Annotated in this window: 34 protein-coding genes (1 of these 34 running past the window's edge); 18 read left to right on the top strand and 16 right to left on the bottom strand. The window is 56.6% G+C overall.

Translation table 11 applies throughout. The features are described from left to right. Positions 1–751, top strand: partial view of a hypothetical protein gene (locus HDF15_RS23960; protein ID WP_184260476.1) — the 3' end only. It extends 1,190 nt beyond the left edge of the window; 751 of the gene's 1,941 nt are visible here — the last part of the coding sequence; its start codon lies off the left edge, out of view; the stop codon is at positions 749–751. A 557-nt stretch (positions 752–1,308) separates the two neighbouring features. Further along, positions 1,309–1,437 (top strand): hypothetical protein, encoded by a 129-nt coding sequence (locus HDF15_RS26080; RefSeq protein ID WP_260331315.1) that lies wholly within the window; start codon positions 1,309–1,311, stop codon positions 1,435–1,437. Positions 1,438–1,489: 52 nt separating this feature from the next. Here HDF15_RS26080 and HDF15_RS23955 read toward each other — a convergent pair whose 3' ends face one another. Both HDF15_RS23955 and HDF15_RS23950 read right to left on the bottom strand, forming a co-directional pair. After that, a complete protein-coding gene (locus HDF15_RS23955; RefSeq protein WP_184260474.1) occupies positions 1,490–4,738 on the bottom strand; it encodes a TonB-dependent receptor in 3,249 nt (1,082 codons plus the stop codon). Positions 4,739–4,812: 74 nt separating this feature from the next. Continuing rightward, on the bottom strand, positions 4,813–5,625 hold the full coding sequence (locus HDF15_RS23950) for a metallophosphoesterase (protein ID WP_184260471.1): 813 nt from the start codon (positions 5,623–5,625) through the stop codon (positions 4,813–4,815). 431 nt (positions 5,626–6,056) lie between these two features. Here HDF15_RS23950 and HDF15_RS23945 point away from each other — a divergent pair, with 431 nt between their 5' ends. From HDF15_RS23945 to HDF15_RS23925, 5 genes are all read left to right on the top strand, one after another. Continuing rightward, a complete protein-coding gene (locus HDF15_RS23945) occupies positions 6,057–8,315 on the top strand; it encodes a winged helix-turn-helix domain-containing protein (RefSeq protein ID WP_184260468.1) in 2,259 nt (752 codons plus the stop codon). Positions 8,316–8,479: 164 nt separating this feature from the next. Then, positions 8,480–9,481: a terpene synthase family protein gene (locus HDF15_RS23940; protein ID WP_184260466.1), complete on the top strand. Its 1,002-nt coding sequence runs from the start codon at positions 8,480–8,482 to the stop codon at positions 9,479–9,481. A 600-nt stretch (positions 9,482–10,081) separates the two neighbouring features. Next, a complete protein-coding gene (locus HDF15_RS23935; protein WP_184260463.1) occupies positions 10,082–11,623 on the top strand; it encodes a sulfatase in 1,542 nt (513 codons plus the stop codon). Positions 11,624–11,714: 91 nt separating this feature from the next. Beyond that, positions 11,715–15,632 carry a TonB-dependent receptor gene (locus tag HDF15_RS23930; RefSeq protein WP_184260460.1) on the top strand — a complete coding sequence of 1,306 codons (3,918 nt, stop codon included), beginning with the start codon at positions 11,715–11,717 and terminating at the stop codon, positions 15,630–15,632. Between the two features lie 175 nt (positions 15,633–15,807). Then, on the top strand, positions 15,808–17,130 hold the full coding sequence (locus tag HDF15_RS23925; protein WP_184260457.1) for a family 16 glycosylhydrolase: 1,323 nt from the start codon (positions 15,808–15,810) through the stop codon (positions 17,128–17,130). 342 nt (positions 17,131–17,472) lie between these two features. Here HDF15_RS23925 and HDF15_RS23920 read toward each other — a convergent pair whose 3' ends face one another. After that, positions 17,473–17,928, bottom strand: coding sequence for a hypothetical protein (locus tag HDF15_RS23920; RefSeq protein ID WP_184260454.1), 456 nt, complete (start codon positions 17,926–17,928; stop codon positions 17,473–17,475). 364 nt (positions 17,929–18,292) lie between these two features. On the opposite strand from HDF15_RS23920, the gene HDF15_RS23915 reads away from it, so the two are divergent. Together HDF15_RS23915 and HDF15_RS26325 are read left to right on the top strand one after the other, a co-directional pair. Next, positions 18,293–19,822, top strand: a complete 1,530-nt coding sequence (locus HDF15_RS23915; protein ID WP_184260451.1) for a YdiU family protein — start codon at positions 18,293–18,295, stop codon at positions 19,820–19,822. 96 nt (positions 19,823–19,918) lie between these two features. Next, positions 19,919–21,172: a nucleotide disphospho-sugar-binding domain-containing protein gene (locus tag HDF15_RS26325; RefSeq protein ID WP_184260449.1), complete on the top strand. Its 1,254-nt coding sequence runs from the start codon at positions 19,919–19,921 to the stop codon at positions 21,170–21,172. A gap of 35 nt (positions 21,173–21,207) precedes the next feature. Here HDF15_RS26325 and HDF15_RS23905 read toward each other — a convergent pair whose 3' ends face one another. Continuing rightward, positions 21,208–22,620 carry a hypothetical protein gene (locus HDF15_RS23905; RefSeq protein ID WP_184260446.1) on the bottom strand — a complete coding sequence of 471 codons (1,413 nt, stop codon included), beginning with the start codon at positions 22,618–22,620 and terminating at the stop codon, positions 21,208–21,210. A gap of 292 nt (positions 22,621–22,912) precedes the next feature. Between HDF15_RS23905 and HDF15_RS23900 the strand changes: the two genes are divergently transcribed. The 3 genes from HDF15_RS23900 to HDF15_RS23890 all read left to right on the top strand — a co-directional run bounded on the left by HDF15_RS23900 (position 22,913) and on the right by HDF15_RS23890 (position 32,286). Next, positions 22,913–26,458: a glycosyl hydrolase 2 galactose-binding domain-containing protein gene (locus HDF15_RS23900; RefSeq protein ID WP_260331313.1), complete on the top strand. Its 3,546-nt coding sequence runs from the start codon at positions 22,913–22,915 to the stop codon at positions 26,456–26,458. 182 nt (positions 26,459–26,640) lie between these two features. Next, a complete protein-coding gene (locus tag HDF15_RS23895) occupies positions 26,641–30,102 on the top strand; it encodes a TonB-dependent receptor (RefSeq protein ID WP_184260440.1) in 3,462 nt (1,153 codons plus the stop codon). Between the two features lie 237 nt (positions 30,103–30,339). Further along, positions 30,340–32,286 (top strand): chitobiase/beta-hexosaminidase C-terminal domain-containing protein, encoded by a 1,947-nt coding sequence (locus HDF15_RS23890; protein ID WP_184260437.1) that lies wholly within the window; start codon positions 30,340–30,342, stop codon positions 32,284–32,286. A gap of 102 nt (positions 32,287–32,388) precedes the next feature. On the opposite strand, the gene HDF15_RS23885 is transcribed toward HDF15_RS23890, so the two are convergent. The 6 genes from HDF15_RS23885 to HDF15_RS23860 form a co-directional block, all read right to left on the bottom strand. After that, positions 32,389–33,123, bottom strand: coding sequence for a hypothetical protein (locus tag HDF15_RS23885; protein ID WP_184260434.1), 735 nt, complete (start codon positions 33,121–33,123; stop codon positions 32,389–32,391). Continuing rightward, positions 33,123–33,812, bottom strand: a complete 690-nt coding sequence (locus tag HDF15_RS23880; RefSeq protein WP_184260431.1) for a hypothetical protein — start codon at positions 33,810–33,812, stop codon at positions 33,123–33,125. The genes HDF15_RS23885 and HDF15_RS23880 overlap by 1 nt, the downstream gene beginning before the upstream one ends. Before the next feature lie 275 nt (positions 33,813–34,087). Then, positions 34,088–34,684: a hypothetical protein gene (locus tag HDF15_RS23875; protein WP_184260428.1), complete on the bottom strand. Its 597-nt coding sequence runs from the start codon at positions 34,682–34,684 to the stop codon at positions 34,088–34,090. 9 nt (positions 34,685–34,693) lie between these two features. Further along, complete coding sequence (locus HDF15_RS23870; protein ID WP_184260425.1) at positions 34,694–35,419, bottom strand: hypothetical protein; 726 nt, start codon at positions 35,417–35,419, stop codon at positions 34,694–34,696. Beyond that, positions 35,419–36,978, bottom strand: coding sequence for a type VI secretion system Vgr family protein (locus tag HDF15_RS23865; protein WP_184260422.1), 1,560 nt, complete (start codon positions 36,976–36,978; stop codon positions 35,419–35,421). Before HDF15_RS23865 ends, HDF15_RS23870 begins: the two co-directional genes overlap by 1 nt. Before the next feature lie 218 nt (positions 36,979–37,196). Then, positions 37,197–37,766 (bottom strand): hypothetical protein, encoded by a 570-nt coding sequence (locus tag HDF15_RS23860; RefSeq protein WP_184260419.1) that lies wholly within the window; start codon positions 37,764–37,766, stop codon positions 37,197–37,199. Between the two features lie 227 nt (positions 37,767–37,993). Here HDF15_RS23860 and HDF15_RS23855 point away from each other — a divergent pair, with 227 nt between their 5' ends. Beyond that, entirely contained in the window at positions 37,994–38,434 is a 441-nt protein-coding gene (locus HDF15_RS23855) for an NUDIX domain-containing protein (protein WP_311733196.1), read from the top strand. On the opposite strand, the gene dinB is transcribed toward HDF15_RS23855, so the two are convergent. Beyond that, positions 38,396–39,565, bottom strand: coding sequence for a DNA polymerase IV (gene dinB, locus HDF15_RS23850; protein ID WP_184260413.1), 1,170 nt, complete (start codon positions 39,563–39,565; stop codon positions 38,396–38,398). The two genes, HDF15_RS23855 and dinB, sit on opposite strands and share 39 nt — an antisense overlap. A gap of 57 nt (positions 39,566–39,622) precedes the next feature. Between dinB and HDF15_RS23845 the strand changes: the two genes are divergently transcribed. From HDF15_RS23845 to metH, 3 genes are all read left to right on the top strand, one after another. Further along, positions 39,623–40,837 carry a DUF763 domain-containing protein gene (locus tag HDF15_RS23845; protein ID WP_184260410.1) on the top strand — a complete coding sequence of 405 codons (1,215 nt, stop codon included), beginning with the start codon at positions 39,623–39,625 and terminating at the stop codon, positions 40,835–40,837. A 331-nt stretch (positions 40,838–41,168) separates the two neighbouring features. Then, complete coding sequence (locus HDF15_RS23840; protein ID WP_184260407.1) at positions 41,169–42,269, top strand: homocysteine S-methyltransferase family protein; 1,101 nt, start codon at positions 41,169–41,171, stop codon at positions 42,267–42,269. Next, positions 42,266–44,980 carry a methionine synthase gene (gene metH, locus HDF15_RS23835; protein ID WP_184260404.1) on the top strand — a complete coding sequence of 905 codons (2,715 nt, stop codon included), beginning with the start codon at positions 42,266–42,268 and terminating at the stop codon, positions 44,978–44,980. The genes HDF15_RS23840 and metH overlap by 4 nt, the downstream gene beginning before the upstream one ends. A gap of 108 nt (positions 44,981–45,088) precedes the next feature. Here metH and HDF15_RS23830 read toward each other — a convergent pair whose 3' ends face one another. The 3 genes from HDF15_RS23830 to HDF15_RS23820 form a co-directional block, all read right to left on the bottom strand. Next, a complete protein-coding gene (locus HDF15_RS23830) occupies positions 45,089–45,295 on the bottom strand; it encodes a hypothetical protein (RefSeq protein WP_184260401.1) in 207 nt (68 codons plus the stop codon). A gap of 352 nt (positions 45,296–45,647) precedes the next feature. After that, the gene (locus tag HDF15_RS23825) at positions 45,648–46,901 is read right to left on the bottom strand and encodes an ectonucleotide pyrophosphatase/phosphodiesterase (RefSeq protein ID WP_311733195.1); all 1,254 of its coding nucleotides are present in this window, start codon (positions 46,899–46,901) and stop codon (positions 45,648–45,650) included. A gap of 224 nt (positions 46,902–47,125) precedes the next feature. Then, entirely contained in the window at positions 47,126–50,563 is a 3,438-nt protein-coding gene (locus tag HDF15_RS23820) for a TonB-dependent receptor (protein ID WP_184260395.1), read from the bottom strand. 284 nt (positions 50,564–50,847) lie between these two features. On the opposite strand from HDF15_RS23820, the gene HDF15_RS23815 reads away from it, so the two are divergent. Continuing rightward, positions 50,848–52,311, top strand: coding sequence for a hypothetical protein (locus HDF15_RS23815; RefSeq protein ID WP_184260392.1), 1,464 nt, complete (start codon positions 50,848–50,850; stop codon positions 52,309–52,311). 318 nt (positions 52,312–52,629) lie between these two features. Here HDF15_RS23815 and HDF15_RS23810 read toward each other — a convergent pair whose 3' ends face one another. Further along, the gene (locus HDF15_RS23810; RefSeq protein WP_184260389.1) at positions 52,630–53,925 is read right to left on the bottom strand and encodes a glycosyltransferase; all 1,296 of its coding nucleotides are present in this window, start codon (positions 53,923–53,925) and stop codon (positions 52,630–52,632) included. A gap of 225 nt (positions 53,926–54,150) precedes the next feature. Here HDF15_RS23810 and htpG point away from each other — a divergent pair, with 225 nt between their 5' ends. Then, the gene (gene htpG / locus HDF15_RS23805) at positions 54,151–56,016 is read left to right on the top strand and encodes a molecular chaperone HtpG (protein WP_184260386.1); all 1,866 of its coding nucleotides are present in this window, start codon (positions 54,151–54,153) and stop codon (positions 56,014–56,016) included. 58 nt (positions 56,017–56,074) lie between these two features. On the opposite strand, the gene HDF15_RS23800 is transcribed toward htpG, so the two are convergent. Beyond that, positions 56,075–57,184: a hypothetical protein gene (locus HDF15_RS23800; RefSeq protein WP_184260383.1), complete on the bottom strand. Its 1,110-nt coding sequence runs from the start codon at positions 57,182–57,184 to the stop codon at positions 56,075–56,077. Positions 57,185–57,671 lie beyond the last annotated feature (487 nt).

The raw sequence follows: 57,671 nt of genomic DNA, 5'->3' as shown, positions 1-57,671 counted from the left end.
GAGTTCATCTTGTGAGTATCTGACCGACGGGCTTCCCTCAGTGATCCCACCGGAGAACCAGCGCGAAAAGCGACGTGTGTACCGGAACACCAGTGAGACATTCCTTCTAGCGCAACTGTTTGTCCAGAGTTACCCATCTCTCGAAAGAGCTCAACGCATCTGGACGCAGACTTTACAAAAGCGGTATCGAGCGCATCGTAAGACGGTCGACCAAGATCAGTTCGATTTTGAGCTGATGAGGGAAAATGGCGGAGTGCCCTCCGTGTTGAACATAGATCAACGGACGTCTGGAGATATAGTACAGCAAATCACGGCATCGCTAAAGAAGAAGATCGATCAACTCCGGATGACGAATGACGGTACGCCGTCAGACATTTTGATCCTTCTTCCATATGGCAAGCCGGACTTAACTTGGCGCCCTATGGCAATCAACGCATGTCAGTCCGCCGGTTTCGACTACATCGACTACACCGACGAGGAGAATCGTCGCGCTTCCTATTCGCCTGATGAAATTCGTCTTTGTACCTTTCACAGTTCGAGAGGTATCGAAGGGCTTCACACCATCGTTCTAGGTTTCGATCAACTTCACATAGCCGCGAAGCAGTCAGATACGTCGGCGGCTAATCTTGGATATATCAGCCTGACCCGTTCGGCTTTCGAGACGGAGGTGTATTATTCGGGTCGTAAAGATGTCCTAAGCGGTAGTCCTGCTCAATTCTTGACCGGTGTCGCGGAGATCACCGGGTTTTAGAGGCGATACGATCCATGACAGACCGTCGATGTTCAGGCGACAAATGGCTATAGCGAGCAGGCAGCCGCATCGATATCGCCTTGCTCCAGCATGGTGCCCACATCTCGTATGTTAGTGAGCGGAGTGTTGTCCGTATGGGGTATCCGGCATTCAGCAGCTGCAGAACTCAGTGGGATGTGACATTCGCAGTCAATTTCAGGACAGCTGCAGGAGTAGCGCCGCGCAGCTATCTCACGGCATGGTGGATGTGGCTTGCGGAAAGAGCTAAGTGGAAGATGATGTTACCGTGGCGAAGCTTGCTCGTTCCCTCGGATACGTAGGAGAGTGCATTTAGCAACGCTCTCAAGAGGACGACCGGCTCAGCTCCAAATCGCTACCAGGTGGCAGCTCGCCCTGTATGAGATGCACGAACACTGTGGTCTTTTCCGCTTTCACAGTCTGATGTCAGCTCACTGCTACTGTCGCAGGAACGGAGGTGCATCGCGTGCAGTCGGCGAGGGAAGGGTTCGGACAGCCTCTAGGGGCTTCGCGCAGTCTTACTCACGAGCCAGTTCCCGATGCGTCAAGTTTTCTTGATCTATGCTATTGAGTTCAAAGAAGCAGCATACCCGCAAAATGCCAATGAGGGGACATTAAGCAAGTCCAGCATCCAGATCGCAGCTAGCCGCGATCTGGATGCTGAATAGGTCAAAGACTCACTCTTGCTTTGGTTCTGAAAACTGAGCCATTCGATGGGGATTAGAACTCAATCCGGCCTTTGATCGAGATCATTCTGCGACCGGAGCGGTCTCCCACGTAGTCAGGAGTGATGTCGTAGTATTGTCCCGCGGTCGTATCGTTGATGTTGGTGTCGAGGTCATTGAACCCCGAACGGTTGAATACATCCGATGCGGCTCCCGTTAGCAGGAAGTGCACTCGTTCTGTCAGACGGAACGTCTTGCTTAGACTGATGTTGGAAGACAGCAATCCTTGTCCTTCGATCGAGTCCACCCCGGCATTGCCGAAATGGCCCGGTTGCGGCGCCGTAAAGGCCGCTGGATTGAACCAGAGGGCTGCGCTCTTGTGGGCTGGATACAAGGCAACATTAGGGACGCGATCGGGAATGCCACCGAATGTACCCGTGTTCGATGGATCAGCTCCGCTATACTGCGGCCCCATGTAGAGACCCGATCCGAAGTAGCTGATCGTCTGGATGTTCCACCCTCCGAGGGTTGCTTCCATCCACCGTGGCGCATGGTTCATGTAGCGTTTGCCATGTCCGAACGGCAGATCGATGTAAGTGTTGATCGCTCCGACGTGCCGTCGTGTCGTCGCGTCCTTCGACCAGTGGCTCAGGACGTCGTAGGGATTTTCCGTGTCGGAAAAATTGTTGAGATTGCTTGCCCAGGTGTAGTGGCCATCAAACTGGAACCAGCCGGTACGGCGCTGTACCTCGACCTGCATGGAGTTATATTTCTGCGATCCATTCGAGAAGTAATAGTTGATCTGGTTGTACTGCGGCCAGGGATTGTTGGTCGGAGTATAGGGATTCGTGCTCGGTCTCTGCAGATTGATGTTCGTCTGGTAGCTCAAACCGTTTCCATGCGAGCCGATATACGCGAGGCGAAACCCAAGGTCATGAAACATCTTCTGCTCGACAGTGACGTTGTACTGGCGGATCGTTCCGTTGTCGGTGTCGAGGGGATATCCCGTGACGGACTGGGACGGTGTCTGCGCTGAAGCCAGGTTTGCGGGAAACGGGTTCGGGAACGAGAACAACGCGCCCGTCGGGGTTGCTGCATTCAGGTTTGTATAGTTCTGTGCGACTGCGAACGGCCCACCATTGTTCACTCGATCTGAGATGCCATAACGCTCGGTGAACTCAGCATATCCGCCACGCAGCACCATCTCATCGCGGAGACGATAGGCAGCAGAGAGACGTGGACGCAGATTTGTCAGCTTCGGGTTTGCGGTCACCTGGCCGGCCACGATCTGGATGTTGGACGGATAGAACGGCGGTTGGCTCACCTTTCCAAGCGAAGATTCAGGGACGACGATTGCTCCGGTGTTGATGTCCCAGTTGTAGTCAAGATTGTCCGTGTAATGCGGGAGTCCGTAGTAGTCCCAGCGAAGACCATAGTTCAAGGTTAGCTTGGGCGTCAGCTTGAAGCTATCCTGTGCGAATAGTCCGGCCTCGTGCGATACATAGGCTTCGTTGTAGATCGGATTTGAGCGCTCGCTGGTTCTCGGCAGGCCCAGAAGAAAATCCGCGTATCCATTTCCGGTGAAGGAGCCATCGAAGGAGAACGAGCCGAAGTTAGGCACAACGCCCTGGCCGGTTCTGTAGTTGATGAGGTTCCCACCGAACTTGATGACGTGCCTTCCAAATGTCCAGGTCACTGAATCCTGAATGACCAGATCATGCTCGTCGTCGCCAAGTCCGCCGGACGGCGTCGACAGGTCGGCATACCCCGAGATATTCATCGCAGGCGAGCCTGAAATCCCCTGCGTACCTGTCGTGTCGATCCCTTGAAGGCCGATCTGCGAGATAACGTCTGCTCCGCGAAGAGGTGTCTGGCCTCCTTCCGTCTGGCCATCGAACAGCTTCAGATAATTGCGGGCGATCTGGAATTCGTTGACGAGATTTGACGAGAAGATATGCGTATCGGCCAGGGTGTACTGGTTGTTATAGCGCAGCCGCGTCCGGAAGAAATCGGGAAGGTTATTGGCCAGCACATACGGCGCCGACTTCGAACTGAACCGGAAGCTCAAATTGTTGTGTGACGTGATCTGCTGGTCGACGCGCGCAAACCACCATGTTCCCTCAAAGATGTCCGAAGGAAAGGGGTGGGTCCATCCGTAGTTGTTCAGGCTGGGATCGCTGAAGTTCTGGTTGGGAAGAGGCACGTACGCGTTCTGCAGAGCAAGCGAGACGGGGCTTACTCTTCCTGTTGGAATCATGTTGTTTGGGAATGGCTTGCCGGTGGACGGATCTGTGATGACGGTGTTGCCAAAGTTTCCACCACGCATCTGCTGCGTCGGCACCTCTGTCTGGTTGAAGGTGCCGACGTAGTACAGCTGCTTCATAAAGCCGACGTAGAAGAAGGTCTTATCCCGAATGATGGGGCCTCCCAACTCGCCTATTACTTCGTCCATCAGGGAGTGGTTCTTCGTTGGTGCAAAGTATCCGGACGCATTGAGCGTATTGTTGAACATCCTGTAGGCCGCGCCGCCATGGAACTGATTGCCGCCGCGTTTGGAGGTGGAGTTTTCATTGACCGCACTTGCCCACTCCGCGGATGCGTTGCTGGTGACAGCCGTGAACTCTTGATAGAAGTTGATATTGACGTTTTGGTTTCCTTCGCGGTTCTGGAGGCCGTCGTAGTTGAGCACCAGTTGGTTCGCGCCCTGTCCGGAGATCTGCACTGAATAACCGGTGGCAGTGATGCCGGGCAGCGAACTCAGCAGTGCCTCAGGACCAGGGTTTTGGTCGTTGGTCGGTGTCAGCTTGATGCGGTTGCTGTCGAAGCCGACCTCCATCACTCCTGTGTCGGTTGTGATGACATCGGGCTTGCTTTCTACCGTGATCTCCGAGGTGTCGCCTCCGACAGTGAGCACCACGTCCTTCACGCTCACGCGGCCGTCTTCAAGAAGAAGGCCTTCGAGTGCAACATTTTTAAATCCGGATTTGGTGACGTCGAGCCGGTATCTTCCCGGATTCAACGCGCTGTACTCATATTCGCCGTTGTCTTTTGTGGTCAGTTGCCGTTTTGCCTGGCTGGCAAGATCGGTGAGCGTCAGCGATACGCCTGAGACGGTTCCACCGGACGGATCGGTGATCGTGCCTCGCAGGCTTGTCAGGCCTTTTTGTGCATACCCTGTTTCACTGAGGCCCAGGAGGCCCGTAATCAACAGCACGAATGCGAGGATAAGTTGCTTTCGAAAGCCGCGGTCTTTGCTCAAGTTGGGAGTCAGGCGTGAGATGCAAACGAAGAGATCGCAAGACATAGTCGTAGCTCCATTTCAATCGTGTTGTGTGTCGTGATAGCTGCTCTGCGCGAGGGAATCCTGGTTTCAGTGGCTCAGCTTTTGGCGTGCTGGACACGAGCGACCCACGGGTAGGTCACATAGGAAAGATGAAGTTGGTCTCCGCGGATCTGGCAGAGGGTGTAGCCCTCCGGAGTGCCGTCCATCGACCCTTCCCACCAGGCTCCTGATACGGCACCGCTAATGAGGTACTGGACTCCCTGATATTCCGACTTTTGCCAGACGTGCAGATGTCCCTGGAGGATAGCCTTCAAGTTGTGTCCGGCGAGGAGCTCGTGAACCGCATAGGAGTTTGCAGCGATAGGTCCGGGGCCGTTATGAGAATGCGTACTGAGTGTGCCCAGTACGGTCGCAATCGGGACGTGTGTGACCACGATGATGGGCACTGAGGGGCCGACGGACGACAGGTCGGATTTCAACCAGGCAAGTTGCTCCTCATCGAACTCGGCTTTGAAGATCTTGTAATATTCGATGCCTATCGAATCGAGGACGATGAAGTGCCAACCCTTATGCTCGAAGGAGTAGTACCGCTTTCCGAAGTAGTCTTCATATAACTTCTTCCCATACTCGTGGGCCCCCGGTTCCACAGGACTCTTTTGATTAATGCCGACCACGTCATGGTTGCCGACGGTGTAGTAGACCTTGCCGCTCAGGTGGTCCTTCTCCGTCTGTTGGTAGAGGTTGAAGAGCAGGTGTGCGCGGGTAAGATCCTGCTCGCATACATCGAAGACCTGGTCGCCGCCCGCGATACAGAAGTCCGCTCTTTCTTTATTGATCTGTGTGAAACATTTGACGCATCCCTCGACCCCTGCAAGTTCGGGTTCGAGATGGCAGTCCGTGAAGAACACAAAATCAAAATCGTTAGGGCGCGATTTAGGAGCGACCAGAGGGGAAGGGAGGGCCTGAGAGAGCCCCAACGAAGAGCGACCGAGTAACATTCCTGAAACAGGGAGGGCCAACGACGATTTGAGAAACGATCTCCTTAACATTCCTGCACAGCCTCATGTGAACTGGTGGGCGAAGCTTATATACAGGCAGAGCTGCACGGGCCGTGTCAGGCTTCTGAGGGGATATAGGTTCGCTTTCCGTAGCTCCTACCCTAGGTATTTGGGCGTTTCGAATCCTGTAGGTCTTCTTTAGAAGTTCTTATGAAAGTCTTAAGAGCGGATAACAGGGCGTACAGGCATGCGCGTGGGATGTCTGTAACGGCCCCGTAATAGCCGCCAGTTAAGATTGGTCTCGTGAGTCCTTATTGTTTAGGGGTGAAAGAAATCGCGCCATGCCGGTCTCACAACAAGAGGAGAGCGTAGTTTCGCTAATCCAGGTAGATCGCAGGATATATAGCTTCGGAAACTATCGCCTGGACGTGCAGGACTGTCGCCTTTGGCACGGTGATGCGTCGATACCGCTGCCGCCAAAGACCTTTGACATTCTTCATGTTCTGGTTCGGAACGCGGGCCAACTCATCGATAAGAAGACGTTATTGCAGGCTGTATGGCCGGACACTTTTGTCGAAGAAGGCAATCTAAGCGTTCACATCTCTGCTCTCCGAAAGACTTTCAGCAGAGACTCTCCAGACTCCGAGTTCATTGAGACTGTCCCGCGGCGTGGCTATCGCTTCACGATACCGGTCACGAAGACAGAGCCCTCCAGCGGTCTCCCGCTAGACGTTAAAGCGCTGAAGGAAGTTCCGAGAGAGCCGGACACCCCAGCGACAGAAGCATTCGTTCCGGTGCTATATGAAAAACCTGTTTCACGTCCGACCACGCGGGCGTCGTGGGGTATATTCGCCGCGGTCCTGCCGGCGATCGTCTTCCTCATCGTTGTGATGCGCGTCTCGTATGTCAGGCATCACCAGACAGGGCTGGTCCATGCGGCGTCCGACAGCCGGCCTCTGACAAGTGTGCCTGGGGCATACTCCTGGCCGACGTTCTCTCCCAACGGCAATAGCCTTGCCTATTCGTGGCACTCCGATGCGGGGCAGGATCAGGCCATCTACATCCAGAACGTCGACAGCGACGATCGGGAGAAGCTGAGCGATGGGGGAAAGAGCTTCTCTCCGGCATGGTCCCCAAGAGGAGAGGAGATCGCGTACCTGCGCGCGACCGAAGACCCAAAATGGTTGGAGATCGAGGTTGCCAAGGTGCAGAGGCCTCACACCGCCCGGCATCTCGCATTAATCAATAACCTCAAGTCTGCCTTCCACGACGTGCCTACTCTGAACTGGTCTCCAGATAGTAGTTGGTTAGTGACTACGGAAAAAGAGGATGCAGATGAAAGCTCTCATCTTGAGCTGGTATCTCTCGGGAACGGCGAAAAGCAAGCCCTGACTTATCCTCCGGCGCTGAGCGTCGATGTCAATGCAGTCTTTTCACCGCAGGGTGACTGGATCGCTTTTGTAAGGGCGCGGGGTCCCTCTTCGGCTGAAATACATATCATGCCGGCGCACGGCGGCCCCGATCGAGTCTTGCCCTTCAACATTCACTCGATCAACGGGCTTACGTGGAGCGCTGACGGGCAAAGCCTGCTTGTTGCCTCTTCCCGCGCATTGAGTGTCGGCAATCTTTGGAAGCTCTCTCTCAATGGAGATCCCCCTGTGGCTCTCTCCACACTTCCCGCCCATACAGAAGACCCCGTTGTCTCGCCGAAGGGACATCGACTGGCGTACATCGATCTGCTGCGGAACGGCAGTCTGTGGCGCATGTCCACCGACGGTCAGGGCAAACAGGAGCAGCTTATCGCGTCTCGATTTATTGACTCTGCGCCGGATTATTCCCCTGACGGTTCGGAGATCGCCTTTGAGAGCGACCGCACAGGGGCCTCAGAGATCTGGGTCTGCAAAAACGATGGGACGCAATGCAAGCGCCTCACAAATATCTTCGGCCCAAACACCAGCTCCCCGCGCTGGTCTCCCGACGGGAAGTTATTGGCCTTCAACTCCGGGTTTCATGGACGGTCAGCGATTTTTGTCGTCAACGCTTCAGGCGGGACTCCTGTACGAGTGACAACCGGTGCATTCGAGGCAGCTGACAATCTCATTCCGAACTGGTCCAGGGATGGACAGTCTCTCTATTTCAGCTCTAACAGAACAGGCCGCTTTGAAGTATGGAGGACGAAGGTCAACGGCGATGAAGAGCGACAGATCACGCAGCATGGCGGTTATAACGGTATGGAATCTGCTGATGGGAAGAGCCTCTACTACGTTCAGGACACAGACAAGACGACAATCTGGCGGACCCCTCTGAATGGTGGTGAGGCTCAGCCGGTCGCCGGGCCGTTAGGCTCCGGAATGTGGGGATACTGGATGGTAACTGGAGAAGACCTCTACTATCTTCAGAAGAAGATGGAAGGTACGGCGCTTGCTGATGTCTTCCGCATGGACCTCAAGACAGGCTCCAAAACAAAGCTGGGACAGACCCAGTTTGGAGTCAACGAGTATGACCGAGGGCTCGCGGTATCTTCGGATGAGCGCTGGATTTTGTACGCAGAGCGGGATGTTGATCGGAGTAACATCATGCTCACGGAGAATTGGTACTGACTCGTCGTAATCATCAACCATGCCCCCAGTCTTGGCAATCGGGTGCCTCAACCTATATACAGGTTCCTATAATGAGCGCAGCGAGTTCTCTCGCGGCACCTGCAGGGTCATGGATCGCAGCATCAACCCGGTTTCGTTTTATCTATTGAGGTCACGGAGTAAACATGTCTGCAGAACTGGTCAACGAACTCCAACAGATACGCGTTCCGAACTTTGAGTTTCCCTGGGCTGCCGCGTGCTCGCCCTTTGCTGATCTTGTCGAACAGGAGATGCAGGGGTGGGCTCTCGAGTACGGGCTGCTTCCTAATAAGCAGTATCTGGATCGCGTGAGTAGAACCAAGTATGCGTGGCTTGCCGCTCGCTGCTATCCACGAGCAAACCGTGAGCTGCTCCGGACGATTGCAGATTATTTCATTTGGTTCTTCCTGGCGGATGACCTGTTCGTCGATCGGGTGGAGACGATCGGTCCCTCTACGATTCCCAATCTGACGGCCATGATTGACGTCCTTGATTTCAATCGGCTGAGCGCTTGTCCTGTGTACGGGGAAGAGGCCTGGCTGGATATCTGCATGCGGTTGAGGAAGCAGCTGTCGCATGAGCACTTTCAGCGGTTCGCCAATGGCATGAGGATGTGGGCGAGCACGGCGGGGTTGCAGATCCTGAATCACACCCAGTCCCAATCGGTTCAGGTGGGACACTATGAGACGATCCGGCGGCATACCAGTGGGATGAACCCCTGCCTCGATCTTTCGGACATCGCCAATGACGGCCCGCTTCTGGCGGAGGAATACTATCGTCCCGATGTGCAGCAACTGCGCCGGCATGCCAATCACGTCGTCTGCTGGAGCAATGACATTCAGAGTCTCGCCGTCGAGCTTCGGCAGCCGGGACAGTATTGGAATATGGTGGGGATCTACGCGGGACAGGGGCGTTCGTTGCAGGAGGGGATCGACTACACGGCGAAGAGGGTGTGCTCCGAGATTCAGGAGTTCTCGCGATTGTCCGAAGTGGTGGAGAAGTCCGCAAGCCCGGAGTTGCGGGGGTATATTGCAGGCATGAAGGACTGGATGTCGGGTTATCAGGAGTGGGTCGTATCTGATACGCAGCGATATTCGGAGGCGTTCGCCGAGCAGGATGCGGATGATCGTGGATTGCTGCTGGCGTAGAGGCTCTGAGGCATAGGCTGGAGCAATGCAGGAGCTTCGTGCCGATGGCCACTAAATTGTCTCCACCAAAGAAGGCAATTCAGTCATTGCGCCTTCACTTCGGCCTTCGGCAGAGCGGTACGGGCCTTTGGTCCGGCATTTTGCGGCATGGCTGAAGCCAAGCCCTTCCGGTTCCTGCCGCAGCAGAGTGTTTGCACGCTGCCACTCATGATTCGGCGAGTTCACTTGACGGCGCGATAAGTCATATGAGAACTTGTTTCATATCAATGAAGACGTTTCGCCAGATCGCTCGCAAGCTTTGTTGTTGCTCCTCGCAACAACTCTGTGGTGTGAACGTCTGTGCTCGGCTTGATTGAACCGAATCAATCTTTCCTGAATTGAGCGCTGGACCTCGCCCACACCTGGTGGGCTTTGTTGTCTCTGCGTCCCTTCTGCCTCAAGGCACTCCAAAGCGTTACTGATGCTCCGCACAGCTCCTGCTTTTTGCAAACGCAATCCACTCGAAAACCCTCTTTCCTGCCGATGTTTCCAGTCGCGACTACTGTCGCTGACCAGGCGGAACACCCACAACGCACAGCAAAGACAACGAGCCAGAGGACAATGCCAAATCAATCACAGAAGCGGACGACCAGACGTCAGTTCATTGCGCAAGCTGCGGGCACAGCCATCGCTGGAGTTCTCACAGCCTCAGCCTCTGCGCGCGAAACAAAGAAGCCCAATGTTCTCTTCTTCATGTCGGACGACATGCGAGTAGAACTGGGCTGTTACGGAAGTCACTTCAGAGCGCAGACTCCGAACCTCGATGCTTTGGCCCAGCAGGGTGTGCGGTTCGATCGCAACTTCTGCCAGTTTCCGCTGTGCAACCCCTCGCGCGCTTCGCTGCTCACCGGACAGGTGCCGCTTGATACGAAGGTGTTGGGCAATCGCACGAACTTCCGCGATACTCGCCCGGACCTGACCAGTCTGCCTCAACTCTTTCGCGAGCAGGGCTATGTCACGGCCCGTACGGGAAAGATCTTTCATGGAGGGTATGACGATCCGAAGGCTTGGACCGTTGGGGGCAGCGATGTGTCCATCGCTGCGATTGAGGCTGCGTCCGAGCAGAGTGATGAGGACACGCAAGGAAAGTACCATCAGCATCGAGAGATCATTCCATCGCAGTCTGTTCCGCCGCCTCCTGCTGGAATCCCTGTGTCGAAGACGCAAGATGCCAGAGCCGCTCACTCGGACGAGATTCTGATTCTGGATGGAGATGGCGGAGAGCATCCCGAGAACCGTGTCGCGGAGACCGCGATCGGCTACCTGAGAACGTATCGAGATCAACCCTTTTTCATCGGATGCGGTTTCTCCAAACCACACAGCCCTCCTACCGCGCCGCAGCGGTTCTTCGATCTGTACGACCCTGCGAAGTTGGAGTTGACGCCTGACTTTGCGGCGTGGCCGACGGTGCCGTCAGGTTTTCCCAAGGCAGCGATTCGCCCGCGCAATGCGGACCTCTTCATTGGCCGCGGAGCCAGCACCACAGAGGCGAAAGAGGTGATTCGTGCCTATCTTGCTTCCATCTCCTGGGTGGACTGGAACCTGGGCCGCGTGATTCACGAACTCGATGCGCTTGGGCTTCGTGATAACACCATCATCGTTTTTGTCGCCGATCATGGCTATCAGCTTGGCGAAAAAGGGAAGTGGTCCAAGGCTGGATCTCTATTCGAGATGGGAACACGCGTTCCGCTGATTATTCATGATCCGAGGGCTGCCGGGAATGGGCAGACCTCAACGCGGCTGGTGCAGTCTCTCGATATCTATCCGACGCTTGTGGAACTGTGCGGGCTCTCACGTCCTTCGTCTGGACTGCAAGGTGCCAGCCTCACGCCGCTTCTGCATCGCCCCCAGTCAACATGGAAGCGTCCTGCCTTCAGCCTATGGAGTGAAGACGGGAAGACGATTCACGGCGTGGCTGTGCGGCAGGACCATTGGCGCTACGTGGAGTTCGGCGCAGATGGCAAAAACGGCAGCATGCTCTTCAACGAACAGAGCGACCCACTCGAGATGCATAACCTGGCCGAAGATTCAGGCCATACGGGCATACGTGACGAACTCTCAAAGCTAACCGCTGCCTATAGGGATCGGACCAGGCTGGCATAACGAACAGAGTGAGGCGCCTGCAGTGCCTCAGGGACCAGAGTCGTGCATCCCTCGGCGAACGAAACGCCTTTATAAGTTTTGGAGAACGACAATGAAACTCTCAACACTGCGGCGCGGCCTGCAGCGTTATGCAGCCTACGGTCTTATCGTGCTTCTGGGATCCGTAGGCCTGATGTATTCGGCGAAGGCTCAGACGAGTGGAGATGGGGCAATTACCGGTACCGTTACGGACTCCACCGGCGCCCTGATTCCAAATGCTACGGTGACGGCTACAAACGATGCTACGGGCGTTGTTACTACCCGCCCAACCTCGTCGAGTGGTTTGTACGAACTTAGCCCGCTCATCGTCGGAACTTATACGGTCACAGTGGCAGCGGATGGCTTCGAGAATGTGAAGCAGCAGAATATTGTGATCAACGCGGGGCAGGCCTTCGGGCTCAACGTTACGCTCCATCCTGGAAGCCAGGGTGAAACGTTGACTGTAAGCTCTGCACCGCCGGCGCTGGACACGACCAATGCCGTGCTTGGCGGAACGATCACGAGCAAGGAGTATATGGATCTTCCTTTGCTGGTCGCAGGCAATCAGCAAAGGGATATTACCCAATTTTCGAATCTTCTTCCGGGCGCTCAGCCGGGGGCGCGTTCCTCGCTGTTTTCCGGTACTGCCAGCCGTGTGGAGGAGGTCTATCTCGACGGCATCCCGATCTCAGAGATTAGTCAGATTGGGGACAACCGCCCCGTCTTCAACCTTGTCCCTTCAGAGGCGATCGACCAGATTGGTGCTACCACCAGTGGGCAGTCTGTGGATGCCCAGGGTGCGGGCTCTGTGAACTACACGCTGGCCTCGGGAGGCAATCAATATCACGGTACGATTGCCGACTTTGTTCGCAATACGATCTTCGATACGTGGGGATTTACTGCGCCTGCCGCAACGACTCAGAAGGTAGTCGACGGTGTGATCAAGACGGTTCCTGCCGGAAAGCCTGCCGATCATCAGAACGAGTTTACAGCTGCGGTGAGCGGCCCGATCAGCATTCCCTACTTGTTCAGTGGGAAAAACAAGTTATTCTTTTTCGCGGCCTATGATCTGACGCATGCCAATACCGCGCCGAGCTATTCCACTGGAACCGTGCCTACGACGCTCATGCGCACAGGTGATTTTACCGAGCTGTTGAGCGGCGCCCAGGCTGCGGGTACAGGAGCTGCAGGAGTCAATGGGCCGGGTTACTTGATCTATGATCCGACGACGCAGACGTGCAACGGAAACGTATGCACGCGCAAACCCTTTATGGGGATGAAGAATGGAATACTGACCCCTAACGTTATTCCAGCGAATAAGATCTCTCCCATCGCGCAGACGATGCAATCGTTCCTACCGGCTCCTACGACATCGGGCCTGCAGAATAACTACCTTGGCGGCTACCCGACAGGAAATCGGAACTGGCTTTATTCGGGACGCATCGACTACGATATCTCTCCGAAGAACCGGCTCTCGTTTGTTGTAACGGGAGGTAATACTCATCCCGTTCCTTACACGGGCAATGGAGTGTTGCCGGTACCTTATCTGGCGTCTGTCTATACCCAGACCGGTGGTCACTGGGCCGACATGCAGGACACGTACACAATCAACCCGAACCTTGTAAACCAGTTTAAGTTTGGGTTCAGTAACTTCGGGGGCCCTCCTTCTACGAACCTTACACAGGGAGTTAGTCAGTACGAGGCCCAGAATATGGGTATCAATTTCAGTGGCCTGCCTGCCGATTCTCAGGCAGTTACTGAATTTCCGACTCAGGTCTTTGCAGGCAGCAATGCACAGACCCAATGGGCTGATGGTGTCCAGGGTACAAGCAAGACAACGGTGGATGAGTCTTATACGATTCTGGATAATCTGCTCTGGGTAAAGGGCAGGCATGCCATGACCTTTGGCATTCAGATCCAGCGGCTCGAATTAAACCAGTCGGCGCAGGATGGGCCTACCTCCGGGCTGCAACTGAATTGGAGTACTAACGAAACGGCGCAGGAGACTGGCTCCGCCTATGCAACGAGCACGGGATACTCCTATGCGAGCTACCTGCTTGGGGCTGTCAGTGGCGCGAGCGTTACCGAGTTACCCTTCTCCGTACTGGGAGGCCGCTTCCATCCTGTGGCGCCTTATTTTCAGGACAACTTCAAGGTCACTCCAAAGCTGACACTGAACCTGGGTCTTCGTTGGGATTATCTGCCGACCTACAACGAGGTTCTGAATCGCTTTTCGTTTCTCAATCCGAGCATCACGAACCCGGCTACTGGAAGTCTCGGTGCGCTTCAGTTCGCAGGGAACTATGGCGGAGCAGGTGTTAGTTGTGGCTGCAGCACGCCCGCACATAACTACATGAAGAACTGGGGGCCGCGGCTGGGCTTTGCGTATACCCTCAATGAAAAAACGGTAGTGCGGGGTGCGTTTGCCGTCGTCTACTCTCATGGCGGAGGAACAGGTGGTGCGGGCGGTGCGTACCAGGGGACTGGATCGCTCGGCTTCACGAGCTCACCGGTATTTTCAGATGGTGGGGCCGGTACCGGCGCGGGTCCCGCGTTCTATCTGAACAACAGCTCAGCCTTTCAGGCGCAAGGCCTCGCCAATAATACATTGGGTGGGCCTGGCTATACGTTTCCGGCAATTACTCCTCCTGGGCCGGGCAGCCAGTCGCTCAACACAGGAAACTATTTAAATAACTCCGGGACGTTTGTAACTCCGGGTTCGATCAGCTATCTTGATCCTTATGTTTCAGGACGAGCACCAGAGTTCGATTTCTGGAATTTTGGTATCCAGCGTGAATTGATCCGGGACCTGACGCTCATGGTCAACTATGCGGGCTCCGAGAGTCACTTTCTGGCGGGTGCAAATAATATTCGAGGATTGCAGTCAGGAGAGATCGATCCTAAGTACTATGCACTCGGAGTTGGAGTCTATGGAGCGGGGCTTCTTTCCAAGCCAGCAACAGCCGCGAATATCGCTGCAGCCAATGAGATCATTCCGGGCATTGCTGCTCCTTATCCACGATTCATTGCCGCCGCAAATACGGCCAAGGGCGCGGGTCATGCCACCATCGGACAGATGTTGACGTGGATGCCTCAGTACTCCGGCACAACCGACACGTGGGGAAGTCAAACGGCAAATGCGTCTTACCATTCTCTGCAGATTTCACTTGCCAAGCGGGCGTCGCATGGATTGACGCTGAACCTGAATTACACATACTCCAAACAACTCGATGATGCAGGCACGATCCGCAGCGGATACGCTATTCCAGCAAGCGTCACGCTCAATGGAAAGGCCTGGGCCCAGGACCGGATCGATCGCGGATTGAGTGCTACCAGCGAGCCGCAAAACCTGGCGATCTTCGGCGTCTACAAACTTCCGTTCGGCAAAGGCGAGATCGGTGGAGGCCATTTTCTTACACGCGCGGTTCTTGAGGGATGGAACTTATCCGGAGTCTTCACCTATGCCTCCGGAGCTCCATTGGCACTTACTTCTACGGCGTGCTCGGCTGCCAGTGAGCCCGGCCAGGGTCAATGCATGCCGGATGTAAATCCGAACTTCACTGGGAAGGTCCGTCAGAACGGAAGCTGGGGACATGGAGCTACTGCGGAAAATCTCGGTAAATATTCCTACATCAAGGGAGCTATCACCGGTACGACTCCGGGGGAAGGCATAGGGAATACAACGTGCGCTTCCAGCAGCGGGCCGTTCTGCAACTCAGGCGCTCTGATGATCGGCGATGCCCCTCGTAGTGCGCCCTTTGGGCTAAGAGGGCCAGGTGTATACAACCTGAATATGGGACTTAGGCGATCCTTTCAGATTGCTGATAACTCCAGCTTCATCTTCGGTGTGGATTGCCAGAATGTGACTAACAAGGTGACGTTTAGTGGAATCAATACAGTAGTAAACAGTGCCAGTTTCGGAACGGTAAGTAGCGCAACCAGTAACTCTGGCAGCCGTGACTTTCAGTTCTCCGGGAGGATTCGTTTCTAAGGAGAAAAAAGCCTGTAAGACAGGCTGATCCGGATTGGTTTGTCCGGCATTTACCGGGGTAGGGAGCCCGTAGCACGAGGTGTCGAACGCAGTTGTGGTGTGATAGCATCCTCGCGTTTCACAAACCCAGCTTCAGAGGACATCGATGCGAATCCATTTCTTACCCGCAGAGCACATGGGATTCAAAGCAATCACTAATCCCTCATCTTCTACAAGACGAATCTTCACTGCAGTGAGCGCGGCTGTACTCTTGCTCCTGCTCAACACAGGACTCGCGCAACGAGCCCAGGCGCAGACCTGGACCTTGCAGTGGAGTGATGAGTTCAATGCAGCGGCAGGCACGTCTCCTAACTCCGCCAATTGGACCTACGACCTTGGAAACAGCGGATTCGGCAACCCGGAGATTGAAGACTATTGCGCTCCGGGATCGAATCTAACCCCGTGCGTAGCGAGCCAGCCAAACGCGTTTCAGGATGGCAACGGCAACCTTGTCATTACGGCGATTCGCAACTCGAGTGGACAATGGACCTCGGCGCGGTTGAAGACACAAGGACTCCAGCAGTTCCAATATGGCCGGATTGAGGCGCGTATGAAGCTGCCGGTAGGCGATGGATTCTGGCCGGCGTTCTGGATGCTGGGCTCGGACATCAATTCGGACCCCTGGCCCGGGTGCGGGGAACAAGACATCATGGAGTGGGTGCAGTCGTATACGCCGACGACTACCTCTTCGACGGTGCACGGGCCGGGCTATTCCGGCGCGAACGGGATTGGCGCCCAGGTCACGTTTCCCAATGGCGGCCGGGTGGATGACGCCAACTATCACGTGTACGGGGTGATCTGGAGTCCGAATTCAATGCAGTACTATCGCGACAGCCCGTCGAATGTCTTCAAGACGGTCACCTCGTCAACGATTCCTTCAGGCGATCAGTGGGTGTTCAACAATCCCTTTTTCCTTCTGTTGAATCTTGCGATTGGAGATGGAGGCTTTCCGGGATCGACCGACGGCAGCACGCCCTCGTCGGCAACGATGCTGGTCGACTATGTTCGCGTCTATCAGTCTTCAGCCACGAAGAGCTTGAATGGAACGCACACGCTGACACCTCAGAACTCTACGAGCCTGCGGCTGGATGATCAGGGCGCAAGCACGGTAAGCGGCAATCCGATCGATGTGTTTACGGCGAATGGGACGGGCGCTCAGTCCTGGGCCATCTCCAATGCGAATGTCACTCCATCCGGTTATTACAACCTGGCAACGGAGGGCAGCTTCTGCCTTACTGCGTCCGGTACTGGAAGCGGGTCGGCAGTCGTACTTGATCCCTGTAATGGCTCGTCAGCCCAGGCATGGAATGCTGTTTCGACAGGAAGCACGTACGAGTTCACCCCAGCGAACAATCCGAGCAATTGTCTCGACGTGCGAGGAGATGGAACGGCATCGGGAACGTTGATCCAAACGTTTAGCTGCAACTCCGGGCCGAACGAGCAATGGGCAGTGAACTAGAGCCTGGACGGTGGGCCCGGCGATATTGGCGAGACGACCTGATAGGTAGAGTCACGCTGAATCGCAGGGCCCCGCTCCAACCCGTGCGGCGTTCGATCCAACCCATGTCGATTCCATTCTGCAGATGAACTGTGCGCGTTGCCATGACGGTATGAACCATCGTGGCGGAGATCAACACGCGATGCGGATATCGCCATTCTTGAGCAATGGATACGAGCAGGGGCTATCGTGCCTGCAAAGCCATAGATCCCATTCCAGATGACCTCACTCCACGGGCGCGTGGAGTGAGGTCACACGTTGGTTCGTCAGCTGCAAGATGAAGGTTGCGATGCTGGCTTAACCTCAGTGTTTGAACCAAAGCCATCCATGTTTTTTGTCTGTAGGCGTATCCCGAACGGCGCGAATGCTTTCATGCTGGTCGCGATAGCAAGGTAGAGGGAAATCGCCCTGGGTACCGGTCGGAAGAAGCTGAGAACGTTCCTCGGCGGAGACGGGCAAAAAGAAGTTACGCGAATTGCTGTCACACCAGGGTGTCCGGGTCGCTAAAAGATGGAAGCTCTGGCCGATAGCCATCACTGGCACACCTGAACTGCCAGATGACGTCCAATCGGCGAGTCTGATCAATTGAGACGCGCCCTGTTGGCCGGTGAAAGAGGCAAGATAGATGTCTTCGTTGCCCGCAAAGCCCTGCCTGGTTGATGTGCTGATAGCCAGAATGGTCACCGTGATCTTTTCGGGCTTTGCAACAGGATTCTCTTTCGGATGCGAATGCGCCCATGCCAGGAGGGTGGGGGCCAAGAGCGGGAGAACCCATTTGAGACGGCGTGTGATTCCAGAGACGGCCATAGGACCTCTGCGAGCTGTCGTATTGAGCGGAGGTCTCTCTGGATTTGAGAGGCATCCGCGGAATTTGTTTAGGTCCGATGCGTGTTTTGCCATCGAACAAGAATGGCTTAAATTCTTTCTACTGTTGTAGTAGAACATGTCGACGAGTGCCCCGATTTGCGTTGGACAACTGTCTCCCGGCTCACGGCACAGGTCCCGCCGAGAGAGGTGATGCCGTTGTCCCTGGTTGCGGCATTGTCTGAGAGCCGATCTGCACTGAAATAGGAGAGAAGCGCAGGCGATTGGTGCCTGGGAATTTGCCCACGTAGAATGGATCATGAGTTCAGCAGAGGCTCCTACGATTACGTCGCCCGTCCCCCAGCACATCCGTTTCAACTTCGACAATACTTATGCGCGATTGCCGGAAGGCTTCTACGCCCGGCTGAATCCTACACCGGTAGCGGCCCCGAGTCTTGTAAAGATTAATGCAGAATTAGCACAGAGCCTCGGCCTGGATCCGGACGCGCTGGCTAGTCCGGAGGGCGTCGAGATCCTGGCAGGGAATCGCGTGGCTGAGGGCTCCGAGCCGCTGGCGATGGCCTACGCCGGGCACCAGTTCGGACACTTCGTGCCTCAACTGGGCGATGGCCGCGCCAACCTGCTGGGCGAAGTAGTTGGACGGGACGGTGTACGTTACGACATCCAACTCAAGGGCTCCGGCCCAACACCCTTCTCCCGTCGCGGCGATGGCAGAGCCGTCCTCGGTCCTGTCCTGCGTGAGTACATTGTGAGCGAGGCCATGGCGGCGCTGGGTGTGCCGACCACGCGAGCCCTGGCTGCGGTGACTACAGGCGAACAAGTGTTTCGCGAAACAGTTTTGCCGGGAGCTGTGCTGACCCGGGTAGCTGCCAGCCATCTTCGCGTGGGTACCTTTCAGTACTTTGCTGCACGAGGCGATGTGGACGGGACGCGCACGCTGGCGGATTACGCGATCGCCCGGCATTACCCCGAAGCTGGACAGTCGAGCCATCCGTACCGTGCCTTGCTGGATGGTGTGATCGCCCGGCAGGCGCGGCTGGTCGCACAATGGCTGCTCCTCGGTTTTGTCCACGGCGTGATGAATACCGACAACACTTCCATCTCCGGCGAGACCATCGACTACGGTCCCTGCGCTTTTATGGAAGCCTACGATCCGGATCAGGTATTCAGCTCCATCGACCAGCAGGGGCGTTATTCCTATAGCAATCAGCCGCACGCCATGCATTGGAATCTGGTGCGTCTCGCAGAGGCCTTGCTGCCGCTCTTGAATCAGGAGTCGGGAAGTGAAGAGGCTGGGCTGGCCTCAGCTCAAGAGTCGCTTGCCGCGTTTGCTTTGCATTTCGACACGGCTCGCGAAGCTGGCCTGCGACGTAAGCTGGGCCTCTTTACGGAGCGCGAAGGCGATGCGGCTCTGATTCAGGATCTGCTGGACCGCATGACTGCTAATCGCGCCGACTTCACCCTGACCTTCCGGTTGCTGTGCGATGCCGTCGCTGGGACGGAAGGCGATGCGTCGGTTCGCGTCTTGTTTGCTGATCCTGTAGCTTATGATTCCTGGGCTGTTGGATGGCGTCGACGCCTTGAAGCAGAACGCGTATCGAAAGAGGAGCGCGTCGCTTCCATGCGAGGGGCGAATCCAGTGTTCATCCCGCGCAATCACCTGGTACAGGCTGTGATTGATGCTGCCGTTATGCGGCAGGACTTTCAACCGTTTGAGGAATTGCTGGACGTGGTATCGCGGCCTTATGAGGATCGTGTTGATCTGGAGCGGTATGCCATACCGGCTCGTCCCGAGGAATGCGTCACCCAAACTTTTTGTGGAACGTAAATCGCCGGAGCGCGATGGGCGGAAATATCTGAAAGTTGAATCTTTAGTAGACGCTGTCTCGACATAGGGTATGAAGGCTCGAAAGATGGAGTGTTTGTGAAGGTAGTTGTAACGACGATTGGTTCTCTGGGTGACGTACATCCTTGCATTGCCCTTGGTTTGGAGTTGAAGAGACGCGGACATGAGGTGGTCATCGCCACATCAGAGTTCTACCGCCCAAAGATCGTCTCGACAGGGTTAGGGTTTCACTCCATTGGGCCCAAGCATCTTTCTCCAGAAGACCCCGAATTGCTCAGCAGCATCATGGATCCAAAGCAGGGGCCTGAGAATTTCATCCGAAAGCTTCTCATGCCGCATATGCGAGGCGTGTATGACGATCTCCTGGCGGCGTGCAATGGAGCGAAGTTTCTGATTACGGGAGAGCTCGTGTTTGCCGCGCCGCTCGTCGCCGAACGGTTGGGTATAGGCTGGGCGTCCTTGGTTCTTGCTCCGTGGCAATTTCTATCAGCGCACGATCCATCCATCATCGGACCTCTGCCGTTGTTCGCTTTCATTCGGGGAGCTGGTGTCACGGTGAACCGGGCGATGAAAGGGCTCGCACGCAAACAGACAAAGAGCTGGGCCGAGCCGATCTATGGATTGCGGAAGGAGTTGGGCTTGTCCGCTGCCAGCCACCCGATGTTTGAAGATAAGAACTCGCCGTACCTCAACCTGGCGATGTTCTCTTCAGCGTTCGCAAAGCCACAGGTCGATTGGCCGGATCACACAAAGACCGTCGGATTCGCTTTTTACGATCGTCAGAATCCGGCATCCGGACTTACCGATGAGGTAAGAGATTTTCTTCAGAACGGAGAACCGCCGATCATTTTCACGCTCGGTTCTACCGCGGTGATGAACCCGGGAAGTTTCTATACAGAAGGCAAGCGAGCAGCCGAGCAACTGGGACGTCGCGCCTTGTTGTTGACGGGCAAGGGAAGTCCGGGAATCTCCGGATCGCGCGATCATATGGTGACGGCTTATGCTCCCTACTCAGAGATCTTTCCGTATGCGGCTGTGGTCGTACACCAGGGCGGTATAGGAACGACAGCGCAGGCGATGAGAGCGGGTTGCCCACAGTTTGTTGTGCCGCACGCCTTCGATCAACCGGATAATGCAGCGCGAATCAAACGGCTGGGGCTTGGACTGTCTCTACGCAAGGATCGTTTCCATGCCCCTCATGCCGCGGAGCAGTTACGCAAAGTTTTGGGTGATGAAAAGATCCGGGCTAAAGCGACACAGGCTAGAACCTTTGTAGAAAAAGAAAATGGAGCCATTGCGGCTGCGGACGCTGTGGAGTCTGCCTGTAGATAAAAAGACCGTGTATTCACGCTGCGAGGCGCAGGCACTTAGTTGCCTTCAGTAATACGCAACGCGACTGGGCTTACCTGAACGGGAATATATTCGCGCGTTTCTATCTTCAAAAGGACCTGCCAGGACTCAGGGAAGGCTCCTTTTTTTGCCAGAGCCCGCAGTTGTTTATAAACCGGTCGCATCCGTTCCGGATCGCTGAAGAACTCACCGACTCCGGCTGTACCTGCACTACTTAGACCAGCGAGAACCAGGACACGCGTGCCGGAGGGAGATTTGGTCATCCAGATCAAACCATAATCCTCCAGCATGCCTCCGTGGCCTGACTTGAAATAATCTACCTGTTCCCCCGGAAGGGGATGGGCATTGTGGATCGAGTTGTAATCTATGGTGAAGTTGGCGGCGGAGAGTGTGCTCTGAACGAACGCGCTCTCATGGGGCGCTCCTAAGATCACCAGTTGCTCCTGCCGGGCAGAGTCCCAGTTCAAGAACCTTGCGCCGGTAAGGTGCGCGCTTCGACCGGTTGCCTGTAACAGGCGCGACACACCGAAAGCTGCGGTGGCCTCTCCGAAACCGGTGTAGTTGCTGGTGTCCACAAAGAAGTGGTGGAACGGGAAGTTCGCCTGGTTATCGTTCGAGGTCTGGTTCAGGACAGCGGCCATGTCCGGAGGGACCGGCACATCCTTTGGATTTTCTCCCAGGGCTGGGCCTGCCTTATTGAGGCCTAGGTAGAGCAGGACGTGCGGATTGGTGAGGGCAATCTGCGTCTCCTTGGACTTTTCGCCAATCGATCCGAGGAGATCGTCATAAAACGCATAGTCGCGGTCATCCTTTGAAAAGCCGCGCCCGTGGGTGATGTCTCGAAGCCACCAGCCCGCGCCCAGTGCGAACAGTATGCAGAGGCAGAATGCCAAGGCTACGGGTTTCGTTAAATGGCTGGGATGCGATTTTCGCGGCTCAACAGGGAGGACGATGGGTTCCCCTGGAGCACGAACCGGAGTGGTTATTCTGCTTGGCCCGCTGTCAGGATACTTAGCCTGAGTGATCCCGGCTGGAACCTCGCGTATCGCAAGCGGTATAAAGTCCGGAACGTACGACCCCAGCGGCAAGGTGATGCGCATGGACTGGGCTGAAGACTCGGAATAGAAGTTGGACAGCCGGCGGCGTACATCGCTTGCGGTCACTCGTACGATGGCGTCGGTGCTTGTGTCATAGTCGCTTCTGCGATGAAAGATCTCTACCCCGAGCAGCCGCTCTTTAAGACTCTCCGTGTCGCCCGCAAGCGCACGTTCCACGATGTGTCGTAATAGCTCCGAGGACCTGCGGCTGGAGCAGAACTCGTTCCCCGCCAGGATCATGTCCAGATGCTCGCGTATCTCTTCCGCTGGGAGTGGGAGCGACGGGATTCCGGTAATGCCTGATTCGTCGCGCAAGTTTTGCAAAGTAGCCATGACTGGACCTGTGGCGATATTTGTATCAGACCGAACCCTGCGTTTGTAACAAAGGAGCATGACAATCCACGCGTGTGTACCGAATCATTACAGCGCTGCAATAAACCAGGGGGATGTTAGGCGTTTTTGACGCACGTTAGGGGAGAGCCCAAACTGCCCAAACCTGGTTTCCAATCCTCCCAAACGTAGTTTTCGACCTGAGGGTCTCCTAGGCTGGGTCCATCCATGAAGGAGATTTAGGTTGGAACCCCTTGAAATGATGTTTCGGGCCATGAGCTGCGTAAAAGCGCGTATGAGGAGAGTCCTGCACTCGCCCACACTAAGAAGTGCGCTGCTCGGCCTCTCTGTTGCGGGATTGTTACCGTGCTGTTTCGTTGGCCAGGTTGTGGAACAGGCAGGTCCTTATCTTGCCCACCTGGTGGAGGGTGGTCCCTCTCTGAAGAAGCCCCTGTCGGCGTCCCTCGCCAATGCTCAGAGCTGGAGCGCGTGGGTGTGGTTCCGGACGGACAGCTCCGACACAAACTCCCTGATCGCCGGAACCGGAGATCCAACTGCCTCCAACTCCCGCTACTTTGAAGTTCGTGACGGACGGCCCGGTGTGCGTCTCTCGGCGGAGTCTTCGCTGCTTGCAACGTCCTCCCTGCGGTCCGGGATATGGCACATGCTTGCCGTGACGGATGACGGCACAAAAATTACCTTCTATGTGGATGGGGTGTCCGCGTTATCGGGTTCTTCGGTTCAGAGGGGCATCGGCCCGGAGATCCAGATGGCTCCGGATGCGCCTTCGAGCGGCATGGTTCGCTTTGGTGGTGACATTGGCGGGTTCTCCGTGGCCGCACGTTCGATCCCGGCTGCGGAGATTCAGAAGCTGTTCGCCGCGGCTCCGAACTTCGATGCGCAACTGCGGGAAGAGAACGCCAAGCCGTGGAGCATCCAGGTAAAGCAGGGGATCGGTCTCCGTGCTCCGCAGGACCCTGCAGAGATGCCGTATGGCGCAGCGCCGGAGAAGCCGCGGGCAAAGCCGCTGCCACCAGCAGGGCCGACGCTTCATGAGACTGACAAGAACTCCTGGGAGATCGCAGCCAATTGGCGTCTGCTGTCGAACGTGGGGGCTGCAACCATTCTTCCGAAGGCCGGTGCGCAGGTTTCGCTGCCAGGTTTCAACGATTCCTCCTGGCTTGCTGCCACGGTTCCGGGCACAGTTCTTACGACCATGATCGACCGGGGCATCTATCCCGACCCGGACTTTGGCATGAACAATCTGGCCATTCCGGAGTCGCTCAACAAGCATGACTATTGGTATCGCGTAGAGTTTCCCACGCCGAAGACAGACGGCTCTGGCAGGCGCAGGACACTTCACTTCGCCGGAATCAACTATGCCGCTGAGGTGTGGTTGAATGGCCAGCGCCTGGGACAGATCCGTGGAGCTTTCCGGCGCGGCGATTTTGATGTGACGCATCTCCTGCGTTCGGATGCGATGAACGCGCTTGCTGTTCGGATTGCGCCGCCTCCCCATCCCGGCATACCGCAGGAGCAGTCCATCAAAGGAGGCCCTGGACCGGATGGCGGCTTACTGGCGATCGATGGCCCGACTTTTGTAGCCACGGAAGGCTGGGATTGGGTGCCGGCCATTCGTGACCGCGATACGGGCTTGTGGCAGGGCGTAAGTCTTACAGAGACCGGCTCTGTTACGTTCGGCGATCCGCAAGTCGTCACGCGGCTACCGCTGCCGGATCGCTCCTCAGCCGATGTGGAACTGCATCTGCCGGTACATAATTCTGGCGCTACTCCTCTGCATGTTGCTGTCGTTGCCGCTTTTGAAGGGGTGCGGGTGAAGATACCCGCTACGGTGTCGCCGGGGGATACGATCCTCCATCTTCTGCCGCGAGACTTTGCACCACTACATCTCTCTCATCCGCGTCTTTGGTGGCCGAACGGCTACGGCTCTCCGGAGCTTTATCACTTGAAGCTTCAAGCGATAGCCGATAGCGGTGCCATCGAGGACGAACGGGAGAGCACCTTTGGCGTTCGGGAGGTGACCTATGAACTCACTCTCTTCGACCATGCAGGACGCCTGCAGCGAGTAGAAGCTATTCCGGCGGAGACTCGGGGTAAAGGGTATGACGCTGTGGATGTCCATCACGAGGACATGCGGCAGACCGCAGAGGGATGGGCCTCCACGATCGATCCGCAGGCAGAGGGAACCTCTGCGATTCGTCCCCTGGTTAATGACAAGGGTTTGACGGACCTCATCCTCAAGGTGAACGGCGTCCGCATTGCTGTGCGCGGCGGCAACTGGGGGATGGACGACTCCCGGAAGCGTGTCAGCCGGGAACGTCTTGAACCGTACTTCCGTTTGCATCGCGAAGCCAACCTCAACATGATCCGCAACTGGGTAGGCCAGAGCACGGAAGAGACCTTCTATCAGCTTGCGGACGAGTACGGGATGATGGTCTGGAACGACTTCTGGGCCTCTACCGAAAATACGGACGCAGAGCCTGACGATCCTACCTTGTTTGTCGATAACGCTCGCGATGTTGTTCGACGCTATCGCAATCACCCATCCATCGTGGTCTGGTGCGGGCGCAACGAAGGCGTTCCTACTCCCGCGCTCAACGACATGATGATCGATATGCTGCGCGAGGAGGATGGCACTCGCTTTTACTCGCCAAGCTCCAATGTGGTCAACCTGCGTCCCAGCGGTCCCTACAAGTGGCGTGAGCCCGCTCTCTATTTCAGTAAGTTGAACCGCGGGTTTTCCGTGGAGTTAGGAATTTCTTCTTTCCCTACGAAAGAAGCATTCGAACACACAGTTGCACCGGAAGATCAGTGGCCTTTGAACGACGCCTGGGCCTACCACGACTGGCATCGGAGTAACGGGGGAGATACCCATGAGTTGATGCGTGCGCTTGATCTACAGCTTGGCCCGTCAACGTCTCTATCCGAATTTGAACGTCGCATTCAGCTCTTCAATTATGTAGACCACCAGGCCATCTTTGAAGGCATGTATGCCCACCTGTGGTCTCCGAACAGCGGGCGCATGATCTGGATGACTCAGCCGGCTTGGCCGAGCACGATGTGGCAGATGTATAGCTCGGACTATGACACGCAGGCTTCGTTCTATGGCGTGAAGAAGGCCAATGCTCCGCTTCATGTGCAGATGGATTTGTCTGATTACACAGTTGCTGCTGTAAACACCACGCTGCAGCAACAAAAAGATCTCCACGTTACGGTGAGAATCGCTTCTCCCTCCGACGTGACTCTCGATACCGAGAACGCTACCGTGACGGCGGACGCGAATGCCGCTGTGCCCGTGCTGCGTCTGTCCCTTTCGTCGCTGATCCAGAAGAATCCTCTCGTCTTCGTTCGGCTTGAGATGCGTGATGAAAAGGGTGCCTTGGTAGCCGACAACTTCTACTGGATTGCACGTGACGATGCGAGCTATCGAGCCTTGAATGACCTTGCACCGGCTTCCATCGAGGCGCATACGGTGGCAGGTCCTTCGGCTTCCAGCTCAAGCGGCGACGAGAGCACCTGGAATGTCCGCTTGAAGAATGTTGGCGCGAGTCCCTCGGTGGCGATGAAGCTGACGCTCTTCCATGCCGACAATACGCGGGTGCTGCCAGCGTATTACAGCGATAACTACATATCCCTTTTGCCTGGAGAAGAACGCACCGTCACCGTTCATACGCCCTCAAGTGCGGTTGGACCGGGTGACGTTCATTTCACCTTGCAGGGATGGAACTTAGCAGAGAAGGACGTGCCGTTGGCTGCTGGGCAAAGCATTGTTGCGCGGCCTAGCCAGACATCGGGCACAGCAAGTGTTGCACGCAGATGACCGTGATGAAACAGCAATCAACGAGAGACACAGTAGGAATATCAGGAGACGAAACAATGCAGAATATGACGCGGTATGGTCATTCAGCGACAGGGACGATGGTTGGCATATTCTTCCACTTCTCACTAAAAACACAGGGACTTCAAATGACGTGTCGAAAGTTTAAGCAGTTCGCTGTCCGGATGTTGGTTCTGCTCTTCGTGTTGGCTATCCCGGCTTTTCAAAATCTTTACGCGCAGGAAAGTGCCGGTCTCACCGGCAGGGTGGCGGACCCATCGGGCGCCGCTATTCCTGGTGCGCAACTTATGTTCATCAATGAAGCTACTGGGATCAAGACAAAGGTTGCCGCATCCTCGGTGGGCTTGTACACGGCACCCCTGACTGCCGGAACCTACGATATTACGGTGAAAGCTGAAGGATTTGAACGGTTCGAACAGGCGCACGTCGTTGTCGAAGTCGGAGCCCAGGCGACCAATAATATCAAGCTGACTGTGGGTTCCATCAATCAGACGGTGGAGGTCTCATCGCTGAATTCCGTCCGGCTGGACACCACCGATCCTCAGCTTGATTCGATACTGCCGACGCAGGAAGTGGCGGATCTGCCTCTCCTGATCAACGGTTACATGCGTCAGATCACCAGCTTCGCCACCTTGGCGCCTGGTGTGCGCGCCGGCTCCTATGGCAGCGTGACGGTCGAGGGCGGAGCTGCTTCGCAGATCAACTCGGCCGGCAACTATTACAACGGCCTGCAGATTGATACCGCCTCCGACATTAACTCGGACCCGCCGTATGAGATGGTGGATCAATTTCGCGTTATCCGCAATGCATTTTCCGCACGATACGGTATGGTGCAGGGCGCGGTTGACTACAACATGCGCTCGGGTACGAACAAGCTGCATGGTGATGGTTTTTTCATCGACCGCAATAGCATCTTCGACTCGGCCGGCTTTTTCCCGACAAACTTCAACAGCGCAGGCAAGGCGATTGCTCCAGTGGATCAGGAGACAGACTGGGGCGGTACCCTCGGAGGCCCTGTAGTTCTGCCCAAACTGTACAACGGCCACAACAAGACGTTTTTCCTGCTGAGCTTCGACATCTTCAATAAGAACCAGGGCATCACGACCATTGGCGCCGTTCCAACGCCAGCCCAGAAGAGCGGCGACTTCAGCAACTTCGTTAACCCAAGCGGCCAGTTGATTCCGATCTACGATCCTCAGACCGGGAAGCAGTTCCAGTGCAACGGCAAACTCAATGTCATTTGCGCGAGCCGAATCGATCCGTTGTCGGCGTCGCTTCTCCAGTACATTCCCAGCCCGAATGCGACAGGAACCAACTACGGCCTGCAGGACAACATGAATCCGGTGATCAGCTCAGTGCCGAACCAGAACCAGGCCTGGGGTATCACGCTGAATCACCAGATTTCGCAGAGCCAGAATATTGCCTTCACCTGGTGGCGCAATCACTACTACGTGACCCAGGAAGAAGATGCTCCCATTGTGCCCGCCAGTAGTCCGCTCACCGGCCAGGAGGGGCTTACCGACAACGCTAACGTGTGGCTGGCGAATTATTCCAAGGTCATGCGTCCCAACCTGGTGATGACGGCCGGGTTTGCAGCGCAAAACAAGTTTCAGAACAATATGAACGCCAACAACAGTGTGAACTTCGGCGGTGTGCTGGGCAGCAACACTCTGCCGTACATCAGCTTCAACGGCCAGGAAGCACCGACGAACTGGGGCAACAGCAACAGCAGCCTCGTCCGTTATTACGTCGACAACATGGGTTGGAACGTCTTCAACAATTGGCTGTGGAACAAGGGCCGCCACACGATCAACATTGGGTTCGAGTACCACCATTATTGGGAGTACACCCTCAACAACTACAGCAGCGGCCACTTCAGCTTCAGCCAGGCCGAGACCTCTATCCCGGACACGACCAACGTCAACTTTTCCCAATACGGCAGTTCGTTTGCCAGCTTCCTGCTGGGCCTGCCCGATTCCGCCACCCGCACGGCGTCAACCACGACGGCGCTCGATACGAATGCCTTCTCCGGGTACGTCCAGGATGACTTCAAGGTCACGAACAAGCTGACGCTGAACGCCGGCCTCCGCTATGACGTGATGATTCCGTACACGTTGACCCAGAACAACAATGTGTTCCTGGCCCCGGCAACTCCAAATCCTGCAGCCGGAAACCTGCCGGGTGCTGCTACCGAGTACGGCAACTGCATGGGCTGTGCCGGTTATAACCATGTAGCCACTCACCATCTCTACTTTGGTCCGCGCATAGGCTTCGCCTACAGCGTCGATAAGAATACGGTGATTCAGGGCGGATACACCATTACCTACCTGGGCTATGGTGGCGCTTACGGCCAGGGGGAAGGCTTGAGCGGTAGCCCCAATAACATGGCCGGATTGCTGGGCGGTAGCTACACGCTAAGCTCAACTGGAGGTTATACCTCCGCCTATGGTCAATGGACGAACCCCGCAACCGGCGCGGTTAACCCAATTCCCAACGTAAGTCCGAATCCCTTCAACTCAGGATTGGGGGTTGCGCAAACCATCTACTATCTGGACTACGCCCACAACGGTGAGGCACCGCACCTGCAGATGTGGAGCTTGAGCGTCCAGCGGCAGCTTCCCTGGCGCACGGTGCTGACCTTCGACTATACCGGGAACCGGGTTACTCATCTGTCGGGCTCTAACCGTAACCCCATCAGCCAGCCCGATCCTTCGGTGCTGCAATACGGAGCGTTGCTGTCGGATAACATCAACTCGGCTGCGGCGAAAGCTGCTGGTTTTACCGCTCCTTATGCGAACTTTGCAGCGCAGTTCGGCGGCAGCGCCACGGTGTACCAGACTCTGAAACCCTATCCACAGTACTCCAACGTAGCGTGGGCCTGGGACCAGTCGGGGACCACGTACTTCAGCGCCTTCCAGGTGCAGGCCGATAAGCACCTGTCGAACAACGTAAACTTCCTGGCCAGTATCGAACTGCCCAGGCTATACGACAACCTGATCACGACCGTGAACAAGTACAACCAGCGGGCGGATTGGGGTGAGGACTCGACGGGCTCGTTCGAATCGAAGGCCGCCGTTCTCTATAAGCTTCCCTTTGGCCCAGGCCAGCGCTGGCTCAATTCGGGCCAGACAGGTAAGTGGCTGGGCGGCTGGCAGGTATCGGGGATTCTGACTTATAACAACTCTCAGCCTTTGGCGATCACGCAGAGCGGTGAGAGCTTCCTGAACGGCACCAACCGGCCTAACTTCAATCCTCTGGTCCGGCTCTGGTCAGGTAACTACGGCCAGATTACGAAGTTCTTTACGGGCAAAGGGCCGGCACCGCTGTTGTTCAGCACCAATGCCTGGAGCAACACCGGCAGCGAGTATGTGTTGGGTAACGCCAAGCGCGTTTATAACGCGGTGCGCGGTCCCTGGTATCCGGCGGAGAATCTGAGCGTCAAGAAGGTGTTCCGTCTCACAGATGAAACCTCGTTCGCGATTCGCATGGATTACTTCAACGCGTTCAACCGCACCCAGGCTCCTTTCCCGACCACCACGGTAAACTCCTCCAACTTCGGCCAGGTCACCACTAAGTTCTCTGGCGGCAATCGCCAGGGACAGATCGAGGCCACCTTCAACTTCTAAGAGCAACCGCAACGGCATTGAGGAAACTGTGGTCCATCACAGTTTCCTCAATGCGCTTGCCAGCGGTAGCTCTTGGAAGAGCTCTATGGCACACAGCAAAGTTAACCGACCTTGCTGGGCTTTAGGCAGCAGTACGGCGAAGGCATCGGTGAGAACGGCAAGTCGCCTCAATCGATGTGTATTTGAGTTGTGGCTTTTGTTTATCCCGCTTCGACATTCCATCCTGGAGATCTATCGATGAAAATATTTTCGATGTTACTCGTGCTGCTCGCCTCTCTGAGTGCGACGGCTCTTCGCGCTCAGACGACAGCGACTCCTGTCATAACCCTGGCTTCCGGCTCTTACACGTTCCCCTCAAGCACTACGATCACCGACTCTACCTCCGGCGCATCGATCCTCTGGTGCTATGTCGCATCGGGGAGCTGCACCCCAAATACGTCCTATACCGCCGCGATTTATTTGAACCCAGCTACTACTGAGACGATTTGTGCCAACGCAACGGCCTCGGGAGACAGTGTCAGCTCCACTGTCTGCCATGAGTACACCAGAGCAGAAGCCCAGACGGCGACGCCCTCCATCACATTGGCATCCGGTATATACGCGATGCCCACAAGCACGACCATTACAGACCCCACCTCCGGCGCAGCTATCTTGTGGTGCTATGTCGCGACGGGAAGCTGTACACCGAGTACGGCCTATACGGGTTCCATTTATGTGGACCCGGCCTCCGCTGAGACGATTTGCGCCAACGCCACGGCCTCCGGGTACACCGCTAGCGGCACGGCGTGCAACTCTTACACCGCCGGAACTACGATCAGCTTTTCATACTCTAACGGCAAGGTAACAATGTCCACCTCGATCGTGGGAGCCAGCATCTTCTATACGCTGGATGGATCGACGGCGACGGAAGCGTCCATCGAATATATTCCGGGCAATCCCATCACAGTTGCACCGGGGACCACGATCAATGCAGCGGCTGTGCAGATGACAAGCGGCAGTAACACAGGCGTAGCAGTGCAGAACGGACAGGCTACGACGAGCGATTGGAAGACAGTGCTGTCCAGCTCGGAGAGCCAGTCCGCGCCGTACGTCTCCAGTTACAACACTCCTCGCCTCGACTACGGACCCGGGAATAATACCTGTGCCGACGGTGTATGCGGGATTCCAACCCAGATTGGCATGGTTCCGAATCAGCCACTGCCTTCTGCGACTGGTGGTGGTACGGCGACTAACTTCAACATGACTACGGAGAACCTGAGTGGCGCCGGCGGCGGTCTCCAGGTGCTGTGGCCCTATGACACCGGAACGGTTGGATGCGACAGCTGCACGACCATGATCGAGGACTTCTATATCTGGCCGCAATATACGGCTTCCATCAACCCGGCTAATGTCGAGAACTGGGAGCTCGACATGAACTCATGGAACGTCGCGATTCCAACCTATGGCTACCTGGGCGCTTCGTTCCAATGCTCCATCATTGACGGCGGCTGGCAGTACAACGGACAACACGCGCCCGGCTGGACAAACTTCAGCGCTACCGGTTTCTCGTCGATGACGAAGATCAACCACGACTGCCAGTTTCCATTCGGTACTCTGTCTGCCGCGATTACCTCTGCCACCCAGCAGAGCTTCACGGTCACACCCAACGTTACGGGCTCGGTGACAGCCGCAACTGTTGAGCCGGGGATGATCCTTCTTGTAGACAATGAAGAGATCCTTTGCACAGCAGCGAGCGGTAATACCTGCACGGCCAGCCAGCGTGGATGGGCTGGAACAGCACCTGCTACACATGCAGCCGGTGCTCTCTACTCAGGCTCTGTACATGTCCAGTACCACGTCACCTTCAAGCCGGGCGATACCAGTGTTTGCAAGGAGGATGGTGCCAGCGGTACAGCGGTTGAGTGCGTGTTCATCGACTATCTCATCGTCAACAACGTCAAGTATGACTTTCATGCGATCTACGGCACGCAGACGGTTGGAGGAGTTCCCGGCTACTCTGCACTCACAGTTCCCGCGTACGCGTACACCTACGGCATCGATCGGGTGTTTGACCAGAAACAGATTGACGTTGCCTCTGGAATTGGTTCGACCTCAGCACCGGCGCAGGTCGGCGAGTATGTCGACAGGGATAATGTAACGGCCAGCTTCGGCGTACTTGGATCCCAAACCTACGTGGTTCCGTAAGGAGCCCTTCGCATAGGTTGCCGGGTTCACATCACTGTGGCGAAAGTAACCAGGTTGAGATGCCCCGAATCCTTCTTTCAGGATTCGGGGCATCTCATTTGACTAAACCTTTTGGGCAGTCTCCGTGATCATCTCCAGCGTTTCCTCAAAGGAGGTATGCGAAATGATAAGGATAGATTGATCAGTCAAATCTTCACGCAGGTACAAGGTTATTCCAGCGAGGCAGGCTTCACGATCCTGTGGCGATAAGTGCGCCAGGGACTTTGCATCTAAAAGAGGGACATACGAAGGATAGTTACGGTAAGAGTCATCGATGACTTTACCTTTGAGCCATGCCTCTACCTGTCGGCCTTCACTCTTGCTCCATCCTTCAGGAGCAATGATCTCGAGCAGAGCTCCGGAGCCAACCATCTGCTCTTCAATTTCAAGACGGATGGCCTCGTCTTTGGCAAGGATCTTACGCGCCTCATAGGCCAGGACAGGTAACTTCTGGCCGGGCAGCCGGTGGGTGAAGTCCTCTTTTGTCAGGGTGCGTGGCGGCTCTCGATCCGGCCAGACTCCCATTGCCAGCCCAGGCATCCAGCGCGACCCGTTCTTGCTCAAGAGTTCGGCCCCCTCAGGACGAGGCAGTTGGGGCATCTGAATAAACATCTCCAGACACATCTTGTCGCTATGTCTCTTTTGAACAGAATGACGCAGCTTCTTTAAGAGAGCGATGAGCTGCGGTTTGTCTTCAGTCTGCATGGGGAATCTGTGGCCGTGGAGCCGGACAGCCGAAAGTCCCTCCTCACAGTCCAGGATCGAAAGTTGTTCAATGTCCCAGTGGTGCTCCACCATCAGTCCTGCTTCCTTTCAACCTCATACAGTGGATGGGGCATTCCATCCTGGCGCATTCTTTGCAGGATTTCGGTGAGGATAAGGTCAAGGTCATCCTTTGCGGCGATCAGTATTCCGCTGTCGTCCGGGCTCTCTGCGATGAAGACATCGAACACCGTAAACCACTCGGCAAATTCATCGGCTTCTGCGTTGAGAAAATCTCTCGCTCTCCAGTAAGGGATGATGAAGGTTAAGCCATCGAAAGCAGGCTCTTCTTCAAGTCCTTTACCGAAGACCTGTTTGCTCTTCTCTCGAAAGGAGTCGCCCAGGAGGTAGGTAGCCTCCCAAATGGAGTCCGCGTCGAAGTGCTTAAAGACTGGCATCTCGCGGATTGCCGGGTAGTCCGGAATGGCTGGTGGAATGGTCTCGGGATCGGGAGGAAGGTAGATCATCGTATATCCCCCATGCCCTAAGAACAGCTCACGCTTCCATCGCTCATCGCGCGCCAGGAACCAGAACATGTAGTCGGCGACATGTTCGTTGAAGTCGAATTTGGCTTTCCCTTTGAGAATCGGTTCGAGATCATCCGCCGTAGGGATGGGGGGCAGATTCCCGTGTGGTCTTCTGCCCAGACCCATCAACGGAACGAGCTTCGTCTGATGCTTGTGAAGCGTGTCCTTCACATACCCCATGGGCGCGGAGAGCTTCATCTGCAAAAAGCTTTCCTGCCTGAGCTTGTTCTCTTTGGTGAGCTCCGTATGAAGCTCGTCGAAAAATCGAAGCAGCCAATTTCGTTCTCTTCCGTAGACAGGAACGTCACTTACTGGAATCCAATAGAGAGTGCAACCTGTTAGTTCGTTCGATTTTCTGATCGGGAGCAGCGAATATTCCTGGATAGGTTCAAGGCGGATGCGTGAATCTTTGGAGGTCATTTCAGGGCTCATTTCAGCAGGGAATAGTTGGCCGAGCGAATATAGACTTCCAGCTATTTCGTCTTGGGAGCTTCATCGGCCTTGTCGAGGAATGCTTTTTCGGCCTGCTTGCGCTTCTCTTCAAAGTTGAAAGATGGGGAGGGTGTGGTGCCGCCAGTGCCTGTTCCGTTCGATGGAGGCATAAATTGATTTACGGCGTCGGCGGCCTCATAGTATCCCCGTCGCGGCGTCCATCCGCCTCCTACAGGAATACGCTGCCCGGAGTTCGTGGCCAGGTAGAACATATGGCTATGGCCATCGTCGAGAGCCACTTCAGCATGGTCGATGCTCCCGAGGGGGTAGCGCGCTGTCCGGGTTCTAAAAAACAGATGCTCCTGGATTACGACGCTGTTATCAACCTTGGAGAAGGTGATGGAGGAGGACTGGGTGACGATGTAGAGGAAAAGGATGGCCGGAAGAAATCCTGGAAGAAGCGCCAGAGAGGACGCACGAAAGCCGTTGCTTTTGATAAGCATGCCAAAGAACAGGGTAAAGACGCCGGCCAGGAGACCGAACAGAACGGAGAGCGTATGTTCCACCGGAAAATGAACGACAAGCTCGTTACTTCCGGGATGAAGAACCTGAATGGTTGACGAAAAAATTGCACTCATATCCGGTCTCTACTCGAGTGGCGTAAGAATCGTGGGAGTTGGCAGCGCGTTAGGTTTGAAGGGCGTTCCGAAATAAAGTGCAGCGATCAAAGCCCCTGTAAGCAAAAGCTTCACAGCCATTGTATGAATCTTGGTCTTTATGTTCGAGATCTTGACGTCAATATCTTTCGTGTCCATACGGAACACGCTAATGTCACCCTTCCACATGTTCAGATCCAGCTTACCCCCGTTAACAGAGAGCGCAAAGGTGGCAAGATCTACTTTGGCTATTGCATAGCCCTGCAGCCTGAACACATAGAAGTGGAAGCAATCCGTGAAATCCTGAAGCCACGATTCGGGATGATGCTCTGTCAGCTTGGCCTGATACTGCCTGGTTACGACTCCGGTAAATGTCTCTGTTCGCGTGCTGCCGTTCAATTGTGTGTATGCGCCGAAGGTGGTGCTGGTCACCGTTTGCAAGACCGTGTGTGTGAGATTGCCTTCCAGCATGTAGGTATGATTGCCCCCGATAGACTCATCAAGATCTCCGGAGATATAGCTTGTCATGGTCCCTAATTGGGAATAGAACAGATTTCCTCTGATCTCACGCATCACCTTCCCGGTCACTTCGTCCCACTCCTGAAAGGCGGGCGCACCGTTGAGATCGATCCTTGGCCCCATGGCTGGAAGCTTATGATCATCCTTCCCGTAGGTGCGGGTATCAACTTTGATGGAGGTGTCCATTACAGGAGGCATTAGTTGGTCTCCTTGGTGAAGAACTTGCTGCGAATATGTACCTGGCCGTTAGGAGCGCTGAGGCAGATGTCACCGTCTTCCGAGTGGAGAAGGATGGTTGAGCGTCCATGCTCATCGGTGTTTTCAATCATGGAGATACGAAGTTTATTGGGCGTAGCCAGGACAAGAGATTCCTTGCCCACCTTATCGATGAACTGGATTCGATTGCCGCTCTTGGTCATCAGCCGCTTGATGTCATTGCCGGGAAGCTCTTCGCCGAAGAACGGCTCGCGCGGCTGGGTATGAACCCCATTCCACATGGCACCGATGATGACCAGCCGTTCGGGATCGCCATCTTCAAAGGCGACGGCAACCTCGTCTCCTATCTCGGGCATAAACATAAAGCCGCGGTCTGGTCCGGCGTGGGGACTGGTGGTACGGGCCCAATGGGTAGAGCCGTCCTCCTGCCAGAAGAATTGCACCTTGATCCTGCCCATCTTCTTTGGATCGTTATGGTCGATTACGCGGGCGGAGACTACGCCATTCCACATGCGCGCTACGGGAGGCTGTGGATTGCGGTAGTTCTTCCATGGCGTGCAGAGGAAGTGATTGATATAGCCCTGGGGCGTCCAATTGTGAACTACCTTCACCAGGCCATAGGTCCCTTTGGCTGCCAGTGTGCCGTCAATCGAAACTGTATTGCCAGCCATCAAGTTTTGGCTGCGCGACTGACCGCTACCCGTAACCGCCCCGCCCATGGAGCGTTCGCTCTCGGCTTCAAGCTGCTCGTTGTAGTTATCCAATGTCATGGCGCGAGCGCGCTGCGGTTCAAAGCCTGTGGGCAGTTTCTGCGATGCGGAGAGCACGGCACCGGTCAGTTGTTGGGCGCCATCGTAAAACTGGGGTGCCTTCGACACTTTATTGAAAGTGTTCGACTGCATTACGTGATGGTCGTAGTGCGAACCGCTAAAGCTGGCCGGTGCCAGTGTGCCCCGCAAGCTGAACTCGACTAGGCCGTTCTCTTCTCGCCAGTTGAGCGAACTGCCGGTCTGGAAGGTGGAGAAGATCTCCACGCCGCCTTCCGTAGGACGAAGCCAGGCGCCGTAGTCATCCACGATACGGTTCAGAAAGGAGAAATCCGTCTCGCCATACTGTACGTAGTTCAGAGCCTTGCTGCCGTCGGTGTTTACGCTTACGGAGAGCCCATCGCGACCACCAATAGTACCGGCAATCGAGGAGAGAGTTTGCTCTGCGTAGTATTGTTTGCGCGCCGTTATATCGAAGTTGTAACTGGTGCTAACGGCCACGAGATGCGCCGTGTAACTTCCCCAGACTTCGTAGACGAGGCGAACATCATAGAAAAATCCGGAGAATTGGATGTACTCTACGCCACTCTCATCGGTGGTCTTGACCTCTACGGTCTGGCCTAGCAGGTTCTCTACTGAGATGGGATTGTCTTCGGTCTGGCGGCAGACTACCGTGCACCACCAGTGCTGATTCAGCTCCTGCACGATTTCGACAGAGGCCAGCAGGGCGTCTTGCAGGAGATCGTCGCCGATCTTGATGTTGGGGAGCCCCATAAACATTTCCTCGGTTGCTGCTTCAATGGATTGCCTGTTTGTACGTTCTGGTTGCCTACAGTGTAGTGCGATGCAGCGGCTCTATCGCTACCGTTATCAGTGCAAATCAACGCCAATTTATTCTTAAATTAACAGAACATTCGTGGACGTAATGGGTAACAGCACTCAAGGTTTACCGTTCCGCTTTCGTTGCTATTCGGCGATTGAAGATTGGGGAGCTAGTAGGTCCGGTAAGCCACAACCTGCGATCGCGAAGCACTGCCGTTCAGATTTCCAGATTCCATAAGAACCTCAAAATGCGGAATGGTGCCATTAGGTTTCGCTATTTTTCTGAGGAACGTATCCAGAGTGCTGTTCGCGAATAAAAAGTCGCTGATAGCCTCTGTTCCGGCTACCGAGGTTCCTTCGGCGATCAACACATTTCCGGTGTTGCTAAGGTTCGGGAGAAAAGCCAGAACGCCGTACTCGAACTGGTCGCACCGATAGAGGCTGCTTTCTCCGGCTTGTTGCTTGCGGTTCGCGAAGGCTCGAACATTGTGTAGAAGATCATTTTGAAGAACAAAGTTCATCTGAGGTTCGAAGACCTCGATCCACGGATTTGCGTCCTGTGAACCCGAAAGCACTACATTGGAACTCTTCAGGTCATTGATGCTGATATCGCGTGCGTATCGGATGGCATAGCTTCTGGAAAGGGCCTCCGGCACATGGGTGAGCCGGTCAAAAAACTCCAGATCTACAAATGACGTATAACGCCGATCCGCGATGGAGAGCGCGACCTCAGGCCGCATGGTTGTGATGGAGGCTGTTTCCTTGCTGAAGTTTTCTTTCTAGATATTCTGACCTTTGCCATTACGAAGAGGTACAACCAACAGAACTTTCCACGTATTTTGCAATTTGCTCTGAAGCTGCCATTCTAAGCAGGCTGCCCATTCCACGACACCCATCGTGGAACGGGCGATCTGTTCTTTGAAGTGCGGGCTGGTTAAAGATGCCAAGAGTAAGTGCAGGTCTATTGATGTATCGAAGACGCGAAGGGCGGCTGGAAGTCTTTCTCGTCCATCCGGGTGGGCCTTTCTTTGCGAAGAAGGACCTTGGAGCGTGGGGAATTCCCAAGGGCGAGTATAAAAAGGACGAAGAGCCTCAGGCGGCTGCCAGACGGGAGTTTGTCGAGGAGACAGGATTCTCTGCCGAAGGGCCCTTTATCGATTTAAGTAACGTGAAACAGGCAGGTGGAAAGATCGTTACAGCCTGGGCGTTTGAGGGGGATTGCGATCCTGCAGATCTGGTTAGCAATACGTGCGAGATCGAATGGCCTCCAAAGTCCGGCAAATTATTGGAGATTCCTGAAGTAGATCGCGGTCGCTGGTTTTCAATTGCTGAAGCCAGAGAGCACATCAAGAAGACGCAGGAACCCTTTTTAGACAGGCTCTGTGAGGCGCTGGACTTCGCACTGTAGATCCGGGTCTGTGGTTTCTTCGAAGAGCGGCGGCGGTGGGCTCTCCTGCTCGCGAAAGTTACTCAAGCCAACACCCACCAGGCGAAAGCGCTGCGTCGCTGCGAGATCGATACGCTCGCGCAGAGAGAGTGCGATGGTCGTCAGTTCCTCGCACGATGCCGGGGGAACGAGCGGTGTATGGCTGCGCGTGAGGATATTGAACTCACTCGTCTTCAGCTTGAGAACGACTGTCCGCGCCATACGCGATTCTCTGCGCGAAGCCGTCCATACTTTCTCCGCGAGACGCCGGATCAACTCCTCTGTCTCGGAGAGTGGAATATCACGCTGAAACGTGTCCTCCGCGGAGATCGACTTGGTGGGCCTGTCGGGAACGACCGGGTTGTGATCGATGCCGCGCGCGAGTTCGTGCAGGCGCAGACCGTAGCGGCCAAACTGCGCTTCGAGGGTAGCCAGTTCAAAGGTCCGCAGATCCCCGACCGTCTGAATGCCGATCTGGTTGAGCCGAGTCTCCGTTACTTTGCCGACGCCGGGGATTCGTCCGACAGGCAGCGGGGGAAGGAACGTGTCCAGGTCTCCCGGTTGAATGACAAAGAGACCGTTGGGCTTTCGCCAGTCTGAGGCGATCTTTGCGAGGAACTTATTGGGAGCGACGCCGGCCGACGCTGTGAGAGATAACTCTTCGCGGATCTGTTGGCGGATCGCGCTCGCGACCTTCGTTGCCGTGGGTAGACCGGTCTTGTTTACCGTGACATCGAGATACGCTTCGTCCAGGGAGAGAGGCTCGATGAGATCGGTGTGGCGCTGGAAGATCTCTCGCACGGCGCGCGACACAGCCTTGTAGCGGGGGAAGTCGGGAGGCAGAAAGATGGCCTCGGGACACAGGCGCTCGGCGGTGATTGCGGGCATGGCGGAGCGTATGCCGAAGCGCCTTGCCTCGTACGAAGCGGCACAAACGACGGACCGATTGCCGCGCCAGGCGACTACGACGGGCTTACCGCGAAGTGTCGGGTCGTCACGCTGTTCCACCGAAGCGTAGAACGCGTCCATATCGACATGAACGATCTTGCGAAGCGGAGCTTCGCGCGGATGCCCGGTCTCGGATTCGGGATGAAGCTCTCGCTCCCCGCTCATGCCCTTGATTGTAAGCGAAGATAGGGCGAAGATGGAAAGAATGAATGAGGCGCGAACATGAAAAGGTCAGGGAGCGCCGATCTGCCGCTGCACGGTGGCCGCGTGCCGCCCTGGCTCGCGAACCGTATGACGGCTCTGGGTGCGGCGATTGCGGAGCACATCATCATGGAGTACGGGGTGAGCGAGTTCCTGACCCGCCTGAGCGATCCGTTCTGGTTCCAGTCGTTTGGCTGTGTCATGGGGATGGACTGGCACTCGTCCGGCATTACGACCTCGGTGATGGGTGCCTTGAAGCGCGGCTTGAATCCACGCTTTGCTGAACTGGGGCTGGCGGTCTGTGGCGGGCGCGGCCGGCATTCCGTGGGCACTCCAGATGAACTGCGAGCGTTTTCGCTGAAGACAGGCCTGGATGGAGAGCTGCTGGCCCGTACGAGCCGGCTTACAGCGCGTGTCGATAACAACGCTGTAGCCGATGGCTTCCAGCTTTATCTGCACTCGTTCGTAATCACGAAATCTGGCGAATGGGTGGTGGTGCAGCAGGGCATGAATGCTGAGAGCCATCTGGCGCGCCGCTATCACTGGCACTCCGCTGCTGTGCGGGATTTCGTCTCGAATCCGCATACGGCGATTCTGGGGAAGCCTCAGGGCGAGATCCTCAATCTGGTCGATGCCCGCGCTGCGAAGTCCCAGCAGGCCCTGCTCGCGATTGTCAGGGAACCGATGGAAGCCGCATTGAGTGAAGCCCGCAAGCTGACGATGCCGGTGCATCACGACGTGCGGGCCAAAGATGTCGATCTGAAGAGGCTCGGTGCGGTGCTTGCTGTCGCCCACGAGCAGGAGCTCCGGGACTTTGCCTCGCTGCTGCTTGTAGAGGGCCTGGGGCCGCGGACGTTGCAGTCGCTCGCGCTGATCGCCGAGGTCGTCCATGGCGCGCCGAGCCGCTTCTCCGACCCGGCGCGTTTTTCCTTCGCGCACGGCGGCAAGGATGGGCATCCGTTTCCTGTGCCCCTCAAGACCTATGACGAGTCGCTCGCAATCCTGCGGCGCTCTCTGGAGGCGGCTCGACTAGGTCATACAGAAAAGGTGGAAGGCTTCAAGCGGCTCGATCGCCTGACACGAACCGTCGAGCAGGACGGGCAACCGTTTGCCGACTTCAATGCCGCTCTCGATCATGAGCACCGTATCTCTGCGTCCGTGGGCGGCAGGACGGTCTTCGATGACCGCCGCAAGAGGACGAGGGTTGAGCCGTCGAATCAACAGTCTCTCTTCTGAATCTAAAGTGCAGGAGCTGTCACGAATGCTCCAGGAAGGGGCATTGACGGTATCGCTATAATGAAAGAGGCGTGTTGCGGTGCCGAATGCGGCAGCGCGAAAGCACGCAGTTGAACTCAATAGGTCAGTTCCGGCAGGTGCCTTCGGTTTTGTGCGGGTGTTGCACACAATCGATCTTTATCGTGCATCGGGAGCGCATGGCTGGGAAGAACTTCGGCGAACGCCATTCAGGCTTTCTTCGCATTTCCAACCCTTGTGTTGAGATCAGGGAATTACAACTCGGGATAATCCGCTCTTGCGGCATAGCCACGTGCAAGGCCATCAGGGAGACATGACGAAAGCCCACCAACATCCTCTTGAAAAGATCCTGGAGAGCCGAATCGCCATCATCGATGGAGCGATGGGCACGACGATCCGCACCTACGGCATGACGGAAGCCGACATTCGCGGAGAGCGCTTCAAGGACTCGAAGAAAGACCTGCTGAACAATGGCGACCTCTTCTCGCTGACCCAGCCGAAGATGATCTGCGATATTCATCGCCGTTTTCTGGAGGCAGGAGCAGACATCATCGAGACGAACACCTTCGGCGCGACCGGTATCACCCAGAGCGAGTTCTTCGTGGACGACCCGCGGGAGCACGGTGGCCGCAAAGATCCTGAGTTTTACCAGAAGATCATCGAAGATAAGTTCCTCAACGACCTGGCCTGGGAGATCAATGAGCAGTCGGCGCGGCAGTGCCGCGAATGGGCCGATAGAACAGGAAACGAGACAGGGCGTCAACGCTTTGTGGCTGGTGCAATCGGGCCGCTGACGGTGTCTCTTTCCAATTCGCCCGATGCCGATGACTCGGGCTTCCGCGTGGTTACTTTCGATCAGGTGAAGGCCGCCTATGTTCAGCAGGTGCGCGCCCTCATCGCCGGAGGCTCCGACCTGCTTCTGGTGGAGACGATCTTCGATTCGCTGAATGCCAAGGCTGCCCTGGTTGCAATCCGCGAGGTGTTCGATCAAGATGGCCTTACTGCAAATAACAAGGAGTTGCCGGTGATGATCTCAGCAGCCGTGGGACGCGGCGGTGAGACGCTGATCTCCGCGCAGACCACCGAGGCGTTCTGGAACGCTGTACAGCATGTGAAGCCGCTGTCGGTGGGGCTCAACTGTTCTCTTGGTCCCGACCTCATGTATCCGTTTCTGGAAGAGCTTTCGGAGAAGGCCAACGTGGCGATCTCGTGCTATCCGAATGCAGGTCTGCCGAACCCTCTCTCCGAGACCGGGTTCGACCTGGGGCCGCAGGACATGGCTCGCTACCTGGGTGACTTCGCACGCGGTGGTCTGATCAACATCGCTGGTGGTTGTTGCGGCAATACCCCTGAGCACATTGCTGCGATTGCAAAAGCCCTTGACGGCAAGGCTCCGCGAGAGTGGGGCGCATGAGCACGGTTACGGAGACGAAGCCGCTCCGCCTATCAGGATCACAGCCCTTCACCCAGCAGTCCGGTGTCTACATCATGATCGGAGAACGGACCAATGTGGCCGGTTCTCCGAAGTTCGCGAAGCTGATCAAGGAAGGCAAGTACGAAGAAGCGGTAAGCATTGCGCGGCAGCAGGTCGAGAACGGCGCGAACGTGATCGACATCTGCATGGACGAGGGCATGATCGACGGCGCTGTCGCCATGACGCGCTTCCTGCAGTTGCTGGGGAGCGAGCCTGAGGTCGCCAAGGTGCCCTTCATGGTGGACTCCTCGAAGTGGGAGGTCATCGAGGCCGGACTCAAGTGCCTGCAGGGCAAGGGCATCGTGAACTCGATCTCGCTGAAAGAAGGCGAGGAAAAGTTCCGGCACAACGCTGCTACGGTGCGCAAGTATGGCGCTGCGGTGGTCGTGATGGCCTTCGACGAACAGGGTCAGGCCGCGACCTATGAGGAGAAGATCCGCATCTGCGAGCGGGCCTATCGCATCCTCGTCGACGAGGTCGGCTTTCCTCCCGAAGACATCATCTTCGACCCGAACATCCTCACGGTTGCCACCGGCATGGAGGAGCACAACAACTACGCCGTTGACTTTATCAACGCGACGCGCTGGATCAAGGCCAACCTGCCGCATGCGAAGGTCAGCGGCGGCGTCTCGAACATCTCGTTCAGCTTCCGAGGTAACAACAAGGTTCGTGAGGCCATGCACTCGGCCTTTCTGTACCACGCCATCGCGGCGGGCATGGACATGGGCATCGTCAATGCCGGCATGCTTGAGGTGTACGAAGAGATTGAGCCGGATCTGAAGGTCCTGGTCGAAGACGTGCTGCTGAACCGCCGTCCCGACGCGACAGAGCGCCTGGTGGAGCACGGCGAAAGGCTGAAGGCTGAGAGCTCGGGCACGGTCCAGGACGAGAAGAAGATTGAAGAGTGGCGCAACGGCACGGTCGAGGAGCGCCTGTCCCACTCGCTGGTCAAGGGGATCGACACCTATATAGACACTGACACGGAAGAGGCGCGTGCGAAGTTGGGCCGTCCTCTGCTGGTGATTGAAGGTCCGTTGATGGATGGCATGGGAGTGGTGGGCGATCTGTTTGGAGCGGGCAAGATGTTCCTGCCCCAGGTCGTGAAGTCCGCCCGCGTGATGAAGAAGGCCGTCGCCTATCTGACGCCGTTCATGGAAGCCGAAAAGGCCGCGATGCTTGCGGCCGGCCAGGAGGTGAAGGCCCAGGGCAAGATCGTGCTGGCCACCGTCAAGGGCGATGTTCACGACATCGGCAAGAACATTGTTGGCGTGGTTCTGGCCTGCAATAACTACGAGGTCATCGACATGGGTGTGATGGTCTCTTCCGAAAAGATCCTCGAACGCGCCAGGGCGGAGAAGGCGGACCTGATCGGCCTCAGCGGCCTGATTACTCCGTCTCTCGACGAGATGGTGCATGTGGCCAAAGAGATGGAGCGCCAGGGCTTCAAGCTGCCGCTGCTGGTCGGCGGGGCGACGACGAGCCGGGCCCATACGGCCGTCAAGATTGCGCCGCACTATAGTGAGCCCGTAGTCCACGTGCTCGACGCGAGCCGCGCGGTGCCCGTGACGACCAGCCTTTTGAGCGAAGACGGTAAAGCAGAGTTCGTGGCGCGGCATCGTGCCGACTACGAGGCGCTCCGTAAGTCGCATGCCTCGCCGCGGCAGAAGACCGTTTCCCTGAATACCGCTCGTTCGCGGCGGACTCCTATCGAGTGGCGGGCGGAAGACCTTGCCGTTCCCGAGTTTACCGGCGTGCGCGTGCTGGACAACTTTCCCCTGGCGACGCTGCGCGAGTATATCGACTGGTCCCCGTTCTTTCATACCTGGGGGTTGAAGGGAATCTATCCCCGTATCTTCGATCACCCGGAGCATGGCGCGCAGGCGCGCCAAGTCTTCACCGAAGGCAATGCGCTGCTGGACACCATCATCGAGCAGAACCTGATTACAGCGCGCGGCGTCTACGGGTTCTTTCCTGCCAGTGCTGTGGGCGATGACGTCGAGTTGTACACGGACGGCAAACGCGGAGAGGTGCTCGATCGGTTCCACTTCCTTCGTCAGCAGGCCAATCGGGAAGGCACGGAACCGTGCCGGTCGCTGGCTGATTTTATTGCGCCGAAGGAGACCGGGCTGTCCGATTACATCGGTGCCTTCGCGGTTACCAGCGGGATCGGCCTCAAGGAGCTGTGCGACCGCTTCAGGGCCGAGAACGATGACTACAACGCGATCATGGCCGAAGCCATCGCCGACCGCCTGGCCGAAGCCTTCGCCGAATGCCTGCACAAGCGGGTGCGCGATGAATGGGGTTACGGACGTGCAGAGGGCCTGAGCCCGGCGGAGCTGATCCAGGAGAAGTATCGAGGGATCAGGCCTGCTCCGGGATACCCCGGGTGCCCGGACCACACGGAGAAGGGAACGCTCTGGCAGCTGCTCGACGTGCAGGCGAACACCGGCATGCAGATTACGGAGTCGTTTGCGATGTGGCCCGGTTCGAGCGTGAGTGGAATCTATTTTGCGCACCCGGAGTCGCGGTACTTCAGCCTGGGCAAGATAGATCGCGATCAGGTCGTCGACTATCACAAGCGCAAAGGGATGAGCATTGCTGAGGTCGAGCGGTGGCTTGGGCCGAACCTGAACTACGAGCCTGCGGAATAATCTTATGCAGCACAAACACTGAACGCGGCCCACAGGGGCCGCGTTCAGTGTTTGTGCTGGTTGTTTCGATGACTCGTTTCCCGGAGTCAAAGCGATCTGTATATCTCGCTAGACGGCCTTGCGCTGGAACGAAGTCTTCTTCGTGCCGGCAAACGAGGCTTTCGCCTTATTGAACGACGACACAGATGCTCCGGGAAGAGGTTTGGCACCACTCTTTACGTGGGCAGCCTTTTCGCGTGCGGACTGGAGCTTCTGTGCTGCCCGGCTCAGTCCGCCTACTTTTACTCCGCCTGTTTTGGGGATGAAATCACTCATAGTGAAATTTTCTCATGTTAGCGTAGTTAGTCCTATAGTTTGTTGAATCATGAGGATCATCAGCGCCGTGCAAAGCGCGTTCCCTTGACGCTTTAGCGTCAGGGAGGCGGAGGGAGCAGGGGCCTTTAGGCCCCTGAATTCAAGGATTGGAAGGATGTGGCCTTTAGGCCCGGGCCTTCTATTCGGCTGCGAACAAAAGGCCCGGGGCTAAAGCCCGATTCTTACCTAGCCCTTGATTCCGTAGCCTAAAGGCTACAGCTCCCTCCGTTTCTCTGACGCTAAAGCGTCAGAGAACACGCTTCGCGCTATGGGTAACCGCATAGAATCTTCAACGAACGAAAGACTCAGAACGCTAACGCAGAACGCTATCCAGTGCCGGCTCCTTCGCATCGGGCATCTGCAGCCCAAGGATCTTCGCGATCGTCGGCGTCACCTGGAGATTCGTGACGGAATCCAGTTTGACTCCGGATTTAATCGCTGCTCCAGAGGCTACAAAGAGGGCCTGCATGTCGGACATCGTATTCAGGTAGCCATGCTGGCCGCGGGGTGGATTCGTCTTCGTCAGCTCACCGCTGGTGTCGTCATCAAAGGAATAATCCGGCGAGGCCGTGAGATAGAGCTGAGGGGCCTGATCGGTAGCGGTGTCGGATGGAATGCCGATTGACCTCGCCTCTTCATTCGTGTAAACGTGATCGATCCCCTGGATGCCCTCGAAGTAGGACTTTAGCTTCGGGATCAGCTCCGCACGACGGCTGGCATTGCGAATATAGACTCCGGCAGCTCCGCCTTCGGCTTTGACCCATACGTCTCCTGCATAATCCTTGTCCTGCTTGTGGAGAAGGCCTTGCTGAATGAGAGCTACGTTGGGACTGAGGGTATGGGTATAGGTGGTGAACCCATGATCGGAGAGGATAAAGAAAGTGGTCCGATCGAGTGCGCCCGCCTTGCGCACAGCCTCAACGACCCGGCTCAGGCAATCGTCGGCATAGGCATAGGCCGCATAAGACGCAGGCGTAAGGGGCGCGTACTCGTGCTGGATGGAGTCCGTCTGCAGGAGGTGGATCAGCATCAGGTTGGGTGTGTGCTTTTCGATGATGTCCACGGCTGCGTCCGTCCAGATCTTGTCACGCCAGGCGGAGCTGCTGTCGTCGAATTGCTTCAGTTGCTCGGGCGTAAGGAGACCGCGGGCCACCAGATCCTGAGGGGTAGAGTCACGCATGTCGGGACTCTCTCCGAACTGCCAGTTCACACCCTTTGCGCCATAGATGGCGACCCAGTCGACTTGGCCTGTCGTAAGACCCTTGTCAGCAGCGGCTTCGTAGAGCGTGCGCGCGTGCACTAACTTCGCTTTGTCCGTCCAGGGCTCAACCTCGGGCGCGGTTCCATTCGCTGGAAACGTGAGCAGACCATTGACCATGACGAAGTGCCGGCTGGCGTTGACGCCGGTCACAATAGCGGTGTGGTTGGGCCAGGTTACCGTAGGGTTGATCGGCCGCATTCCTGTAGCGACGGCTCCGGAGGCTGCGAGGGCACGCAGCGTGGGCATCGGCAGGCGGGGATCCTGGAGCGCGCGTGCAGGGAAGCCATCGATCGTAACGACGACCACAATCGGTTTCTTTGCGTGAGAGCCGGACGTCGATTGTGCTGCACTGGGCCTGGTGATGTGCCCGACGAGAAGGGCACACAGAAGCAAACGGCAAAGAGGTTTCATCAAAACGGGGCTGGTCCTTTTTATCTGAGACGGGGATAAATATGAAGAGTATTCATGCTGCTGGCTGAGATCAATCGGCGGGGAGGGATGCTGGAAGGCAACCCTCCCCGCCGGTTGGATTAGAACTGCAACTTCAAGCCGAACTGAAGCTGCCGGGGTTGGTTGTTCTGCGAGGTGATCTCGCCGAACGAGGCATCGTTTACGCCCGTATCCGGTCCGGCGAACTGGACATGATTGAAGGCATTGAACAGCTCTGTGCGGAACTGTACCTTGAGACGGTTGATGGTCGCAAAGTCCTTGATGAGAGACAGGTCCGTGCTGTTCAACCCAGGAGCGCGCAGGCTGCTATAGTACGCCGGTCCATTGCCCAGAGCGAAGGGGTTGGTGGCGTTACCGGGCTGGCTGAAGTCTGCCGTGTTGAAGTACTTGCTCAGACGCTGATGAATGCTGCCGTGGAGCGCGGCATTCTGGCCGTTGGTGTTGGCATACAGCGTCTGAAAGTCGAAGTTGGAGAGGTTGTTGGTCGCAGAGATCTGGAGCGGCGTGCCTCCCTGCAAGGTTGTAATGCCGTTCACCTGCCATCCGCCGGCGAAGACATCTCCCAGGCGCGACATGTTTCCGCCGAAAGCTTTTCCACGTCCGAAGGGCAGTTGGTAGATGTAGCTCATGATGAAGCGTTGATGGATGTCCTGCGAGCTGATCGCATAGTCAGCCATAGGATTGAAGCTGTCCTGATGGTTCGTTCCGTTGTCGAAGTTCTTCGCCCACACATAAGAGCCCTGGAACTGCAGTCCCGAGGCCATACGCTTGGACAGACGCAGTTGCAAGCCATCGTACTGATCGTTGCCGCCGGAGAGAAACAGTGGAAGGACACTCGTATATTGCGAGTACTTCCTCAGCAGCTGCGCGCGGTTGGTCGTCGGTCCGGTCAAGGCTCCGCTTGAGATGGAGCCGAAGTAAGGATTGGTTACGACGTCATTCAGGTGCGAGCCAAGAGCAAGATCCGCCTGGGGAAGCTGATCGAAATCGATACCACCCTCACGACTCTGCTGCTGCTTGCGGCCACGGTTGCCGACGTAGGCGATGTCGAAGGTCGTCTCATACGGCAGACTCTGTTCGACGTCCAGGTTCCACTGCACGACGTACGGTGTGGGAGTGTTCTGAATCGCGCCTTCGATCTGGCCGCCTACACCGGTCAGGAGTCCCTGCGAGGAGCCGGGAGGTGTCTGGAAGCCTTGCGGGAAGGGGTTGTCGAGTGTGTTGGAAGGCGTAATGCCATCGCTGTTGGCCGTGCTGATCCAGTTGTTCTGCACGCGGAAGCCATACGGCCCGACCGTGCCGGCCGCAGCCTGCGCGGACGGCCCGTAGACGATAGCTGCTCCGCCGTGAATGACCGTCGACTTCTGTGCCGTATAGGCGAATCCAAAGCGAGGTGCGAGGTTGTTGGCGTCGATGTGGTACTGGTGACGGCTAACACCATTGACACCCACGAAGACCAGTCCACCCTGCAGACCTTGAACATTCGAGGACAGAGGAGAGGAGACGGTCGGATCGAAGTAGTTCATCCGATTGAAGCGTTCCGTGCGTGGGGTGTCGAGGTCATAGCGCAGGCCGAGGTTGAGTGTGAGCTTGTTGGTGACACGCCAATCGTCCTGTACGTACTCTGCGAGGTAGTAGCTCTGCGAGGCGTCGTCTTTGTAGGCCTGGATGAGATCGCCGGTACCGGTGCCGAGCAGCATCGAAGCCAGGCCGTTGCCGGCGTTTGCGCTGGCGGCGTTCGGGTTCGGTCCGCCTGTGAAGGTCGTGCCGAAGGTGAAGTTGCCGGAGCTGTCCGCGCTCTCATGGTCGTTCACGCGAATGAGCCGGCCATCGAAGCCGATCTTGATCGTGTGAGATCCACGCACCAGGGTGAGAGAGCCGGGAAGGCTGTAGGTCATAAAGGCGTTATGCCGGTTGCCGTTGTTGCCCAGACCGACATAGCCTGCCGGAGAGAAGACAGGGAACAACGCCGTTGCGCCCGGAGCAGCGTTGAAGGAGGCAGGTAGGCCAAGCGTTGTGGCTTGGAAGCCGAGACTGTTGTTCAGGTAGTTGTAGAGCGTCCGGGCGAAGCCGAGGCGGACGTCCAGGATGGTGCGGGCATTGGGCGTAGCGGTGTAGCCCAGGGTGAGACCACGGTCGAAGTCCTGGTTGTTGATGAGTCCCTCTGCAACGGCATCCGCAGCGGGGAAGAGTGGATTGGGGTTGTCCTGGTAGAAACGATCGGAGTAGCGTCCGAAGATTCTCTGTTTATCGCTGATCGTGTGGTCGATGCGGATGTCCCAGGCATTGATCGCGTTGACGATGCTGCCGGTCGCAAAGTAGTTATTCGCGTTAGTGACCGGGTCGCCCGGAACGTTGGGAAGCGGATAATACGCCAGCGCCTTTTGCGCGACCTGGCTCATCAGCGCCGTGGGAATCTTGTTGCCCGCGAAGGGGTCGCGGATAGAACCCATGCCGCTAGGGTTGGGACGGGTCGTAAACGGGTTGTAGATCGTGATCAGTTGTTTATTAGCGCCAAGGGTCTGCGAGAAGTCTCCCGAGCGCTGGGCCAGGGTGGGAACCGTCGCGGTCAGGGTGTTGAAGTCATCCTCGCGCAGCAGTTCGGTGGAGAGCAGGAAGAAGGTGCGGTTCTTGAAGATCGGCCCGGTCAAGGTGCCACCGAACTGGTTGCGCCGGAAGGGCGGGAGGGGCGTGCCGTGCTGCTTGGAAAAGTAATTGTTGGCGTCCAGGTCGGAGTTGCGAATGAACTCGAACGCTGACCCGTGGAACTGGTTCGTTCCCGATTTGAAGACCACGTTCAGAATGCCGTCGAGGCTGCGGCCGTATTCGGCGGGATAGTTCTGGGCCATGAGACGGAACTCACCGATGGCGTCCACCGAAGGAAAGATGCCGATGCCGGAGTTGCCGTTGACGGTGGGAAAGCCTGCCGGGGTTCCGTCGACGAGAACATCCGTGTATCCCTGGCGGCCGCCGTCGACCGCGTAGCTCACAGCGTTGTAGTCGTTGCCGACCGAACCGGCGAAACCGGGGGCGAGCTCGAGCAGGTCGTAGGGGTTGCGCGTGTTGAGGGGCAGGCTCCGGATCGAGGTGCCGTTGACCTCGTCGCTGACGACCGACGAGACCGTGTCCAGGTTGAAGACGTCGGCATCGACGGTCACGGTCTGCTGTACCTGCCCGACCTTGAGCATCACATCCTGGCTCGCGTGCTGTCCGAGATCAAGCCGGATTCCACGCTGATCGTAGCTTTCAAAACCTGCCGCCTGGATTTGTAGGGTGTAGGTACCGGGAGGGAGGTTGAGCAGCGAGTACTCTCCCTTGTCATTGGATGTTTGAACCGTACGTGCATTCGTCGCGATGTTGGTTGCGGTGACGGTCGCACCGCCCAGGGTTGAGCCTGCGCCATCGCGTACGACTCCGAGAAGGCTGGCGCCCGTATCCTGCCCGAACATCGGGAAGGAGAGCAACACCAGAACGAGCACGCTCAGGTAACGGAGCCATTTTAGACTTCTGTCTTTCATTGAAAGGTATCCTCCACTAGCCAGAAAAAGATCATTGAGTTTCAGTTTGGGAACGTTAGCGAGACGGAAATCTCTCCGGTTCGCCCTTTTGAACCTAGCCGAGGCCTTTCGGAATCCTTCAGTGATTTCTCGGAGATTTCCTGTCGCTTCACTGGCGGCTGAAGAAAAGAAAGGGGTGTACTGAAGGCCAGAGAACCGCTAACCATCGGGGTGAAACGAAGGTGATTTACCGAAATGTAACCGTCAGGCGGGTACAGTAATGGAGGCGTAACTGAAGGAAAGTGATGACGAAGGAGACTTCTGCGGGGCTGCTGGAGGAAAACGGCGAAGGCGATAGATTGCCGGGAAAAGATCCTCGTTATCAGCTGGTCGAGCGTATTCTCGCTACTCCCGACTTTGTCCGCTCTCCGCAGATCTCGAAGTTTCTCTCCTATATCTGTACGGCTACCTTCGAGAACCCAGGGCGGAATCTCAGCGAACAGCATATTGGGGTTGAGGTCTTCGGGCGCGAGCCTGACTACGACTCGGCGGCCGATACCATCGTTCGTTCTCATGCGCTTCGCCTGCGCCGCCGTCTCGAGCAGTACTTCCAGAAGGCTGGTAGAGGCGAATCCCTCCACCTTGTGATTCCCAAAGGGAGCTATACCCCTGTCTTCCTGCCTGCTCCAGAGCAGCGTTCTCCCGTGGGTGCTGGTCTCGTTGGTGCCGGAGAGATTGGATCTGTAGCGGACGAGGTTGCGCTGGAGAGGTTCGAGGCTCAACCTCCCGTGACGTTCAGATCAGTCTCTGAACGGCCAGGCGGACCCCGGCTGGAGCGTGAAGTAGTAGGGAAGCCGTTGGCTTCGTCCCCTCTCGGGTTTCTGCGCCAGACGCCCATTGTCTGGCGCTACCGTTTCCTGACCTTGTTCCTGGTGATCCTGTCCGCAGCCGTCAGTGTTGCGTTTACGCTGCATATGCGAACGCACTTTCAGCGCAATCGCCGGCATCTTCTCTGGTCCCGGCTCTTTACTGAAGACCGGCCTACGCAGCTTGTGCTGGGGGATTCGGGACTGGTTCTCTTTCATGCAGTGACGAAGCAGTACGTAAGCCTGCACGATTATCTGAGTAAGGACTACAGTAAGCAGCTCCCCTTCGTCGAACGCGTGGATCCAGCGTTTCGCGTGACTCCACAGTTTGCAGAGTTTCTGCTGGGGCGCCGCTACACCAGCATGGTCGACGCGACCACGCTCTCCCGTCTGGTCCGTCTGCCCGAGGCCATTCCGGAACGGACACTGATTCACTACAGCCGCGACATGCACATCGAGGATTTCAACTCCGACAACGTCATCATGATCGGAGCGCAGGAAGCTGTTCCCTGGGTGGAGCTCTTTGAAAAGCACATGGACTTCGTCTTCAGCACGGACAATCCCGATAAGCATGCCAGCTTCCTCAATCGGAACCCGCAGGCCGAAGAGGTCAAGGAGTACAGCTCCTACACTCCTGTGACGAGCACGAAGGTCTATGGCGTCATCGCCTTTCTGCCAAATCTGAGTGGCAATGGAAATGTGCTGATCGTCGAGGGGCTATCGATGGTTGGAACGGAGGCGGCCATCGACCTGGTCACCGAGGACGATCGCATCCTGCCCATGCTGCAAAATATCCGCAAGCCTGACGGATCGATTCCGCACTTCGAGATGTTGATCGAGAGCGACACGCTGGGCGAAGGCGCGGGTCCAGCGCGAGTGGTAGCTCTTCACTTGCACGAGTAGGTTATTCCGGCCCGATGATCGCTAACCACACAGCGCGAAGCGCCAACCGCGACGCTTTAGCGTCGCGGTTCGGAGGGAGCCGTAGCCTTTAGGCTACGGAATTCAGGCTTAGGAAAGATGTGGCCTTTAGGCCCGGGCCTTCTTTCGGCTGCGAACAAAAGGCCCGGGGCTAAAGCCCGATTCTCGCCAGCCCCTTTATTCCGTAGCCTTAAAGGCTACGGCTCCCTCCGCCCCATGACGCTGAAGCGTCATGGTTTGCGCTTCGCGCTATATTGTGACCGAATAGCCTGGGCTCAACGTATTAGAGGGCACATCACCCTAAGCTCCCACTTCCTCCGCTTCAGACTCTGCAATCTTCGAGAGCACTTCGCTTTCGAAGATCTCGCAGGCCCGCACGAGCGGGCGTTCGGAGGCAAAGCCACGCTTTAGCTGCAGCGCGCGTTCGCGATACGCGGGGTCGCCCAGTACCTTGACGATCAGCTCGCGCAGAGCCTCCGCGCTGAGCTGATCGAGAGCAATCACCTCGCCGGTCTGCGTGTACCGGATGCGTGCCGCTACTCCGGGCTGATCGTTCGTCACTGGGATGGCGACCATCGGCACGCCATGCGTCAATGACTCAAGAGCCGTGTTGAGGCCGGCGTGCGTGATGCACAGAGCAGCGCGCTCGAGAATCTCCGGTTGTGGCGCGTACGGTACGACGATGGCGTTTGCAGGAAGCTCGCCCAGCTCCGTGGTCGTAAGTACACCACCGCCGAGCGAGAGCACTAGCTGTGCATCAAGTCCCACACACGCTGTGGCAATCGCGCGGAAGGCCCAGTCCAGACCGTTCTGCAGCGTCCCCATGGAGGCATAGATCAGAGGGCGTCCATCGAGTTGTTCCCAGGGGAACTGCAACGGCTGACGGGCAGCGGCATGCAGCAGAGGGCCCGCGTAATAAAAGTTCTCCGGCAACTCCTTGCGAGGCAGATCGAAGGCCTGGGGCTGGTTGGCAATCTGTGCCAGCGGCGAGAAGCTGTCTTCGAGCACGTCGTTGTACGGTTCAAGGCCCCAGAGGGCGCGTTGTGCGTTGTCGCACTCGCGCCACGGAGTAAAGGCTTGTGCAATCTGCTTCCAGCCTGCAGCGTTGCGGGCTTCTGCGGCGGCCGTCTCTTCGTAGCTCCAGGGCAGGGTTGGAGGCGGAACACCGTCCTCGTGGTTCACCGCCAGGGCGTTCGCCAGTGAGGCGTAGGGCAGACCGAGATGCTGGGCCACCGTTGCGCCGCCGGGAAAGAGCTGATCGATGACCAGGGCATCGATCTTTGCCTCTGTGATGGATTGAGGCAGCTCACGGAAACTCACCCCTGCCTGCACCAGCATGCGTTCCATAAAGTACTGGAAGCCTTCAATCCCTTTCAGCTTGCCGATCTTGTCGAAGATCTGCTTGAGTGCGCCTGCCGGATACTCCGTCGATCCATAGGGAACAAAGTCCAGCCCAAGCTCGGTGATCTTGCGAGCGTTGTCGATCATATTGAAGAAGACCGGTTCATGGCCGCGATCCTGCAGTGCCTTCGCCAGCGCCATGGTGGGGTTGAGATGTCCTGTTGCATATAAACACAAGAAGCCAATGCGTGCCAAAATTACCCTCCGGACACAAAAATGCACCCATCTTTAACGTACAGAACGGGAGTTAGCAAAACTTGTCAGAAGAATGTCATCAGTTTTATGCGCAGGAGGACGGATGACACGGGGCGCGGACCACTGCAACAATTGAGACAAGGAACATCCCATTCCGGAAGGGAAGAGTGACAACCTTGCGTGTGATGGGAGGCCTTTATCTCTTATTTATAGTGGTAAGTACCTATGTCGAAACGCGAATTTCAGACCGAAGTCAGTCAACTGCTGCAACTCATCATCCACTCGCTCTACTCCCATCCAGAGATCTTCCTGCGCGAGCTCATCTCCAACTCCTCTGACGCCCTGGACAAGCTTCGCCACCTGACCCTGACCGATGATGTCTTCAAGGGCCTTGCCTTCGATCCGCGGATCGACCTGGAGCTCGACGAGGCGAACAAGACTCTTACGATCGCCGATACCGGCATCGGCATGAATGAAGAGGATCTGGTCGCGCACCTTGGCACCATCGCGCGCTCCGGCACCAAGAACTTCCTCTCCCAGCTCTCCGGCGATGCCAAGAGAGACTCGAACCTCATCGGTCAGTTCGGCGTTGGGTTCTACAGCGCCTTCATGGTCGCCGATCGCGTTGAGGTGGTCTCCCGCAAGGCGGGTGAAGAACTGGCCTGGCGCTGGACCAGCGATGGCAAGACGGGCTTCGATATTGAGCCCGCGGAACGCCTGGTCGCCGGCACCACCGTAACGCTTCACTTCAACGAAGAAGGCGAGCAGTACGCCAATAGCTGGCGTCTGCAGGAGGTCGTGAAGAAGTACTCCAACCACATCGCCTTCCCGATCTTTCTTACCTACGATAAGAGCGAGTGGAACGACGCCGAGAAGAAGTCGGAGAAGACCCGCACGACCGAACAGGTCAACGCGGCCAGCGCTCTGTGGCGCCGCCCTAAAAACGAGCTCACAGAGACGGACTACAAGGAACTCTACAAGTCCATCTCGGGCGATTGGGAAGACCCTCTCTTCTGGTTCCACACCAAGGCCGAAGGCAGCCTCGACTACACGACGCTCTTCTACATACCCGCCAAGGCTCCTCTCGATCTCTACCAGGCTGAATACAAGACCGGCGTAAAACTCTACGTCAAACGCGTCTTCATCATGGACGATGCCAAGGAACTTCTACCGTCCTACCTGCGCTTCGTTCGCGGCATCATCGACAGTGAAGATCTTCCCCTCAACGTCAGCCGCGAGATCCTGCAGCAGAATCGCGTGCTCACCAGCATCCGCACGGCCAGCGTGAAGAAGATCCTCTCGGAGTTGAAGAACATCGCTGCCAACCAGCCCGAGCAGTATCTGAAGTTCATCGCTGAGTACAACCGTCCCCTTAAGGAAGGTCTGTACAGCGACTTCGCCAACCGCGAGACCCTGCTCGACCTGATTCGCTTTAAGTCCACCAAGGTGGAAGGCCTCACCAGTCTTGCTGATGTGAAGTCGCGCATGAAGGAAGGTCAGAAGAGCCTCTACTATATCACCGGTGGTGCTGAGTCCCTGCTGCGTACCTCGCCGCTGCTTGAGATCTACAAGAAGAAGGATCTCGAAGTCCTCATTCTCGATGACGACATCGACGAGATCGTCTTCTCCGGCGTCGAGAAGTACGGCGAGATCGATCTCAAGGCTGTGAACAAGGCTTCTACCAGCGAAGATCTACAGGATGAGGCAGAGCCCGACAAGGCCGAGACCCTCAAGCCGCTGCTCGACAAGCTGAAGGCCACGCTCGGAGATCGAGTGAAAGAGGTACGGGCCTCCGTGCGGTTGGCGGACAGCCCCTCCTGCATCGTCTCGGATGAAGCGGAGCCCTCCATGAAGATGCAGCAGATGTTGCGCGCCATGGGGCAAAAGGACATTCCTGCCCTGAAGCCTACGCTTGAGATCAACCCCGATCACGAGATCGTCAAGAAGCTGCTGGCGCGTCCGGACGATGTCACGACCGAGGATGCCGCATGGTTGCTCTTCGATCAGGCTCTTCTGATGGAAGGGGTGCCGCTGCCGGACCCTGCCCTCTTCGTGCAGCGCCTCAACCGCATCCTTAACCTTTCCATTTAGCCCGTTCCCCGCCGGCTGCGTATTCGCACGCAGCCGGCGGGTTTGATTGACGAAAGTTCTATATCGCTTTACCGCGAAAGAGATAGATCAATTCAATGACCAGGATGACCACGACTGTTACTTCCAGGAAGAATGCCCGGCTCTGATTGAACTGGTCCACCATGAAGCGATATAGCTCCTCGGCGGTGCGTATTTTCTGGGTTACCAGGTCCTTGTAGTCAGGCACACCTACTTTTGCTGCTGCCAATTTATAAAGACGAGCCGCAAACATATCGCTGAGAAACTTGATGGCATTATCGGCACGCTCTGTCAGCTCCGCTACGTCGAGCAGGACTGTATGCAGCCGGGTTGCGGATCTTGCCAGACGCCATCTTGCAAAGAGTCCTGTGCCTTCATCTAGCAGCAGATACACGCGTTCGAGCTCTGCGGTAAGCAGATCGTCATAGTGCCGAAAATCAAGTAGCTGCGAGTTGGCGTACTCGAGTAACTGGATAGCCGTCTGAGCTCCCGAGGTGCTGTCGTAGAGGAACGCGGCATTCCATCCGATCACGGTCAGGTCGTTGGCGTAATAGGAGATGCGCGATTGCAGAACTTCATTGCACTCGCTCTCAGCCAGTTTCCCGGTGTCTCCGCGAACCACCTGTGCGATGCGCGGACCATGTTGCTGGATGATATCCGTGACGGAAGGGGAACCGTCGATCTCGCGGATATGAAAGATCAGGTAGTCTTCGCTCAGCCATTTTTTGTAGGGCTTGATCAGTGCAGGTCCGGCATGTTCCAGCCGGCCGCGCACGATCTCGGTTGCCTGCTCGGCGAAGTCGACTTCCCATACCCACCGGCTGGCGAGACCTGTCAGCTTGTCCCACCCTCCGGTAAATGGAAGCTCGAAGACTACGCTCAAGACGCCGTAGTCGTAATACTTAATCTCTCCCTGGAGCCGCTCTCCGCTTTCCAGCACGAGGCTCTCCAGCGGCTCTACCACCGGGGGTCTCTGATAGCGGACAGATCCAGGTGCGGGACGCTTCTGCGGGAGCGGGGTGACGGTACGGGCGCGGATGAGTTCGCGCAACTGGTCGAGGCGAATGGCCTCGCACACGTCAAACTGCAACAACACCAGAACCGATCCTTGCAGGGTCACTTCAGTGGACTGTGCTGCGATATCCGGCATGATGGGATCATCTTATCGTGCTGACATAAAGCTCATATGGATAAGCTCCTCTGCTTGCATCCAACGGGGCTTGGGGTGAAGTCGAACGATGCAAGTAGTTTTGTTGCAGCACTGTCTCGTTAAGGGCATGGCTTCAGCCATGCCGCAAAAACCGGGCCGAAGGCCCGTACCGCTCTGCCGAAGGCCGGAGTGAAGCCCGTAGGGCGCAACGACTGAATTGCTTTCTTTGGTCGTGGCGAGAAAAGCTTCCTCAACCACGGATACATCTGCGGTGAACCCCATACAGTCTTGGCCGCAGCAAGGAAAGCAATTCAGTCGCTCCGGCTACGCCGCCACTCCAGCCTTCGGCAGAGCGGTACTGTCTCTCACTCCGGCTTTTGCGGCACGGTTGAACAGGTTGCGGAAAAAAGGGAGTTGCGCTTCTCTATTGATTAAATTATTGAAGAGAGATGCGTGGCGACGATAAGCAGCAGTTTGGAGTTTTTAG

The sequence above is a fragment of the Granulicella mallensis genome (assembly GCF_014203225.1).
Taxonomy (GTDB): domain Bacteria; phylum Acidobacteriota; class Terriglobia; order Terriglobales; family Acidobacteriaceae; genus Granulicella; species Granulicella mallensis_A.
This window is presented reverse-complemented; position numbering and strand designations above follow the sequence as displayed.

Coding starts and splice junctions, on each gene's coding strand:
- HDF15_RS23930 (WP_184260460.1), top strand. CDS start 11,715: ATGAAACTCTCAACACTGCGGCGCGGCCTGCAGCGTTATGCAGCCTAC.
- HDF15_RS23925 (WP_184260457.1), top strand. CDS start 15,808: ATGGGATTCAAAGCAATCACTAATCCCTCATCTTCTACAAGACGAATC.
- htpG (WP_184260386.1), top strand. CDS start 54,151: ATGTCGAAACGCGAATTTCAGACCGAAGTCAGTCAACTGCTGCAACTC.
- HDF15_RS23935 (WP_184260463.1), top strand. CDS start 10,082: ATGCCAAATCAATCACAGAAGCGGACGACCAGACGTCAGTTCATTGCG.
- HDF15_RS23865 (WP_184260422.1), bottom strand. CDS start 36,978: ATGGGGCTCCCCAACATCAAGATCGGCGACGATCTCCTGCAAGACGCC.
- HDF15_RS23940 (WP_184260466.1), top strand. CDS start 8,480: ATGTCTGCAGAACTGGTCAACGAACTCCAACAGATACGCGTTCCGAAC.
- HDF15_RS23945 (WP_184260468.1), top strand. CDS start 6,057: ATGCCGGTCTCACAACAAGAGGAGAGCGTAGTTTCGCTAATCCAGGTA.
- HDF15_RS23880 (WP_184260431.1), bottom strand. CDS start 33,812: ATGAAGCTCTCCGCGCCCATGGGGTATGTGAAGGACACGCTTCACAAG.
- HDF15_RS23820 (WP_184260395.1), bottom strand. CDS start 50,563: ATGAAAGACAGAAGTCTAAAATGGCTCCGTTACCTGAGCGTGCTCGTT.
- HDF15_RS23860 (WP_184260419.1), bottom strand. CDS start 37,766: ATGCGGCCTGAGGTCGCGCTCTCCATCGCGGATCGGCGTTATACGTCA.
- HDF15_RS23870 (WP_184260425.1), bottom strand. CDS start 35,419: ATGCCTCCTGTAATGGACACCTCCATCAAAGTTGATACCCGCACCTAC.
- HDF15_RS23830 (WP_184260401.1), bottom strand. CDS start 45,295: ATGAGTGATTTCATCCCCAAAACAGGCGGAGTAAAAGTAGGCGGACTG.
- HDF15_RS23955 (WP_184260474.1), bottom strand. CDS start 4,738: ATGTCTTGCGATCTCTTCGTTTGCATCTCACGCCTGACTCCCAACTTG.
- metH (WP_184260404.1), top strand. CDS start 42,266: ATGAGCACGGTTACGGAGACGAAGCCGCTCCGCCTATCAGGATCACAG.
- HDF15_RS23900 (WP_260331313.1), top strand. CDS start 22,913: ATGAGGAGAGTCCTGCACTCGCCCACACTAAGAAGTGCGCTGCTCGGC.
- HDF15_RS23855 (WP_311733196.1), top strand. CDS start 37,994: ATGTATCGAAGACGCGAAGGGCGGCTGGAAGTCTTTCTCGTCCATCCG.
- HDF15_RS23840 (WP_184260407.1), top strand. CDS start 41,169: ATGACGAAAGCCCACCAACATCCTCTTGAAAAGATCCTGGAGAGCCGA.
- HDF15_RS26080 (WP_260331315.1), top strand. CDS start 1,309: ATGCGTCAAGTTTTCTTGATCTATGCTATTGAGTTCAAAGAAGCAGCA.
- dinB (WP_184260413.1), bottom strand. CDS start 39,565: ATGAGCGGGGAGCGAGAGCTTCATCCCGAATCCGAGACCGGGCATCCG.
- HDF15_RS23845 (WP_184260410.1), top strand. CDS start 39,623: ATGAAAAGGTCAGGGAGCGCCGATCTGCCGCTGCACGGTGGCCGCGTG.
- HDF15_RS23800 (WP_184260383.1), bottom strand. CDS start 57,184: ATGCCGGATATCGCAGCACAGTCCACTGAAGTGACCCTGCAAGGATCG.
- HDF15_RS23885 (WP_184260434.1), bottom strand. CDS start 33,123: ATGGTGGAGCACCACTGGGACATTGAACAACTTTCGATCCTGGACTGT.
- HDF15_RS23915 (WP_184260451.1), top strand. CDS start 18,293: ATGAGTTCAGCAGAGGCTCCTACGATTACGTCGCCCGTCCCCCAGCAC.
- HDF15_RS23875 (WP_184260428.1), bottom strand. CDS start 34,684: ATGAGTGCAATTTTTTCGTCAACCATTCAGGTTCTTCATCCCGGAAGT.
- HDF15_RS23815 (WP_184260392.1), top strand. CDS start 50,848: ATGACGAAGGAGACTTCTGCGGGGCTGCTGGAGGAAAACGGCGAAGGC.
- HDF15_RS23905 (WP_184260446.1), bottom strand. CDS start 22,620: ATGGCTACTTTGCAAAACTTGCGCGACGAATCAGGCATTACCGGAATC.
- HDF15_RS23890 (WP_184260437.1), top strand. CDS start 30,340: ATGAAAATATTTTCGATGTTACTCGTGCTGCTCGCCTCTCTGAGTGCG.
- HDF15_RS23895 (WP_184260440.1), top strand. CDS start 26,641: ATGTTGGTTCTGCTCTTCGTGTTGGCTATCCCGGCTTTTCAAAATCTT.